Genomic DNA, 52,755 nt, shown 5'->3' with positions numbered 1-52,755 from the left:
GGCGTCGCGCGAGGCTCTGGTCGAGGCGGAGGAGCGCCTGGTGGGGCTGGCTCCGGGGTTGACGCCGGATCAGGTGCGGAAGCTGATCGTGCGGGTCGAGGCGCATCTGGATCCGGATGGTCTGGAGCCGGCGGAGGATCGTCTGCGGGCGGAGCGGTTCTTGTTCGTGCGGGAGGAGCGCGACGGGTCGATCAGTCTGAAGGGGTCGCTGGACCCGGTCTCGGGCGCCCCCGTGAAGGCCCTGATCGACGGGATGGTGACCAACGCGATCCGCACCCGTGGGCGGGCGAGCGGGCCCAAGGGCGAGGCAGGCGGCGTGGTGTGTGCGGAGTGCGGTGCCGCCGCGGGCGATGTCGACGAGAGCGGCGGCGGGAGCCGTGACGGGAGCGGCGGCGGGAGCGGTGGCGAGCTGCTCGTGTGCGGGCATCCGCGGTCGGTCCTTGTGAGGGGCTCCGCCGATGGAGGTGCGGCGGGCGCGGAGGCCCAGGGTCTCGCGGACGGGGCCGATATCGGTCCGGCCGTGGATGCGCGCACGCGCAAGCAGATGCAGGCTGATGCGCTCGTCGACATCTGTCGTCACGCGCTGGGCTGCGAGGAGGTCGCGATGGGCCCGTCGACCACGGTCGTCGTGCGGATGAGCCTCGCGGAGCTCGAGCAGCGCACGGGCCAGGCGACGATCGACGGCCTCGACCGGCCCGTGTCGGCCGCCGCGGCGCGCCGGATCGCGGTCGATGCGCAGGTCATCCCGGTCGTGCTCGGGTCGACGAGCGAAGTGCTCGACTGGGGCCGGGCGAAGAGGCTGTTCACGCCGGCCCAGAAGCTCGCCCTGGCCGAGCGCGACGGGGGTTGCGCGTTCTGCGGGGCGGAGCCCAGCATGTGCTCGGTGCATCACATCGACTGGTGGGTCCGCGACCGCGGCAAGACGAACCTCGCCGACGGCGTGCTGCTGTGCACTGGCTGCCATCATCGCGTCCACGACGACGGCTGGGGCATCGAAATGCGCGGCACGGGCACCGGGGGAGAAGTGTGGTTCATCCCGCCCCCGTGGCTCGACCGCGCCCGCACGCCACGCCGCGGCATGAACACCCACTTCGGCCTCGCCGCCTGAGCGCGCCCACGGGAGCAGTGCGCCTGCCGTGCCGGCGACGGTCCGCCGTGTGCCGCGGCCGCGCACTGGCGCCCGCCGGAATCGACAAGGCCCGGTCAGCAAGAGAGAACTCTGCCTGACCGGGCCTGATCCGTGGGTGCCCCCGGAGGGATTCGAACCCCCGACCTTCGGTACCGGAAACCGGCGCTCTATCCCCTGAGCTACGGAGGCGGACTGGAAGAGCCTACCAGGATCGCGGGCGCGCTCCGATCCCGCTCGGCGCTCGCGCGTGGCGCGCTCAGCCGCCGACGGCGGGCTGCGGCTGCTCCGTCACGGCCTCGACCGGCACCGGTGCGACGAGGGGGCGCGCCGCTGCGGCGACCTGCTCGGCGAGGTAGCGGTGCCCGGCGTCCGACGGGTGGTCATTGCCGGTGTCGGACGTGTCGATCACGTCCGCGTAGTTGTCCTGTGTGATCCACTCCTCGGCGATGGGGGAGACGTACGGCCACCCGCGCTCGTCGGCCAGCTCGGCGAGGTCGCGGTCGATCCTCGCGGTCGTCTCCTCGACGGGCAGCACCTGCGGCGCGGGCCCCAGGATCAGCACCTCGGCATCCGGGAACTTGTCGGCAATCGCATCCCACGCCTCGTCGACGGCGTCGCGATAGCCGCGCGCCGGGAGCTTCCTGTCGTTGATCGAGCCCTGCAGCACGACCAGGTCGGGGTCGATCGCCCCGTCGAGGGCGTCGATGCGCTCGCCGAACGTGCGGCCCCAGACGCCCTCGCGGAGGTATCCGCTCGCCGGCTCGCCCGCGACCGTCACGTGCCAGCCGCCGATGCCGGCCAGGCGATAGGCGTACCCGTTCTCGCGCTCGCTCGCCGCCGTGCCGTACGTCCAGGAGTCGCCGAACACGAGCACCTCCGCATTGTCGCCGGCGGCCCCGATCGCGTACGGCCCCTCCGGTTCCGAGAGCGCGACGGGGGCGCTCGGCTCGGTGCGGAGGGAGAGGACGGCGGCGGCGCCCGCGGCGATGACCGCGAGGCCCGCGGCGGCCGCGATGATGCGGCGGCGGAGGGAGCGTCGGGAGCGCATAGTGGCACGCTAGGCGCTCGGAATCACACGGCGATAACGTCCGGATGATCGTGACGAACACGAGATGACGCGCCCGATGCGGCGCCGCGGAGGCGGCCGCCGATGGGCGAATCGCCAGGCTCCGCGCCACTAGAATCGGTTCCCATGGGTCCTGAAGCTCTCGCCGCCGCCGTACTCGACGTTCTCACCGACACCGCGGCGCGGCTCCGACCCGACGAGGAGCTCGGCGCGAGCGTCGCCGACATCACGGTCGAGCGGCCCAAGAACCGCGACCACGGCGACTGGGCGACGAACGCCGCCATGAAGTTCGCCAAGCGCCTCGGCACCAACCCGCGCGAGCTCGCGGGCGATATCGCCGCAGGCCTCGAGCAGGTCTCCGGCATCGCCTCCGTCGAGGTCGCGGGCCCCGGCTTCATCAACGTTCGGCTCGACGCGGCCGCGGCCGGCGAGCTGGCGCGCACGATCGTCGACGCGGGCGACGCGTACGGCCGCAACGACGCGCTTGCGGGCGAGACGATCAACGTCGAGTTCGTCAGCGGCAACCCGACGGGCCCGCTGCACATCGGCCACACCCGCTGGGCCGCTCTCGGCGACGCGATCGGCCGACTGCTCGAAGCGAGCGGCGCGCGCGTGGCTCGGGAGTACTACATCAACGACGCCGGCGAGCAGATGCGGCGCTTCGGGGCGAGCGTGTACGCCGCGATCGCGGGCGAGGACGCCCCGGAGGACGGCTACAAGGGCGGCTACATCGACGCCCTGGGTGAGCGCGTGATCGCCGAGCTGCCGACGGTGCTCGAGCTCGACCGCGAAGACGCGATCACCCAGGTGACCGAGATCGCGTACCGCCTGCAGCTCGCGGAGATCAAGGCGTCGCTCGATGACTTCAACGTGCAGTTCGACGTCTGGTTCTCGGAGCGCGAGCTGCACGCGGGCGACCCGAGCAGGATCGACCAGGCGGTCGACCGCCTGCGCGAGCAGGGCCACGTCTTCGACGCGGACGACGCCGTCTGGGTCCGCACGACCGACTTCGGCGACGACAAGGACCGCGTCATCCGCCGCGGCAACGGCGTCTACACCTACTTCGCCGCCGACGCCGCGTACTACTTGAACAAGGGCGACCGCGGCTTCAAGCACAAGATCTATCTGCTCGGCGCCGATCACCACGGGTACGTCGCGCGCCTGAAGGCGCTCGCGGGCTCCGCAGGAGACGACCCCGACAAGGACATCGAAGTGCTGATCGGTCAGCTCGTGTCGGTCAACGGCGCGAAGCTCTCGAAGCGTGCGGGCAACATCATCGAGCTCGTCGACCTCCGCGAGTGGATCGGCACCGACGCCCTGCGCTACTCCCTCGAGCGCTACCCGGCGGACTCGCCCCTCTCGCTCGACCCGGAGCTGCTGCGCAAGCGCACGAACGACAACCCCGTCTTCTACGTGCAGTACGCGCACGCCCGCACGCACAACGTCGGCCGCAACGCCGTCGACGCCGGCGTCACCCGCGACGCCTTCGCGCCGGAGCTGCTCGCGCACGAGACCGAGGCCGCCCTGCTCGGCGCCCTGCAGGAGTTCCCGCGCATTGTCGCGTTCGCGGCCGAGGAGCGCCAGCCGCACCGCGTCGCCCGCTACCTCGAAGAGGTCGCAGGCCTGTACCACCGCTGGTACGACAACTGCCGCGTCACCCCGAAGGGCGACGCCCCCGTCGAGCCCGTGCACGGCACGCGCCTGTGGCTGAACGACGCGACCGGCCAGGTCCTCCGCAACGGGCTCGGCCTGCTCGGCGTCAGCGCTCCCGAGCGCATGTGATCGGGCGGCGGGCCCGGATGGACGACGCACGTGGTCCCTCCGGGGCCCGCACCGTCGGGCCCGGCGCCCGGCGCACCGGTTACGGCGCGTGACGCCGCGCCCAGCTCCCGCGTCGTTCCGCGCGCGCGGTGCACCGTAGACTCGAAGGCGTGTCTTCTGACCGCACTCCCGTCCTCGCGCCCGAGTGGCTCAGCGTGCCCGACGACCCGAACGACCTCGCCGCCGGTGTGTGGCCGATCACGGCCCATCGCACGGGCGACGGCGAGCTGAGCATCGGCGGGGTCGCGGCGAGCGACCTGCGCGCCGAGTTCGGCACACCTGCGCTCCTCCTCGACGAGGAGGACGCGCGATCGCGCGCCGTCGCTGCGCAGCGCGCATTCACCCGCGCGGCCGAGGCGAACGGCACGAAGGCGCGCGTGTACTATGCAGGCAAGGCCTTCCTGAGCGTCGAGATCGCGCGCTGGATGACCGACGCAGGGCTCGGCATCGACGTCGCCTCGCGGGGCGAGCTCGAGACGGCGCTCGCCGCGGGCGTCGCGCCGGAGCGGATCGGCTTCCACGGCAACAACAAGCAGGCGCACGAGCTCGTGCGCGCCGTCGAGGTCGGCGTCGGGACCGTGATCGTCGACTCGGATGTCGAGATCGAGCGGCTCGGCACGATCACCTCGCGCCTGGGCAGGACCCAGAACGTGCTCGTGCGCGTGCGCAGCGGCGTACACGCGGACACCCACGACTTCCTCGCAACGGCGCACGAGGACCAGAAGTTCGGCTACTCGCTCGCCGACGCGGCCGGCGCGGTCGCGCGCATCCGGGAGCTCGAGGGCCTGCAGTTCCTCGGTCTGCACTGCCACATCGGCTCGCAGATCTTCGGCGTCGACGGCTTCCGCGAATCGGCGGCGCGCGTGCTCGAGCTGCACTCGGAGCTGCTCGAAGGCGGGGACGTCCCCCTCATGAACCTCGGCGGCGGCTTCGGCATCGCCTACACCCGCGCCGACGACCCGACGCCGCTCGCCGAGCTGGCGCGCGGCATCGTCGCCGCCGTGGCGGAGGAGTGCTTCCGGCTCGGGGTCGCCCTGCCCGAGCTCGCCTTCGAACCGGGCCGCAGCATCATCGGCCCCTCGGGGGTGAGCCTGTACGAGGTCGGCACGACCAAGCGGGTCGGGCTCTCCGGCGGCGACCGCACATATATCAGCGTGGACGGGGGCATGAGCGACAACGCGCGCCCCGCCCTCTACGGCGCGCAGTACTCGGCCAGGCTCGCGTCGCGCGAGGGCGCGGGCGAGCCCGAGCTCAGCCGCGTCGTCGGGCTGCACTGCGAGTCGGGCGACATCGTCGTCGACCACGAGTACCTGCCGGCCGACACGGCGCCGGGCGATCTGCTCGCCGTGCCTGCGACCGGTGCCTACTGCGCCGCGCTGTCGAGCAACTACAACCACACGCCGCGCCCGCCGATCGTCGCGGTGCGCGGGGGCCGCGCCAGGCTGATCGTGCGCGGTGAGACGATCGACGACCTGCTCGCGCGGGACGTCGCCTACACGACGGACGCGTTCGGAGCCGACGCCGAAGAGGGAGAAGAATGAACGAACAACGCCGCCTCAGGGTCGCGCTGCTGGGCGCCGGATCCGTCGGGTCCCAGGTCGCGAGCATGCTGCTCGAGCACGCCGACGCCCTCGCCGAGCGCACGGGCGCGCGGCTCGAGCTCGCCGGCATCGCGGTGCGAAACCTCGACGCGCCGCGCGACGTCGACCTGCCCCGCGAACTGCTGACGACCGATGCCGAGAGCCTCATCGTGGGGGCCGACATCGTGATCGAGCTGATGGGCGGCATCGAGCCGGCGCGCTCGTACATCCTGACGGCGCTGCGCGCCGGTGCTGACGTCGTCACGGGCAACAAGGCCCTGCTCGCCGAGCACGGCGCGGAGATCTACGACGTCGCCGACCAGGTCGGCGCCTCCGTGTCGTACGAGGCGGCCGTCGCGGCGGCGATCCCGATCATCCGGCCGCTGAAGGACTCCCTCGCGGGCGACAGGGTCGAGCGCATCTTCGGCATCCTGAACGGCAGCACGAACTACATCCTCGACAAGATGGACCGCGAGCAGCTGCCGGCCGAGGAGGCGCAGCAGCTCGCCACCGACCTCGGGTACCTCGAGGCCGATCCCACGCTCGACCTCGGCGGCTACGACGCGGCGCACAAGGCGGCGATCCTCGCCAGCCTCGCCTTCCACACCAAGGTCTCCCTCGATGACGTGCACCGCGAGGGCATCGAACTCGTCACGGCGGACGTGATCGAGGGCGCCCGCAGTGCCGGCTACGTCGTCAAACTCCTCGCCGTGTGCGAGCGGCTCACCGAGCCGGAGGGCGAGTCGGTGTCGGTGCGCGTGTACCCGGCGCTGATCGACCGCGAGCACCCGATGGCCAGCGTGCACGGTGGCAACAACGCCGTGTTCGTCGAGGCCGCGGCCGCGGGGCCGCTGATGTTCTACGGCGCCGGCGCGGGCGGTCGCGAGACGGCCTCCGCCGTCATGGGCGACGTCGTCTCGGCCGCCCGCCGCCACATCGCCGGCGGCATCGGCGTGGGCGAGTCGCCCCGCCTGAGCCTCCCGGTGGCGCCGGTGGGCCGCATCCTGACGCGCTACCAGGTGCGCCTCGAGGTCTCGGACGCGCCGGGCGTGCTCCAGGAGATCGCCGGGATCTTCAACGACGAGGGCGTCTCGGTCGCGACGGTCGACCAGTCGCAGGTCGAGGAGGGCGAGGACGGTGCGCGCCGTCGCGCCGTCATCGTGCTTGCGACGCACCGCGCGCGGGAATCGGCGCTGCAGGCGACCGTCGATCGGCTCCGCGCCAGCGACGTCGTCTCGCACGTCGTGTCGGTGCTGCGCGTCGAGGGGGAGTGACGTGACGGACGCCGCTTCGCCCCGGTCGGCGCGCGCATGAGCGCCGCCGAGCGCACCGTGTGGGTGCGCGTTCCCGCCACGAGCGCGAACCTCGGGCCCGGCTTCGACACGCTCGGCCTCGCGCTGAGCGTCTACGACGAGCTCGAGGTCACGGCGCTGGCCGGCGACGCGCTCGAGATCGAGGTGTCGGGCACGGGCGCCGACGAGATCCCCCGCGACGAGTCGAACCTGATCGCACAGACGATCTGGCGCGTGTTCGAGGGGGTCGGCGCCGAGGCGCCCGGCCTCCGCATCGTCGCGCGCAACGGCATCCCGCACGGCCGCGGCCTCGGGTCATCCGGCTCGGCCGTCGTCGCGGGGATCCTCGCGGCGAAGGGCCTGCTCGAGGGCACGGCGTCCTTCACCGACGACGACCTCCTGCGCATTGCGACCGAGATCGAGGGCCACCCGGACAACGTCGCGCCCGCGCTGTTCGGCGGCCTCACGATCGCCTGGATGGACCAGACGGGGCCGCAGCACAAGAAGCTGCTCGTGCACCGCGGCGTCTCGCCGCTCGTGTTCGTGCCCTCGTTCACGATGTCGACGAAGGTCGCGCGCGGCCTCCAGCCCGATCAGGTCCCGCGCGAAGACGCCGTCTTCAACGTCTCGCGCTCGGCGCTGCTGATCGCGGCGCTGACGCAGAGCCCCGAGCTGCTGCTCGCGGCGACGGACGACAAGCTGCACCAGACCTACCGCGCCAGCGCGATGCCCGAGACGAACCGTCTCGTCACAGCGCTGCGCGAGGCGGGCTTCGCGGCCGTCGTCTCCGGCGCCGGGCCGAGCGTGCTCGTCCTCGCGGACGGCCCCGGCGGTCGCCTCGAGGCGGTCGACGTCGCGAACGCCGTCACGGACGCCCCGTGGGAGCCGCTGATCCTCGCCGTCGACTTCAAGGGTGGTACAGTGAGGAATCAAGCGGAGGGTGCCTTCGAGCACGATATCTGACCTCCGTCGCAAATCTGCGAAGCCCCGCACGGTGCCTGACCGTCTGCCCGGATGATTTCTGACGCGACAACCTGTGCACCGGCGCACGACGTGGCGCGCGCACGGCGATTCCCCCAAGGGGAACGCCCGCGGTGGCTGACATCTCCACGCCCCGAACAAGGAGTTCACGTTGGAGTCCACCTCCGATAACGCATCGGCCGACCAGGCGGCACCCGAGGCCGCGGCCGAGGCGAAGGCGCCGCGCAAGCGCGCGCCGCGTCGCGTCAAGACCGACACGACGACGGCCGAGGCGGCCCCGGCCGCCGAGGGAGCGACCGAGGCGCCCGCGGCGGAGGCCGCGCCCGCCGAGAAGCCCAAGCGCGCCCCGCGCCGCCGCACGACGAAGGCGGCGGAAGAGGCGCCGGCCGAGGCCGCCGCCGAGGCCGCGGCGCCCGCCGAGGCGGCCGCACCCGCCGAGGAGGCGCCGAAGGCGCCCGCACGTCGTCGTCGCACGACGAAGGCCGCGGAGAAGCCCGCGGACGAGACCCCGGCCGACACCGCCCCCGCGGCGGAGGCGGCCGATGAAGCGCCGAAGGCGCCGGCACGTCGTCGCCGCACGACGAAGGCCGCGGAGAAATCCGCCGAGGAGGCCGCAGGCGACGCCGCGGCCGAGGCCCCCGCGGCCGACGCGAAGCCGGAGCCCGCCGAGGGCGAGAAGAAGCCGGCGCAGAAGGGCCGCAGTCGGAAGACGGCGAGCGCCAAGGCGAGCGCCGCGGCCGACGCAGAGAAGGCGGAGGCCCCCGCGACGGAGGCCGGCGAGAAGCCCGGTGACGACTCCGGCGCGGCGCAGGGCGAGAAGCCCTCCGGCGAGCAGAGCGACAAGACGGCGGGCAAGCCCGCCGAGAAGCAGGGCGACAAGCCTGCCGAGAAGCAGTCGGACAAGCCCGGCGACGCCGACGACGGCGAAGAGGGCTCGGGCCGCGGCCGCCGCAGCCGCAACCGCAACCGGAACCGCAACAAGGGGTCGGGCGACGGCGACGGGGACGACAAGCAGAACCAGGGCCAGAACCAGAACGGCCGCGGCGGCAACGGGGGCCGCGGGGATCGCGGCGACCAGCAGCAGGGCGACGGCGGTTCGGCGCGCGGCCGCGGGCGCGGCAAGCGCCGCGGCGGCCAGGACGACGAGTTCGAGCCCGAGATCACGGAGGACGACGTCCTCATCCCGATCGCCGGCATCCTCGACGTGCTCGACAACTACGCGTTCGTCCGCACGACCGGCTACCTCCCCGGCCAGCAGGACGTCTACGTCTCGCTCGGTCAGGTCAAGAAGTACCACCTGCGCAAGGGCGACGCCGTCGTCGGCTCGATCAAGCAGCCGCGCGAGGGCGAGCAGCACGGGCGCCAGAAGTACAACGCGCTCGTCAAGGTCGACTCGATCAACGGCCTCTCGGTCGACGACGCGGCGAACCGCGTCGAGTTCGGCAAGCTGACGCCGCTGTACCCGCAGGAGCGGCTCCGGATGGAGACGGCGCCCGAGAAGGTCACGCAGCGCGTCATCGACCTCGTCTCGCCGATCGGCAAGGGCCAGCGCGGCCTGATCGTCGCGCCCCCGAAGGCGGGCAAGACGATCGTGCTGCAGCAGATCGCGAACGCGATCGCGCACAACAACCCCGAGGCGCACCTCATGGTCGTCCTCGTCGACGAGCGCCCCGAAGAGGTCACCGACATGCAGCGCTCGGTCGCCGGCGAGGTCGTCGCCTCGACGTTCGACCGCCCCGCCGAGGACCACACGACGGTCGCCGAGCTCGCCATCGAGCGCGCCAAGCGCCTCGTCGAGCTGGGTCGCGACGTCGTCGTGCTGCTCGACTCGATCACGCGCCTCAGCCGCGCCTACAACGTGACGGCCCCGACGTCGGGTCGCGTGCTCTCGGGCGGCGTCGACGCGGCGGCGCTGTACCCGCCGAAGAAGTTCTTCGGCGCGGCGCGCAACATCGAGAACGGCGGCTCGCTGACGATCCTCGCGACGGCGCTCGTCGAGACGGGCTCCAAGATGGACGAGGTCATCTTCGAGGAGTTCAAGGGCACGGGCAACATGGAGCTGCGCCTCTCGCGCCAGCTCGCCGACAAGCGCATCTTCCCGGCCGTCGACGTGAACGCGTCGTCCACGCGCCGCGAGGAGATGCTGCTCAGCGCCGACGAGGTCCAGATCACGTGGCAGCTGCGCCGCGCCCTCTCCGGGCAGGACGCACAGCACGCGCTCGCGCCGATCCTCGAGAAGCTCCACCAGACGCAGTCGAACGTGGAGTTCCTCGTGCAGATGCGCAAGTCGATCCCGGCCGGCAACGGCCGCGACGCCGACATCCGATAAGGCGGGCGCATGTTCGAGTCGGTTGACGCGCTCATCGACGAGCACCGCAGGGTCCAGGAGGAGCTCTCCGACCCCGCGGTGCACGCCGACGCCGCCAGAGCGAAGCGCGTCAACCGGCGCTACGCCGAGCTGAACCGGATCGTGGCCGCGCACAGTGCGTGGCAGGCGGCGGGGGAGGACCTCGCCGCCGCCCGCGAGCTCGCGGCGGAGGACGACGCGTTCGCCGACGAGGTCCCGGCGCTCGAGGAGCAGCTGGCGCAGGCACAGGAGCGCCTGCGCAGGCTGCTGATCCCGCGCGATCCGGATGACGCGCGCGACGTCATCATGGAGATCAAGGCGGGCGAGGGCGGCGCCGAGAGCGCGCTGTTCGCGGCCGACCTGCTCCGGATGTACCTGCAGTACGCGGCGTCGCAGGGCTGGAAGTCGGAGATGATCGAGTCGGACGACTCGGATCTCGGCGGCTACAAGAACGTGCAGGTCGCGTTCAAGGGCTCGTCGAACGACCCGGCGCAGGGCGTCTGGGCGCACCTGAAGTACGAGGGCGGCGTGCACCGCGTGCAGCGCGTGCCCGCCACCGAGTCGCAGGGCCGCATCCACACCTCGACCACCGGCGTGCTCGTGTTCCCCGAGGTCGACGAGCCGGATGAGGTCGAGATCAGTCAGAACGACCTCAAGATCGACGTGTACCGCTCCTCCGGCCCCGGCGGCCAGTCGGTCAACACGACCGACTCGGCCGTGCGCATCACGCACCTGCCGACGGGCATCGTGGTGTCGATGCAGAACGAGAAGAGCCAGCTGCAGAACCGCGAGGCCGCGATGCGCGTGCTCCGCGCGCGCATCCTCGCGCGCCAGCAGGAGGAGCAGGCGGCCGCGGCGGCGGACGCGCGCAAGAGCCAGATCCGCGGCATGGACCGCTCCGAGCGCATCCGGACGTACAACTTCCCGGAGAACCGCATCGCCGATCACCGCACGGGGTACAAGGCCTACAACCTGGATCACGTGATGAACGGCGCCCTGGAACCGGTGATCGAGAGCTGCATCCAGGCCGACGAGGCCGAGCGCCTGGCGTCGCTCGCAGAATAGCGCGCCCCGCGACAACCGATATCCTTGTGGTGCCCTACCGTGCGGCGTATGATGCGGGCAACTGCTATATCGGTTGAGCCGACACCCGAAGCCGCCTCAGCCGCACTGGCCGGCACGACATGTTGAACATGTGATTGTCAGCGCGCTCCCGTCTACGACGGACCCGCGCCGATCTGCCCCGATCCGACGATCACATGCCGTGGCGACACAGCCGAGCACGCCTTCGAGCGTGCCCGCCCCTTGTGTTCGTCCACTCTCAAAGGATCAACGTGGATACCCGAAGGCGGGGGTTCTCCCTGCTCACTCTCGGCGCGCTCTGTGCCGCGCTCTTCGCCTCATTCGCCGCCGCGCCCGCATTCGCGGACGACGGCGCGCCCCCGACGGAACAGCAGGCGGTCGACGACCCGACGGCCGCCGCGGAGCCGCCCGCGCCCGAACCCGAACCTCCGGCTCCGGAGCCCGAGCCTCCCGCCCCGGAACCCGAACCGGAGCCGGAGCCTGCCGCTCCGGAGCCGGAGCCGGAGCCTGCGCCCGAGCCGGATGCGTCGGCGTCGGAGCCCGAACCCCCTGCGCCGGAGCCTGAACCCGAGCCCGAGCCGGAGCCCGAGCCCGAGCCCGAGCAGACCGGCGCCGCCGATACCCCGGATGACGGGGAGGTGGGCGACGACGAGCAGAAGTCCGAAGCCGGGGGCGACAGAACCGCCGCCGTCACGGAGGACGAGGAGGGGCAGGTCTGCGAGGAGCTCAGCACCGGCAAGATCGAACCGGGCGGAAGTCAGGAGGAGATCGTCATCACGGCGCCGGAGGGCAAGCTGATCTCGGCGTACTGCGTCAAGGCCGGTTCCGCCCAGGCCGGCAACGGCCCCGAGTACGTCGTCGTCGACCCGCCGCAGAAGGAAGTGACGATCAGCCACTCGAGCGGCAAGGACATCTCGCACTATTCGGTGCTGTACGTCGACGAGCCCGAGCCGGGCATGGTCACCGTCACGAAGAACGTGATTGGAGTCGAAGAGGGCGCGGAGTGGGAGTTCGCGCTCGATCTCTCCGGCGATGCCAGGGTGGTCGATCAGGATTCTCCGACGGCGACGTGGGACGGGCTCGATCCGGGCACGTACACGCTGTCCGAGCCGACCCTCCCGGAAGGGTGGTCGGGCGGTCCGATCTCCTGCGACGCCCCGGATGCCGACCCCGGAGCCGCTGGCTACCAGATCGAGATCACGTCGGGCCTCGCCGTCATGTGCGACCTGACCAACACGAAGCACGTCACGACGGAGGAGCCGGGCCAGGTCTCGCTCACGAAGAGCGTGACGGGGCTCGAGGACGGCACCGCGTGGGAGTTCGAGGTCGATCTGTCCGGCGACAGCCGGACGGTGGACCAAGACGCCCCGACGGCCACGTGGGACGGGCTCGAGCCCGGCACGTACACGCTGTCCGAACCGACGGTCCCCGACGGCTGGACGGGCGGGCCCATCACCTGCGACGCGCCCGATGCCGACGACGGGGCGACGGGCTATCAGATCGAGGTCACCTCGGGCCTGATGGTCGAGTGCTCGCTGACCAACCACAAGAAGGTCACGACGGTCGAGGAGTTCGGCCAGATCTCGCTCACCAAGCACGTGGACGGGGTCGAGGACGGCGAGGCGTGGGAGTTCGAGGTCTCGCTCGACGGCGACATGAGGACGGTGAGCGACGACTCTCCGACGGCGACGTGGGACGAGCTCGCGCTCGGCACCTACACGTTGTCCGAGCCGACTGTGCCCGACGGGTGGACCGGCGGCGACATCACGTGTGATGCGCCCGACGCAGATCCCGGCGCCGCCGGCTACCAGATCGAGGTCACGGACGGCGCGACGGTCATGTGCGACCTGACGAACACCGCCGTTCCCGAGGAGCCGACCCCGCCCGAGGAGCCGACCCCTCCCGAGGAACCGACCCCTCCCGAGGAGCCCTCGGATGACGAGGAGCCGGCGCCGATCGCGATGGTGACGCCGCCTGCGGCGACGCCGGCGGCGACACCGGCTCTCGCGGAGACCGGCGGCGGGGCTTCCCCGAACGCCGCGATCATCGCCCTCGGCATGCTCCTGCTCGGCGCTGCCCTGCTCGGGTACCGCCGCTTCACGGGCCGGGGAGGTGAGCGCGTGTAGCGAACGAACCCCACCGGGGGCACCGCTCGGATCGCCGCAGGGCAGACGATCGACCTGAGCGGTGCCCCCGGTGGTCTGCGCGCGGCGGGAAGCGCCGCCGGCGGGCGGCATGATGGAGTCATGGTGCCCACGAACGGAACGGTGTGAGCGTGCGGATCCACGAGATGAGGCTCGCGGAGCTCGCGCGGACGATCAGGGAGGGCGAGCTCTCGCCCGTCGAGGTCGTCCGCGACTGCCTGGAGCGCATCGAGGCGCGCGCCGACCTCGGTGCGTTCATCACGGTCACGGGGGAGCGCGCCGTCGAGCGCGCCGAAGCGCAGGATGCCCTGCGTGCGCGCGGCGGGGCGCCCAGCGCGCGCGAACCGCTGTGGGGCGTCCCGCTCGCGGACAAGGACCTCGTCGCCCGCGCCGGCGTGCGCACCACCTACGGCTCGCGAGGGTTCGCCGACTTCGTTCCCGAGCACTCCGACCCGTCGGCGGAGGCGATCGACCGCACGGGCGCGATCAGCGTCGGCAAGACGAACACCCCGGAGTTCGGTATGACGGGGTACACCGAGAACGCGATCGCGCCGCCCGCGCGCAACCCGTGGCAGCCCGCGACGGGCGCGGGTGGGTCGAGCGGGGGAGCGGCCGTCGCCGTGTCCGCACGGCTCCTGCCCGCCGCGCCCGCTTCTGACGGCGGCGGGTCCATCCGGATCCCGGCGGCCACCGTCGGGGTGGTCGGGCTGAAGCCCTCGCGCGGGCGCCTCCCGTTCGCGAACGGCCTCGGTTCTCCCGGCGGGCTGTCGGTCGCCGGCCCGATCGCGCGCTCCGCGGAAGACGCGGCGCTTCTGCTCGACGCGCTCGCCGGCGGGCCCTACTCGTACGCGACGCGGGCCCCTGGCACCGGCGACGGGCACGACTCCCTGGTCGCCGCCGCCCGGAGCGATGCCCCTCCGATGCGGGTGGGCGCGACCCTCGCGACGCCGTGGGACGGCTGGACCGACACGGCGCTCGACCCGCGCGCGCTCGCCGCATACGAGCGCGCGATCGGCATGCTCGGCTCCGCGGGGCACGGGGTGGAGGAGGCGGGCTGGCGCCCCCGCGGGTACCCGGAGATGTTCACGACGATCTGGCGGGCCTCGGCGGCGGCGATCCCCGTTCCGGACGACGAGCTCGACGCGAGGCTCGAGCCGTTCACCGCCTGGCTCGTGCGGGAGGGGCGCTCGCTGCGCACCGAGGGCGCCATCCGGGGCTACCAGGACGCGACCGCCTTCGAGCGCGAGACGATCGCGGCGCTCTCGCCGTTCGACGCCGTGCTCACCCCCGCGCTGGCCCTCGCGCCCCAGCAGGTCGGCTGGCACGCCGAGGCGGCGACGCCGCTGGGGAACTTCGAGCGGCAGTGCATGTACGCGCCGCACACGAGCTTCGTGAACGTCTGCGGGCTCCCCGCGATCACGGTGCCGATCGGCGACCCGGATGCCCCTGGCGAGCGGCCGTGGAGCGTGCAGCTGGTCGGGCGACCGGGGGGAGAAGCAGCGATCGTCGCGCTCGCGGCCCAGCTCGAGAGCGCGCGAGGGCCCCTTCCCGCGCCACCGGGAAGCTGACGAGGAGAGGGGCCGAGCGGATCCGCCAGTCGCCGCCTCTCACATCCGGACGACCGTCTTGCCCGCGCCCCTGCCTCGGCCGAGGCCCCGGAGCGCCTCGGCCGCTTCTTCGAGCGGCAGTTCGCGCGTGATCACCGGCCGCACGGCTCCGCTCTCGGCCAGGGCGGCGAGGGCTTCGAGGGACTCGCGGTCCTCCTTCGAGGTGAGCATGATCAGGCGGTGCCCGACGAAGGGGTTGATCAGCCCCGCGCCGATCGACCTCCCGAAGCCGCCCATCGCGGCGGATTCCGGTTCGGAGCCGATGATCACGAGCGCGCCGCCCGGTACGAGCGCGCGCCGCATCGCGCTGACGGGGCGGTGGCCGCCCGCGTCGAGGATCGCATCGAACGGCCCGCGCGCGAGCGCATCCTCCGCGGCGTAGTCGACGATTGCATCGGCGCCCGCTTCGCCCGCGATGTGCGCCTTCGCGGCGCTGCACACCGCCGTCACGTGCGCCCCCTCGGCCTTCGCGATCTGCACGGCGAGGTGCCCGACCCCGCCGCCCGCGCCGCACACGAGCACGCGAGCCCCGGCGGAGACGCCCGCTGCCCGCACGGCCCGCCACGCGGCGGACCCGGAGATCGGCAGGGCAGCGGCCTCGGCGGCCGTCAGCGCATCCGGGCGTCGCACGACGCGGTCCGCCGCGGCGACGGTCCGCTCGGCGAGGGAGCCGCTGCCGTGGGCGACGCCGAAGACCGCGTCGCCCACGGCGAGGTCGTGGACCCCGTCGCCGACGGCCTCGACGACGCCCGCGACGTCCCCGCCGATCACGCGGCCGCCGCGCAGCGGCATCATGAGCCGGATGAACGACGGGCGCCCCTCGAGCAGGTGCACCGTCCCCGCGTCGACGGCCGCCGCCTCGACGCGCAGGAGCACCTCGCCCCGCCCCGGTTGCGGGACCTCGCGGTCCGTGATGGTCACTGCTTCCGGTCCGCCGTAGCGGCTCTGCACTGCTGCACGCATGTCATTCCCCATCCGGGTAGCCGAAGACTTCGTCGATCGCCACGCCGAACGCGCGTGCGATCAGGAACGCGACCTCGAGCGACGGCGAGTACCGCCCCTGCTCGATCGCGATGAGCGTCTGCCGCGTGATCCCGACACGCGACGCCAGCTCGGCCTGGGTCATCTCATCGCTCTCGAACCGCAGGCGGCGGATGCTGTTGGTCACCTTGGTCGGCTTCACCATCGCGGATCGAACCCGCCCCGGTACGCGGAGATCTTCGCGACCGACGAGAACACCGCCGAGAGGAAGAACCCCAGGAAGATCGCGTTCGCGACCCAGAACCCCGGTGCGCCCACCATTACGAGCACGAGGGCCGCGAGGGCCCCGAGCACGACGAACGCGTGCCCGATGCGCTCCGACCATCGCCCGATCAGCACGTCGCGCTCGTCCCCGCTGTGCGGATCCCGACGCGCGAGAAGGCCGAGAGCGGCGTGCAGCGCGATCGAGACCAGTACCGAGGCGCCGACCGCCCAGACCATGGGCCAGACGTACGCGGCCTCGGCCAGCGGGCCGCCGCTCGCCGAGGCGAACAGTGCGATCAGGTAGGCGGCGTAGCCGCCGGCCGCGACGACGAGCGAGATCCACGCTCCTCGCTCCTCGGGTGAGCTGTCCGATCCCATGCGCGTCCTCCGTCGATGTCAAGAAGAGGTGACATGGCGAATGTATGGCGAACGCGACATGGTGTCAAGAGTTTTTTACATCCCGCGAGACGCTGTGCCGCGACCCCGGTGATGCGGGCTCAGATCTGGTACTCGGGCGCCTGCAGCACCTTCCGGACGTCGTCGCCGGTCTGGCGCGCGCGCACCTTCGCCGGCACGCCGAGCAGCAGGCTGTTCGCCGGGGCGTCGCGGATCACGACGGCGTTGGCGCCGACGGCCGAGTCCGCACCGATCGTGACGGGCCCCAGGACCTTCGCTCCCGCGCCGACCGCGACGCGGTCGCCGAGCGTCGGGTGGCGCTTGCCCTTCGACAGCGACGTGCCGCCGAGGGTGACGCCGTGGTAGAGCATGACGTCGTCGCCGACCTCCGCGGTCTCACCGATCACGACGCCCGAGCCGTGGTCGATGAAGAAGCGACGCCCGATCGTCGCACCGGGGTGGATCTCGATGCCCGTGATCGCGCGCACGAGCTGCGAGCCGGCCCGCGCGATGAAGCGGAACCCGCGGCGCCACAGCCGGTTGTTGACGCGGTGCGCCCAGATCGCGTGCAGCCCGGGGTAGAGCAGCGCGATCTCCACCGATCCGCGGGCCGCGGGGTCGCGCCTGCGCGCGGCTGCGATGTCTTCGCGGATGCCGATACCCATACCGCCGAATCTACCGGGCACCGCGGGGTCGGGGCCCTTGTGTTTCGCCATCGGTCATCCGGAGTCCCGCACGCGCACCGAGGGCCCGGCTCGAACAGATCGAACCGGGCCCTCGGGTGACGACGGATCATGCGTCGCGGAGGTGCTCCCAGAGGAAGGTGGAGACGTAGCGCTCGCCGGTGTCGGGCACGATGACGACGATCTTCTTGCCCTGCGCCTCGGGGCGGCGGGCCACCTCGAGTGCCGCCCACACGGCGGCACCCGACGAGATGCCCGCGAGGATGCCCTCGTCCTTCGCGAGGGCTCGGGCCGTCTCGACGGCCTGCTCGAGCGGCGCCGTCACGACCTCGTCGATCACATCGCGGTCGAGGATGTCCGGCACGAAGTTCGCGCCGAGGCCCTGGATCTTGTGCGGTCCCGCCGTGCCCTCCGTCAGGAGCGGCGAGTCGGCGGGCTCGACGGCGACGACCTGGGCGCGGTGGCCCGTCTCCTTGAGCACCTGGCCGACGCCCGAGACGGTGCCGCCCGTGCCGACGCCCGAGACGAAGTAATCGAAGTCGCCGTCGGTGTCGGCGAGGATCTCCTTCGCCGTCGTCTCGCGGTGGACCTTCACGTTCGCCTGGTTCGCGAACTGGCTCGCCAGCACAGCACCCGGCGTCTCGTCGACGATGCGCTTCGCCTCGGTGACGGCGCCGTTCATGCCGCCGGCGGGGTCGGTGAGCACGAGCTCGGCGCCGAACGCGCGCAGCAGCACCTTGCGCTCGTTCGACATCGAGGACGGCATCGTCAGCACGACGCGGTAGCCGCGGGCCGCGCCCACGAGCGCGAGCGCGATGCCGGTGTTGCCGCTCGTGCCCTCGACGATCGTGCCGCCGGCGGGCAGCTCGCCCGAGGCCTCTGCGGCATCGATGATCGCCGCGCCGATGCGGTCCTTCACGCTCGAGCCGGGGTTGAAGAACTCGAGCTTCGCGAAGACCTCGGCGCCGGTGTCGGCGCTGACGCGGTTGAGCCGCACGAGCGGGGTACCGCCGTACGTGCTGGAGATGTCGTTGTGGATGCTGCCCATGGCACATGCCTTTCGCTGTCGGGTGGCTGTGCCGACAGACTATTGCCGCACGATTGCCGCGGGTCGAAGATGACGAAATCGGACGGGACTGCGGCTTCAGAACATTCCGGTTCGGTATCGGCCCGCCGTGCGGCGGCCTCCGCCCCGCGGCGCGACCGGTAGCGTTGATCCGCCCATGATGCTTCCCACCGCCGCCCTCACCGCTGCGCTTCCGCTCCGCGACGCGCTGCGCTCCGCCGCACGCCGCTTCGCGGAGGCGGGCATCCCCGACCCGCAGGTCGACGCCGAGCTCCTCGTCGCCCATCTGCGGGGCACGAGCCGCGGCGAGGTCCAGGCGGCCGCGCTCCGCGGCGATGTCCTCGAGATCCCGCAGGCCGAGTCGTTCGGGCGGCTCGTCGCGCGGCGAGCCGCGCGCGAGCCGCTGCAGCACATCACGGGCCTCGCACCGTTCCGCGGCCTGGAGCTGCGCGTCGGGCCCGGCGTCTTCGTGCCGCGGCCCGAGACCGAGATGGTCGCGGGCCTCGCGATCGCGGCCCTGCGCGAGGCGGGCGACGCGCCCGTCGCCGTCGATCTGTGCACGGGCAGCGGTGCGATCGCGCTCGCGATGGCGACCGAGGTCCCCGCCGCGCGCGTCAGCGCCGTCGAGAAATCGGTCGACGCCTACCTCTGGGCCAAGGAGAACGCCGCCCGCACGGGCGCGCAGAACCTGACGCTCGTGCTGGGCGACGCGGGGGAGGCGGCGACGCTGCGCGACGCGGCGGGCACGGTCGACGTCGTCGCGACGAACCCGCCCTACGTTCCGGATGACGCGGTGCCCCGCGACGAGGAGGTGCGGCTGCACGACCCGGCCATGGCCCTCTACGGCGGCCCCGACGGCCTCGACCTCGTGCGGCGCATCAGTACGGCGGCCCTCGAACTCGCCCGTCCGGGCGGCACCATCGTGATCGAGCACGCCGAGGTGCAGGGCGGGGCCATCCGCGAGCTGCTCGCGGCGGACGGCTGGCTCGGCGCCGAGACGCATCGCGACCTCACCGGCAGGGACCGCGCGACCGTCGCGATCCGTCCCGCGTGACCGCGCCGCGCGTCCGCGGCCGCGCCGAGGGCGGTTCGCGAGGTGCCCGGCAGTAGACTGAGCCCGATATGTCCACGCTCTTCGAATGCTCCGACCACTCGCAGCTCCTGGCGGGGATGCGCCGCGCCCGGCAGGCGATCGGCAGGGGGCAGCTCGTCGTCGTCCCGACCGACACGGTCTACGGCGTCGCCGCCGATGCGTTCAGCCCGGCCGCCGTCACGAGGCTGCTCAAGGCGAAGGGACGGGGGCGGCAGCAGCCACCGCCCGTGCTCGTGAGCGGCATCGATGCGATGCGCGCCCTCGTCGAGTCGGTGCCGGACGAGGTCCGCTCCCTCGTCGACGAGTTCTGGCCGGGCGGCCTCACGATCGTGCTGCCCGCGCAGCCGTCCCTCTCGTGGGACCTCGGCGACACCGAGGGCACCGTGGCGGTGCGGATGCCGGATCAGCGCATCGCGCTCGAGCTCCTGGAGGAGACCGGCCCGCTCGCCGTCTCCAGCGCGAACCTGACGGGGAAGCCGGCGGCGACGAGCGCCGTCGAGGCCCAGGACATGCTGGAGGAATCCGTCGAGGCGTACCTCGACGACGGCCCGTCGCGCACGGGCATCGCGTCGACGATCGTCGACGCGACCGCGCTCGTCACGGAGCAGGGGGATGCCCGCACCGTGCGCATCCTGCGCAGCGGCGCCGTGACCCGCGAGCAGCTCGCGGGTGTGCTCGGCGACCTCCTCGAGCCCGCGCCGGACGAGCCGACGGGAGACCCTCACGCGCACGTGCCGCCGCCGCCCGCCGCCGATCCGCGCGCCGCGTTCGCCGCCGCGCTGAAGGAGTCGACCGGCGACGACGCCCAGGGGAGCGCGTGAGGCAGTACGTCTTCGAGCTGATCCTCACGGCGACCCTCACGCTGGCGCTGTCGTGGGCGGTCTGGAGGCTCAGCCTGCGCTACAAGCTCTACCCGGGCATCCGGGAGCGCGACGTCCACACGACGCCGACGCCCCGCCTCGGCGGGATCGCGATGTACCTCGCCATGATGACGGCGCTCGTGGTATCGCAGGCGAACCCCTACTTCGAACTCGTGTGGGTCGACCCGGCGCTGATGTGGTCGATCGTCGGCGCGAGCACCCTCATCGTCGTGGTCGGCGTCGCCGACGATCTGTGGGACCTCGACTGGATGATCAAGCTCGCCGCGCAGTTCCTCGCGGCCGGCATCATCGCGATCGGCGGCGGCCTGCAGATCTATGCGCTCCCGCTCGGCGACCTCACGGTGTGGTCGAGCTGGGTCAGCATCGTGCTGACGATGTTCTCGATCGTGATCGTGATGAACGCGGTCAACTTCATCGACGGCCTCGACGGACTCGTCGCCGGCACGTGCCTGATCGCGAACGGCATCTTCTTCGTCTATTCGTACATCCTCGTCCGAGACACCGGGGCGAGCACGAACTTCAACCTCGCGACGCTCCTGGCGGTCGTGCTCATCGGAGCGTGCGCGGGCTTCCTGCCGATGAACTGGAACGGGGCCAAGCTCTTCATGGGCGACGCGGGGGCGCTGCTGCTCGGCCTGCTGATGGCGACGAGCGCGATCGCGATCACGGGCCAGCTCGAGCCGGCCATGCTCGATCCCGAGACGATCGGCCGCTCGCAGCTCGTGGGTGCGTTCCTGCCGATCCTCCTCCCTCTCGTGATCGTCCTCCTCCCGCTGGCCGATTTCGGGCTCGCCGTCGTGCGCCGCCTGGCCGCGGGCAAGTCACCGTTCTCCGCCGACCGGAAGCACCTGCACCACCGGATGCTCGACATGGGGCACTCCGACAGGGGAGCGGTGCTGATCTTCTACGCGTGGACGACGATCGTCGGCCTCGCGGTGCTGCTGATGTACCTCGGCGCCCGCGAGGACTGGCCCGGCGAGTACCGTCTCGGCATCCTGTTCGGCGCCGTCGGCGTCGTCGCCTGCGTCGTCGTGACGCTGCTCCCGCCCCGTCGGAACCGCCCGCGGAGGGAATCGGCGACCGCGGACTCGGCGGCTCCCTAGCCCGGCCCGATACCCTGGGCGGGCGCCGCATCCGGCGCGCCGAGCACAGCACAGGAGAGCCGATGCCCCGCAGCATTCCCACCAGCACCCGCATCCTTCGGGCGGCGACCACCTGGGGCGCGATCGCCGCAGGCGCCCTCGCCCTGATCGGCGGTGTCATCGGGTACCTGGTCGCGGGTTGGGACGGCGCGATGAGCGCGATCGCCGGCGCGGTGATCGCCGCGGTGCTGATGCTGATGACCTCCGTGAGCATCCTGATCGCCAACCGCTGGTTCGGCGACGCGCTGTACGTGCCGATCTTCTTCGGCATCGTGCTCGGCGGCTGGATCCTCAAGCTCATCATCTTCATCGTCGCGATGCTCGTCCTCCGCGGGCAGTCGTGGATCGAGCCCGTCATCTTCTTCATCGCCGTGGTGGTCGGCGTGCTCGCCTCGCTCGCGATCGACGCCTTCGCACTCCTGAAGATGCGTCTGCCGTACGTCGAGGTGGCGCTCCCCGGCGACGACGAGCCGGGCGACGACGCCGACCGCGATCGCCCCTGAGCCACAAGTTCGACACGGAGTAGAAGTGGCCCCAGGATCTGTTAGGCTGGACAACGCTTCCGCCGCGTCGCCAAGGGTGACGTTCTCGGCGGACGTGACTTGCCAGAACACCCGGTGCGCGCACCGGCGCGATGAAGTCGGAGCCACACGTTGACAAACGCCGTGACGTTGATCGCCTCTGCCGAAAACGGAGGGGAATTCCACCCCCCGTCGATCATGGACTTCTTCCCTCCGGCGATCTTCCAGATCGGATCGTTCGAGTTCACGCGCATCAACCTCGCGCAGCTGATCGCGACGGCCGTGCTCGTGATCATCCTGGTCGTCGGCACGCGCCGCATGCGCGTCGTCCCCACCCGCGGCCAGAGCATCGTCGAGATGGGCTTCGACTTCGTGCGCGGCGGCATCGCGCACGACCTGCTGGGCCGCAAGGACGGGGAGCGCTTCGTCCCGCTGCTGGCGACCATGTTCTTCATGATCCTGTTCATGAACCTGACGGGCATCATCCCCGGCATCAACATCGCGGGCACGAGCGTGATCGCCGTTCCGCTGCTGCTGGCCGTGATCTCGTACGTCACGTTCATCTACGCGGGCATCAAGAAGAGCCCAGGCGGCTTCTTCAAGAACGCACTGTTCCCGCCGGGCGTGCCGCTGCCGCTGTACATCATCGTGACGCCGCTCGAGTTCCTCTCGACCTTCATCATCCGGCCCGTCACGCTGACGCTCCGACTCCTGATGAACATGATCGTCGGCCACCTCATGCTGGTGCTGTTCTTCTCGGCGACGCAGTTCTTCTTCTTCACGATGGGCGGTTGGTGGACGGCGCTCGGCGCCGGCACCCTCGCCTTCGGGTTCGCCTTCACGGCTTTCGAAATCCTGGTGGGCTTCCTCCAGGCGTACGTTTTCACGATCCTCACCGCGGTCTACATCCAGCTCGCGGTCGCGGAAGAGCACTGACGGCGCGTCCTACGCGCGCCGCCCTACGAAAGGAAAAATCCAGTGGACGCTTCTATGGTTCTCGCTGAGGTCAACGGCTCGATCGCCACGGTCGGCTACGGTCTCGCCGCCATCGGCCCGGCCATCGGTGTGGGCTTCGTCGTCGGCAAGACGATCGAGTCGGTCGCGCGCCAGCCCGAGCTCGCCGGCCGCCTGCAGGTTCTGATGTGGATCGGTATCGCCTTCACCGAGGCGCTCGCCTTCATCGGCATCGCCACCGGCTTCATCTTCGGTTACTGATCCATCCGTCGCTGACACGTAAGGAGACAGGATGCTGAACGCTCTTGTCACGGTCGCCGCGGAAGAAGAGGCTCCGAACCCGCTGCTTCCGGCCTACTATGACATCATCTGGTCGGCGGTCTGCTTCATCATCATCCTCGTGGTGGTCTGGAAGGTCGCGCTGCCTCGCCTGACGGCGATGCTCGACGAGCGATCGGCCGCCATCGAGGGGAACATCGAGAAGGCCGACGCCGCCCAGAAGGAGGCCGAAGCCGCGCTCGCCGAGTACAACAAGCAGCTCGCCGACGCCCGCCGCGAGGCAGGCGAGATCCGCGAGACGGCTCACGAGGACGGCAAGAAGATCGTCGCCGAGGCGAAGGCTCTGGCCACCGTCGAGGCGGACCGCGTGACGGCATCCGCTCAGGCGCAGATCGAGTCCGAGCGCCAGGCGGCCATGGTGTCGCTGCGCACCGAGGTCGGCGGCATCGCCCTCGACCTCGCGGGCAACGTCATCGGTGAGACGCTGAGCGACGACCAGAAGGCGCAGTCGGTGGTCGACCGCTTCCTGGCCGACCTCGAAGCGTCCGAGAAGGCGGCCAAGTAATGGGCAGCGCGTCCACTCAGGCTCTGGCGGCGACGTCCGACGTTTTCGCCGAGCAGAGCCTCGACCTCGCCGCGGCGCGCGACCTGTTCGCAGCGGCGCGCACGACGGCAGGGTCGTCGCATCTGGGCGGCGCGCTCGCCGATCCCGCCGCTTCGCCCGAGGCGCGCAAGGCGCTCGTCGCCGCGGTCTTCGGCCAGCTCGGAGCGACCGCCCGCGCGGTCGTCGAGGCGGCGGCGCTCCAGCGCTGGTCGTCGACGAGCGACCTCGTCGACGGGCTCGAGGAGCTCGCGATCCGCGCGGCGGCGTCGAGCGAGCCGTCCGCCGACGTGGCCCGCGAGCTGTTCGACGTCTCGCGCGTCGTCTCGCAGAACGCGGAGCTCGAGCTCACGCTCGGCGGCACGCTCGGTGACCCCGCGGGGAAGGCCGCGCTCATCGAGAAGCTCATCGACGGACAGGCGAGCGCTGCGTCGACGCTGATCGTCGCCGAGCTCGTCCGGTCGCTCAGGGGCCGCCGCGTGCGCTCCGTGCTCCGCGAGGCGATCTCGATCGTCGCGGCGCAGGCCGGCCGCACGGTCGCGACCGTCACGGTGGCCGCGCCGCTGAACGCGGTGCAGGCGGAGCGCCTCGCCGCGACGCTCTCGAAGATCTACGGCGGCGACATCGCGCTGAACCAGGTCGTCGACGCCGGCGTCGTCGGCGGCATCCGGGTCCAGGTCGCCGACGACATCATCGACGGCAGCATCTCGACGCGACTCACCGACCTGCGCCACAAGCTGGCCAGCTGACACGACTTGCCGCTCCGGCGGAGGCTTCGGGGCCTGATGGCTCCACAACACGAAGGAAGAAGATGGCAGACATCGCAATCAGCCCCGACGCCATTCGGGATGCGCTGAAGGACTTTGCCGCCGCATACGAGCCGACCGGTTCCGATGCGACGGAGGTCGGCACCGTCACTGACGCTGCTGACGGCATCGCCCACGTCGAGGGCCTCCCCGGCGTGATGGCCAACGAGCTCATCAAGTTCGAGGACGGCACCCTCGGCCTCGCGCAGAACCTCGATGAGACCGAGATCGGCGTCGTCGTGCTCGGCGAGTTCACCGGCATCGAGGAGGGCCAGCAGGTCACCCGCACCGGCAAGGTCCTCTCGGTCCCGGTCGGCGACGGCTACCTCGGCCGCGTGGTCGACCCGCTCGGCACCCCGATCGACGGCCTCGGCGCGATCACCGACCTCGACGGTGAGCGCGAGCTCGAGCTCCAGGCCGCCGGCGTGATGGACCGCAAGAGCGTGCACGAGCCGATGCAGACGGGCATCAAGGCGATCGACGCCATGATCCCGGTCGGCCGCGGCCAGCGCCAGCTCATCATCGGCGACCGCCAGACCGGCAAGACCGCTCTCGCGATCGACACGATCATCAACCAGCGCGAGAACTGGGAGTCGGGCGACCCGACGAAGCAGGTGCGCTGCATCTACGTCGCGATCGGCCAGAAGGGCTCGACCATCGCGTCGGTCAAGGGCGCGCTCGAGGACGCCGGCGCCATGGAGTACACGACGATCGTCGCCGCTCCGGCCTCGGACCCCGCCGGCTTCAAGTACATCTCGGCGTACACAGGCTCGGCCATCGGCCAGCACTGGATGTACCAGGGCAAGCACGTCCTGATCGTGTTCGACGACCTGTCGAAGCAGGCAGAGGCCTACCGCGCCGTGTCGCTCCTCCTGCGCCGTCCGCCGGGCCGCGAGGCGTACCCCGGCGACGTCTTCTACCTGCACTCGCGCCTGCTCGAGCGCTGCGCGAAGCTCTCGGACGAGCTGGGCGCCGGCTCGATGACGGGTCTTCCGATCATCGAGACGAAGGCCAACGACGTGTCGGCCTACATCCCGACCAACGTGATCTCGATCACCGACGGCCAGATCTTCCTGCAGTCCGACCTCTTCAACGCGAACCAGCGCCCGGCGGTCGACGTCGGCATCTCGGTCTCGCGCGTCGGCGGCGATGCTCAGATCAAGCACATCAAGTCGGTCTCGGGAACGCTCAAGCTCGAGCTCGCCCAGTACCGCGCGCTCGAGGCGTTCGCGATGTTCGCATCCGACCTCGACGCGGCCTCGCGCCGCCAGCTCGACCGCGGTGCGCGCCTGACCGAGCTGCTCAAGCAGCCGCAGTACTCGCCGTACCCCGTCGAGGAGCAGGTCGTCTCGATCTGGGCCGGTACGAACGGCAAGCTCGACACGATCGCCGTCGAGGACGTGCTCCGGTTCGAGTCGCAGCTGCTCGACCACGTGCGCCGCAACACCGACATCCTGGGCACGCTCAAGAAGGTCGGCAAGCTCGAGGACGACACCAAGGCCGAGCTCGAGAAGGTCGTCGACAACTTCATCCTCGAGTTCCAGGGCGGCAAGGGCCAGAGCCTGTCGGCGCCCGGCAACGAGCAGATCGGCTCCGCCGACCACGAGGACGTCGGCCAGGAGAAGATCGTCAAGGGCCGCAAGGCGTAAGCCGAGCACACCATGGGCGCGAAACTCAAGGAGTACAAGCAGAGGATCTCCTCTGCTCAGACGACCAAGAAGATCACGAAGGCGATGGAGCTCATCGCGGCTTCGCGGATCCAGAAGGCGATGGCGCGCGTGCGCGCGTCGTCGCCCTTCTCCCGCGCGGTCACGCGGGCCGTCTCCGCGGTCGCGACGCACAGCGGCGTCGACCACGTGCTCACGCGCGAGCCGGAGACCACCACGCGATCGGCGATCCTGCTGATGACGAGCGACCGCGGCCTCGCGGGCGCCTTCAACTCCCAGGTGATCAAGGAGGCGATGGAGCTCGCCGAGCTGCTGCGCTCCGAGGGCAAGGACGTCGTGTTCTACCTCTTCGGGCGCAAGGCGGTCGGCTACTTCCAGTTCCGGCAGATCGCGAGCGCGGCGCAGTGGGTCGGCGACGCCGACGTGCCGCAGTTCGAGAACGCGGAGGAGATCGCGCAGGCCCTCCTCGACGCCTACGTGCTCGACGAGTCGGAGGGCGGCGTGAACGAGATCCACGTCGTCTACAACCGCTTCGTCAGCATGATGACGCAGACGCCGGAGTCCATCCGGCTGCTGCCGCTCGAGGTCGTCGAGGCCGATGAGGCCGGTGCCGACGAGGCGCACTCGAACGAGGTGTTCCCGCTGTACGAGTTCGAGCCGGAGGCATCGGTCGTGCTCGACAAGCTGCTGCCGGTCTACATCCAGAGCCGCATCTTCAACGCCCTCCTGCAGTCGTCCGCCGCGAAGCAGGCGGCGACGCAGAAGGCGATGAAGGCGGCCAGCGACAACGCCGACAAGCTCATCACCGAATACACGAGCCTGCGCAACAACGCGCGCCAGGCCGAGATCACCCAGCAGATCGCGGAGATCGTCGGCGGCGCCGACGCGCTGGCCTCCTGACCGGCCGCAAGATTTCCCAAGAAGGAAGAGACAACATGACTCCTACCGCTACGGCTGACGCCGCGACGGCGGTCGTCGGGCGCGTCGCACGCGTCACGGGGCCGGTCGTCGACGTCGAGTTCCCGCACGACTCGATTCCGGACATCTACAGCGCGCTGAAGACCGACCTGACCGTCGGCGGCGTGACCACCGAGATCACTCTCGAGGTCGCGCAGCACCTCGGCGACGACGTGATCCGCGCGATCTCGCTGAAGCCGACCGACGGCATGGTCCGCGGCCAGGAGGTGCGCGACACCGGTGCGCCGATCTCGGTTCCGGTCGGCGACATCACCAAGGGCAAGGTGTTCAACGCCACGGGCGACGTCCTCAACCTCGGCGAGGGCGAGACGCTCGAGGTCACCGAGCGCTGGCCGATCCACCGCAAGGCGCCGAACTTCGACCAGCTCGAGTCGAAGACCACGATGTTCGAGACGGGCATCAAGTCGATCGACCTCCTCACCCCGTACGTCCTGGGTGGGAAGATCGGCCTGTTCGGCGGTGCCGGCGTGGGCAAGACGGTCCTCATCCAGGAGATGATCCAGCGCGTGGCGTCCGACCACGGCGGTGTGTCGGTGTTCGCCGGCGTCGGCGAGCGCACCCGTGAGGGCAACGACCTCATCCACGAGATGGACGAGGCGGGCGTCTTCGACAAGACCGCCCTCGTCTTCGGCCAGATGGACGAGCCGCCGGGGACGCGCCTGCGCGTCGCCCTGTCGGCGCTGACGATGGCTGAGTACTTCCGCGACGTGCAGCAGCAGGACGTCCTCCTGTTCATCGACAACATCTTCCGCTTCACGCAGGCGGGCCAGGAGGTGTCGACCCTGCTGGGCCGCATGCCTTCGGCCGTGGGCTACCAGCCCAACCTGGCGGACGAGATGGGTGTGCTCCAGGAGCGCATCACGTCGACGCGCGGCCACTCGATCACCTCGATGCAGGCGATCTACGTGCCGGCCGATGACTACACCGACCCGGCCCCCGCGACGACGTTCGCTCACCTCGACGCGACGACCGAGCTCTCGCGAGAGATCGCCTCGAAGGGTCTGTACCCGGCGATCGACCCGCTCACCTCGACGAGCCGCATCATGGACCCCCGCTACCTCGGCGAGGACCACTACCGCGTCGCGACGAGCGTGAAGCAGATCCTGCAGAAGAACAAGGAGCTGCAGGAGATCATCGCGATCCTCGGTGTCGACGAGCTCTCGGAAGAGGACAAGATCGTCGTCGCCCGCGCGCGCCGCATCCAGCAGTTCCTGTCCCAGAACACCTACATGGCGAAGAAGTTCACCGGTGTCGAGGGTTCGACGGTTCCGCTCAAGGAGACGATCGAGTCGTTCGACGCGATCGTCAAGGGCGACTTCGACCACGTGGCCGAGCAGGCGTTCTTCAACGTCGGCGGCATCAGCGACGTCGAGGCGCAGTGGGCGAAGATCCAGAAGGAGAACGCCTGATCATGGCGCTTCAGGTCAGCCTGGTTTCGGCCGAGGAAGAGGTCTGGACGGGGGAGGCCAAGCTCGTCGTCGCCACGACGACGGAGGGACAGATCGGTTTCATGACCGGTCACGAGCCCGTGCTCGGAATCCTCGGCGATGGCCCCGTCCGGATCACGCAGCCCGATGACTCCGTGGTCACCGCGACCGCAGAGGACGGCTTCGTCTCGGTCGAGTCCGATCGGGTCACGATCGTCGCGGGCCACGCGGCGATCGCCTCCTGACCACGATCCTGCTGCCCCCTTCCGAGACGAAGAGGGCAGGCGGATCGGGCGAGCCGCTTGACGTCGACGGCCTCGCGCTGGGAACCCTCCGTTCCCCGCGCGAGGCCGTCGCCGCGTCTGTCGTGGCTCTCGCCGCGGATCCGGATCGCGCCGCACGCGTCCTGAAGCTGTCGGAGCGCCAGCGGGCCGCCGCCGTCTCGGACAATGCTTCGCTGCTGCACTCGCCGACGATGGCGGCTATCGACCGATACACCGGTGTCCTGTTCGACGCCCTCGATGCGTCGACCCTCGATGCGCCCGCGCGCGCGTGGCTCGGCGCCAGGGCGTTCATCCACACGGCGCCGTTCGGGCCCGTCCGCGCGCTCGATCCGATCCCGTCGTACCGCCTGGCGGCTGGCGCCTCCCTGCCCGACCTGCCGCCGCTCAAGCGGCTGTGGGCTCCGGCCGTGACCGAGGCGCTGGAGCGCGAGGCGCATCCGCTCGTGATCGATCTGCGCTCGCAGGCGTACGTCGCGCTCGGGCCCGTGCCCGAGGGCCTCGCGAGCACCTACGTCCGCGTCGTGACGGACACCGCGGACGGCTCGACGCGCGCGCTGAACCACTTCAACAAGAAGGCGAAGGGGGAGTTCGCCCGCCGCATCGCGGTCGACCGCCCCGAACTGGCGACCGCGGACGACCTGATCGCGTGGGCGGCCGGCGCCGGCATCCGGATGCGGCCGGGCGCTGCGCGCGGCGAGACGGAGCTCGTCGTCGCCGAATGAGGCGCGCTCGGCCGCGGGGCGGGTTCGCGTCGGGGGCGGGTCGCGCGGCTAGGATATGAGGAACGCCGCCGGCGCACGGCGACGACACCGACGATCTGGAGGACGTGTGACCGACGCGACGAGCCCGGTGCGCTCGCACACCTTCGATCTCGGGGCCGGTCGCGAACTCGCGGTCCGCTGGGCGGGAGTGACCGATGTCGGCCGCAAGCGCGAGGTGAACCAGGACGCGATCCTGATGGAGTGGCCCCTCTTCGTCGTGGCCGACGGCATGGGCGGCCACATCGGCGGCGAGATCGCGAGCGCCGTCACGGTCGAGCGCCTCGCCGGCGTCGCGGCGGCCGGGGAGCCCATCACGCCGGAGAGCGTGGAGCTCGCCCTCGAGGACGCCGTGCGCGACATCGCCGACCACCCGGAGACGACCGACGAGGGCACGGGGACGACCGTCACGGGCATCTACCTCGACCCGACGAGCGAGCCCGCCTCCTGGGTCGTCATGAACATCGGCGACTCCCGCGTGTACCTGATGCGCGACGACAAGCTCGTGCAGGTCACGGTCGACCACTCCCTCGTCCAGGAGCTGGTCCAGGCGGGGCGGCTCAGCCCCGAGGAGGCCGAGACGCACCCGTACGGCAACGTGATCACGCGCGCCGTTGGGCCGAGCGAGTCGGTCGTTCCCGACTACGTGCGCGTCGAGGTCGAGGACGGCGATCGCTTCGTGATCTGCTCCGACGGTCTCACGAAGGAGCTCACCGACTACGGGATCCTGCACTTCCTGCGCGAGCACGACGACCCGGCAGAAGCCGTCGCCGCGATGCTGGAGGCCGCACTCGGCAACGGCGGGCGCGACAACGTCTCGATCGTCGTCGTGTACGCCGAGATGCCGGATGCGCCGGCGGAACCGGAGACGCCGGAGGCGTCGCACTCGCCAGCCGAATAGCACCGCGGCCTCGCCCACATCCGGGTCTTCCCGCCGCGGTGCATCCACAACCCGCTCGCGGCGTTCCGCCGCGGCCGCTCGGCCGCTGAGCTGGAGAGGTGACAGCACCTCCCCGCACCGACGAACCGATCGCGCTGCCGCCGGCCGCACAACCGGCGGGGCGCGGCACGATTCCGCTCGTCGCGGCGTGCGTCCCCGTCATCGGCGCCGTCGCGATGTGGCTCATCACCGGCTACGCCATGATGTTGGCCTTCGCCGTGCTCGGCCCGCTGATGATGTTCGGGTCGCTCGCCGACGGCGCGCGCACGAGGCGCCGGGACCGGGGCAGGGCGCGCCGAGAGCTCGCCGAGGCCTGCGCGCGAGCTCGGAACGAACTGCGCGAGCGGCACGACGGCGAACGCGACGCGCTGTGCCGCCGGCATCCGGACGCCGGTAGGCTCGCGGTCGCGAGAACGCTCTGGCGGCACGGTGCGAGCGAGCTCGTGCTCGGAACGGGGCGCGCTCCCAGCGCCGTGCGGGTGACGGGCGGCGATGGGGAGGAGGGCGACGCCCTGCGCCGCGAGGCGGCGTGGGTGCGCTCGGCGCCCGTGGCGGTGCCGCTGCGCGATGCCGGCGGGGTCTGCGTGCAGGGCGAGGCGCCGCTGGCGCAGGCCGTCGCGCGGGCGCTCCTCCTCCAGCTCTGCCTGCGCGCCTCGCCCGACGAGCTGATCGTCACGACCGTGCTCGCGGGAGACGAGCGGGCCATGGCCGCGCTCCCGCACCGCGCCGCGGCGGAGCGAGCGGCGCCGCCGAAACCCGGCGAGAAGGGGCCCTTCCGGGTCGCGTGCGCGGAACTGCCGGGAGGAGAGGAGGACGCCACCGGCGGGGAACCGGGGGAGGCGGCGTCGGCCCTGGCACGTGCGGATTTCCGCATCGCGGTGACGGCGCGCGGCGTCGATGCTCCCCGCGGCTGCGGCGTCGTCCTCGAGCTGGAGAGGGGCGGGATGCTCCGCGCGCGGCGCCTCGACGACACGACGGACGGGCCGGGTGGGGAGCCGCTCGACGTCGAAGGCATCGGGCTCGCGCAGGCCGAGCGGATCGCGGCGGGGCTCGCGCGGCGCGCGGGCGCGGCGGAGGGGGCGAGCCTGCCGCCGGTCGGGCTCGCGGAGCTGATCGCGGCGTTCGGGGCCCCGGCGAGCGGGGCCCAGGTGCCGCCGGAGGGGCTGCGGGGGCGCGACGGCGAGCGTGGCCCTGCCGGTGACGGCGGCCTCCGCGTGCCGATCGGTCGAGGGGCCGCGGGGCCGGTCGCGGTCGACCTGGTGCACGATGGGCCGCACGCCGTCGTGACCGGCATGACGGGAAGCGGCAAGAGCGAGCTCCTGACGACCTGGATCGCCGCGCTCGCGGCGCTTCGAACCCCGGAGGAGGTGACGTTCCTGCTCGCCGATTTCAAGGGCGGGACGGCTTTCGCGCCGCTGCTGGCGCTGCCGCACGTGACGGGGCTGATCACGGACCTCGACGGCACGGGTTCGCGGCGCGCCGTCGAGAGCCTGCGCGCAGAGCTGCGCCGGCGGGAGGCCGAGATCGCCGCGGCCGGGGCATCCGACATCGCGGACCCGCGTGTCAGCACGCCGCGCCTCGTGATCGTCGTCGACGAGTTCGCGGCCCTCCTGCAGGACCACGGCGATCTGGGCGACGTGTTCACGGATGTCGCGGCGCGCGGGAGAGCGCTCGGGATGCACCTCGTACTCGGCACGCAGCGCGCTGCCGGAGTGCTGCGCGACGCGCTCGTCGCCAACTGCCCCCTGCGGGTGTCGCTGCGCGTGGCGGACGCGGCCGACAGCCGGGCCGTCATCGGGGCCGATGACGCGGCGGAGCTGCCGGGCACCCCCGACGCGCGGGGGCTCGCCCTCGTGCGGCGCGCGGGAGACGTGACGCCCGAGCGCGCCCGGATCGCGCGCACGGGGGCGGAGCTGGTCGCGCGCCTCGCCGAGGTCGGCGCGCGGCACGCGAACGGGGCGCCGCGCGCCCCGTGGCTCCCGCCGCTGCCCGAGTCGCTGCCGTTCGACGCGATCGCGGCGCGGCACGGCGGTGCGGGCGGCATCTTGCTCGGGCTCGCGGACGAGCCGGAGGTGCAGCGCCAGCCCGTCGTCGCCCTCGACCCCCGCTCCGACCGAGGGCTCGGCGTGGTCGGGGCGGCCGCCACGGGCAAGACGGCGATCGGGCGGCTCGTCGCGGCACAGGTCGACGGAACCGTGCGGGTGCCGAGCGACCTGGAGGGCGCGTGGGACGCGATCGAACGCGCCGTCGACGACCCGCCGCCGGCGATCGTGATCGACGGCCTCGACGCGCTGCTGCACCGCTTCCCGCCGGACTACGCCCAGGAGTTCGCGGCCCTGGCGGAGACGCTGGTGCGCGAGGCCGGCGCATCCGGCTGCTTCGTCGTCGTCACCGCCGCGCGTTCGACGGGCGTCGTCGAACGCGTGATGTCCGGCTTCGAACGGCGGGCGCTCCTGCGCGCCGCATCACGCGCCGACCACGTGCAGGCGGGCGGCGACGGCGCCGCGTTCGACCCCGCGCGCCCGCCCGGCCGCGCCGAGCTCGGCGGTCGTGAGGTTCAGTTCGCACTGCCGCCGGGCGAGCCGGCCGCAGGCGCGATCACCGGAGGCCGCGACGGTGCGCCTCTGGGCGCGTCGGCCGCGGGTGCCGGCGCGGCGCCTGCGGCCGGAGGCGGCGCGGGCCGAGTGCGGCCGCCGCGCCGCGGCGCGCCGTATGCGCCGGCGAGGACCAGGGCCGAGCGGCGGGCGCTCCGCCCGTGCGACGGCGCCGGCCCCTCGGGCCCCTCGGGAGGGATGGGCGGCGAGCGCTCCGATGGGGTCGCGCGGGCCGGGGGCCCCGGCCCCGCCTGGTTCCCCGGCGGGCCCGCGGCGCTCGTCACTGCGGGGGCGGCCGCCCGAGCCGCCGCACTTGGCGAGGTGTGGGGTCGCGGCGTGCGGGTCGTCGCCCTCGACGCGCTGCCGGCAGGGACCCCTCTCGCGGAGCTCGCCGGCGGCACCGACCGGTTGGTCGCGGTCGGCGAAGGCGAGGCGTGGCTGCGCCACGGCGGGCTGCTGCGCGAGATCCGGGCCGCCGGCGAGCTGCTCGTCGCGGCGGAGTGCCCGCACGAACTGCGCACCGTGGCGGGGGAGCGCGCGCTGCCGCCCTATGCCCTCCTCCGCGCCGGTCGCGCGTGGCTCGTCACGCCGGCGGACCGGCCTCGCCGCGTCACCCTGCCCGCGTAGCGCGGCCGGGATCGCACGGCTCGCCGCAGCGAGCCGGCCCGCGCGGCTCAGACGACGGGACGCACGCGGCCGACCTCTTGGCCGCCGCCGAGGATCGCGAACTGCGGGTGCACGGCGAGGAAGTCGGCGACCGATTCGACGGGCAGAGCGCCCGCCTTCGCGAGCAGCTTCAGCGCCACGGCGGACGTCGCGCGGCGCGAGCCGTCGAGCACCTTGACGGCGACGGTCGTGCCGTCGGGGGCGACCATCACCTGGACGCCGTCGGCACCGAACTTCGAGAACACGCCGAAGCGCTCGATCGCCGCAGTGTCGGGCCGACCGGGCCCCTCGACCGCCCACGGGTGCTCGCGGGTCGCCCGCATGAGCCCGCCGGCGATCCGGTGCAGGGCGAACGGCGACGTCTCCGACGACGTGCCGATGCGCTGCATGCCGCGCGCGAGCGCCGACAGCGGGAGCGCGTGCACGGGCGCGCCGCACCCGTCCGTCACCGTCGCCTCGATCCGTGCGCCGCCCGTGAGCCGCTCGACCGTCTCGCGGATGTGCTGCTGCAGCGGGTGCGACGGCGACAGGTAGGTCTCCTTGTCCCACCCGTTCGCGGCGCACGCGGCGAGCATGGCGGCGTGCTTGCCCGAGCACGTCATCCGGATGCGCGAGGCCGGCGCGTTGTCGCGCAGCTGCTCCGATCGGGTCTGCGCGTCGTCGGGGTAGGCCGTCGGGCAGCGCAGGTAGTCCTCCGTGAGGCCGACGTCCTGCAGCATGCCCCGCACCAGCTGGGCGTGCCGGTCGGTGCCGCTGTGGCTCGCCGTCGACACGGCGAGCGCCGGGCCGTCGAACGTCGCGCCCGCCGTCGCGCAGGCGACGGCCTGGAACGGCTTCATGGCGGAACGCGGCAACACGGGGGCGTCGACGTCGCCGAGGGCCAGCGCGACCTCGCCGTCCGGCGAGAGCACGACGGCCGCGCCGGCGTGCCGCGATTCGACGAAGCCGCCGCGGTCGACGGAGGCGAGTTCCACAGAGGATTCGACGGAGAGCGTTCCAGGCATGGTCACCAGCCTATTCCGCCCGGGGCAGCGGTGCCGCGCGTAGCCTGTCGGCATGGCGAGCGAGCACCGGTACGCGCTGACGGCGACCTGGACGGGGAACCTCGGGGAGGGCACGTCGGGCACGCGCGCCTACTCGCGCGATGTGAGCCTCGCGGTCGACGGCAAGCCCGTCATCGCCGGTTCCGCCGATCGGCCGTTCTTCGGGGATGCGTCGCGGTGGAACCCGGAGGACCTGCTGCTCGCGGCGCTCGCCCAGTGCCACCTGCTGTCGTACCTGCGCGCGTGCGTGCTGCGCGGCGTCGTCGTGACCGGCTACGCCGACGAGGCGGAGGGTGTGCTCGAGCAGTCGGGGGACGGCGGGCGGTTCCGCGCGGTCGTCCTGCGCCCCGCCGTCACGGTCTCGGACGAGGCCATGCGGGAGGGGGCGCTCGCCGCCCACGACGACGCGCACGAGTGGTGCTTCATCGCGAACTCGGTCAGCTTCCCCGTGACGGTCGCGCCGACGGTGACCGTCGGCTGAGCGCTCAGCGGCGCTCGTGGGGGAGCGCGCGTCTGATCTTCTCGACGGTGCCCTGGGCGGGGAGCTCGTTGTAGGTGCCGGCGAGCTCCTGGCCCGAGAGCTCGTGGATCGCGGCCATGATCTCGTCGGTCGCGTGGCGGCGCGCCTTGCCGCTGGTCGCGGGGCCGTGCTTCGACACGTCGATGGGTTCGCCGAACCTGACGACGACGCGCTCGGAGAGCTTGGGCATCTTCGCGCCGACCGGCATCACCCTGTCGGTGCCGATCAGGCCGATCGGGACGACGGGGGCGCCCGTCTGCAGCGCGAGGAACGCGACGCCAGTGCGGCCCTTGTAGAGGCGGCCGTCCCGCGACCGGGTGCCCTCGGGGTGGAGCGCGACGGCCGCGCCCGAGTCGAGGATCTCGCGCTGTTGGTCCAGCGCGTCGAGGGCGGCCTGGCCGACGCCGCGCTTGACGGGGATGGCGCCGACCGCCGTGAAGAACGTGCGGGAGACCCAGCCCTTGAACCCCCTGCCCGAGAAGTACTCGTCCTTCGCGAGGAAGTGGACGGGGCGCGGCGCCGCGGCGACCGGGATCGCGAACGAGTCGATGACCGACAGGTGGTTGCTGGCGAGGATGACGCCGCCCTGCTTCGGCAGGTTCTCCTTGCCCTCGACCCGCGGGCGGTAGATCATCCGTGCGAGCGGGGCGATGATCGCCCTGCCGAGCGCATACACCCAACTCGGGCTGTGCGGAACGGTCTCCTCGGGCTCGTCACTGTCGGCCTGCGGGCTGGGGGAGGTCATCCGATCAGTTTAACCGGGCGGCCATGCGCGATCCGGAATGGGCGGCCGCGGCGACGCGCCCGGGGTGTCAGCGAGCACATGGACGGATGGGGGAAGATGAGTTGTCCCCAACGAACGAGGTTCCCGTGCGCTTCCGCTCCGCAGCCCTGATGTCCACCGCCGTGATCGCCGTGCTCGCCCTCTCGGGCTGTGCCGGCGGCGACGAGTCCGGAGAGCCGGATGCCGCAGCGGACCCGTTGTGCGCCGCGGCCGGCCCCAGCGGTGAGGCCGTCGAGTCGCTCGACATCTCGGGCGCCGCTGGCGATGAGGTCCCCGACAGCCTCGACATCGCGGACCCGATCGACCCCGAGGAGTTCGAACGAGCGGTCGTGACCGAGGGAGACGGCGCGGAACTCGCCGAGGGCGACTTCGTGACGTACGCGCTCGCCGGATACGACGCGGAGACGGGCGAGCAGCTGGGCAAGGCCGGGTACGAGCCCGGCGAGATGCAGCCGGCGCAGCTCTCGGCGCAGAGCGCCGTCGGTCAGGTCTTCGGATGCGCGACCGTCGGCTCGCGCATCGCGACGGTGTACCCCGCAGTGACGGCCGAGGACGGCACGGAGACCCCCGCGCAGATCCAGATCGTCGACGTGATCTCGACGCCCGAGAAGACGGCGTGGGGCGAGGACCAGGAGCCCGTCGACGGCATGCCGACCGTCACGCTCGCGGACGACGGCGAGCCGACGATCGAGATCCCGGACGGCATGGAGATCCCCGAGGAGACCGAGACCGCCGTCCTCAAGCAGGGCGACGGCGCCGAGGTGACGGCGGACGACACCGTGTACGTGCAGTACAAGGGCGTCAAGGCCTCCGACGGCGAGGAGTTCGACTCGAGCTGGAGCCGGGGCATGGTGGCGACGTTCCCCGTCAGCGGTGTGGTCGAGGGGTTCCAGAAGGCGCTGATCGGCCAGAAGGTCGGCTCGCAGGTCGTCGCCGTGCTGCCGAGGACCGAGGCGTACCACGTCGAGGGCAACGAGGACAACGAGCTCTACGACGAGGACCTGATCTTCGTGGTCGACATCGTCGACGTCTTCCACCCGGCAGAGCAGGCAGCGGAGTAGCCAGCCATGCGCCGCATCCTGATCCTCGGGTCGACGGGGTCGATCGGCACACAGGCGCTCGACGTCATCCGGAGCAACCCCGGCCGCTTCGAGGTCGCGGGCCTCGCGGCCGGCCGTGACGCGGAGGGGCTGCGGGCGCAGGCGGAGGAGTTCGGCGTCGCGCACACGGCGCTCGGCGCCGACGCCGCCGCCCGGATGGTGCGCGAGGTCGACGCCGACGTGGTGCTGAACGGCATCACGGGCTCGGTCGGGCTCGCGCCGACGCTCGCGGCGCTGGAGGCGGGGCGCACGCTCGCCCTCGCGAACAAGGAATCGCTCATCGTCGGCGGGCCGCTCGTCAAGCGCGCGGCCGCGCCTGGTCAGATCGTGCCCGTCGACTCGGAGCACTCGGCGATCGCGCAGGCGCTGCGGGCCGGCGCCCCGGACGAGGTGCGCAGGCTGGTCGTCACGGCCTCCGGCGGCCCGTTCCGCGGTCGGACGCGCGACGAGCTGCGCGACGTGACCCCGGCCCAGGCGCTCGACCACCCGACCTGGGACATGGGGCGCGTCGTGACGACGAACTCGGCGACGCTCGTGAACAAGGGCCTCGAGGTGATCGAGGCGCACCTGCTCTTCGACGTGCCGTTCGACCGGATCGACGTCGCGGTGCATCCGCAGTCGGTCGTGCACTCGATGGTCGAGTTCGTCGACGGCTCCACGATCGCGCAGGCCTCACCGCCGGACATGCGCCTCCCGATCGCGCTCGGCATGGCGTGGCCCGACCGCGTCTCCGGTGTCGGTGCGCCGATCGACTGGACGACGGCGGCGAGCTGGACGTTCGAGCCGCTCGACGATGAGGCGTTCCCCGCCGTGGCTCTCGCGAAGCGGGTCGGACGGGCGGGGGAGACCTACCCGTGCGTGTTCAACGCGGCCAACGAGCAGGCCGTCGACGCGTTCCACGAGGGGCGCCTGCCGTTCCTCGGCATCGTCGACACCGTCGCGCGCGTCGTCGACGCGCACGACGCACCGGCCGAGCTCACGCTGTCCTCGCTCGCGGAGGCCGAGCGCTGGGCGCGGGCCGAGGCCGACCGCGCGATCGCGGGCTGAGGAGCGCGCGGCGCACCCGCTCACGTGCGCCTTCACGCGGGTGTTGGGCGGGCGGACCCGCGCTTGGGGGCACCTGAGCGGTTCCATGGCGACGCCGTGAGACGATGTCAGGCGTGATCGTCACGCCCAGAATCCGCCGCACGCCACCCGTGATGCAGCGCCCCGAGCGGCCCACCCCCATCCGCTCCTCCGACCTCGCCGCCCGCATCGGCGGCACCCTCACCGGCGCCGACGCCGAGGTGACCGGTGTCACCGTCTCGTCGACCGACCTGGCGCCGGGCGAGCTCTTCGTCGGTATCCGGGGCCTGAACCGCCACGGCGCCGAGTTCGCCGCCGCTGCGGCCGAGAACGGGGCGGCAGCGATCCTCACGGACGCCGAGGGCGCCGAGATCGCCGCGCCGTCGGGCCTGCCCGCCATCGTCGTCGACGACCCGCGTGGGGCGCTGGGCGACGCCGCCATGGCGGTGTACCGAACGGCGCCGGGCGACGACCTGCCGCTGCTGCTGGCGACGACGGGCACGAACGGCAAGACGAGCGTCACGCACCTCCTCGAGGGCATGCTCACCCAGATCGGCGTCGTCGCGGGCGCGTCGACGTCGGCGGAGCGCGTCGTCGCGGGCGAGCGCGTCGTCGCCGGCCTCACGAGCCCCGAGGCGAGCGAACTGCACGCCCTGATCGCCCGGATGCGCGAGAGGCACGTCGAGGCGTTCGCGGTCGAGGTGAGCGCCCAGGCCGTCACCCGCCGCCGCGTCGAGGGCGTGATGTGGGACGTGATGGGCTTCACGAACCTCACGCACGAGCACTTCGACGACTACGGCGACATGGAGACGTACTACCAGGCGAAGGCTCCGCTGTTCACGGCGGCGCGCAGCCGCCGCGCCGTCGTCTCGCTCGACTCGGCACTCGGCGACCGCATCGCGCGCGAGGCCGAGGTCCCGGTCGAGACCATCGCGACGCGCGGGATCGCCGACGACGAGGCGTTCGAGCGCGCCGACTGGAAGGTCGAGGTCACGTACGAGGCGCAGACGGGCACCGGCTTCCGGCTGACGGGCCCGGATGGCCGCGAACTGTCGACGACCGTCCCCGTGATCGGCGCGCACATGGCGGCGAACGCGGGCCTCGGAATCGCGATGATGCACGCCGTCGGCTACGACTGGGAGCGCATCGCAGCGGGCCTCGCGGGCGAGATCCGCGCCTGGGTTCCCGGGCGCACGCAGTTGGTCTCGGGCCCGGAGGGCCCCGCCGTCTACGTCGACTTCGGCCACACGCCCGACGCCTTCGAGAAGACCCTCGCCGCCGTGCGCCGCGTCACGCCCGGCAGGGTCGTGATGCTGTTCGGTGCCGACGGCGACCGCGACACCACGAAGCGCTACGACATGGCCCGCACGGCCGTCGAGGGCAGTGACGCGACCGTCATCACCGACCACCACCCGCGCTTCGAGAACGCGGCCGACATCAGGGCGACGCTGATGGCGGCGGCGCGCGACGTCGCCCCCGAGCACGAGACCTACGAGTCGTCGCCTCCTGAGGCCGCCATCGTCAAGGCCGTCTCGCTGGTCGGCTCCGGCGACGCGATCCTGTGGGCCGGCCCCGGCCACCAGAACTACCGCGACATCGAGGGCACCCAGTGGGCCTACTCTGCCCGCGAGCTCTCGCGCCGCGCGCTGATCGAGGCGGGGTGGCCGCCCGCCGAGCGCGGTTGGCAGAACCCCTACGGGGACTGACCGGATGGGCGTGCTCGCGTTCATCGTCGGCGTCGTGATCGTCGTCGTGGGCCTCGGCGTCTCGATCGCGCTGCACGAGATCGGCCACCTGGTCCCGGCGAAGCGCTTCGGCGTGCGCGTCGGCCAGTACATGGTCGGCATGGGCCCGACGATCTGGTCGAAGCGCCGCGGGGAGACCGAGTACGGCGTCAAGTGGCTGCCGATCGGCGGTTACATCTCGATGGCGGGCATGTACCCGGCGCGCGACCCCGACAAGCCCGTCGGCGGCCTGTTCCGGACGATGGTGCAGGACGCGCAGGCGGCGAACGAGGAATCGCGCGACGGCGTCGACGAGTCGCGCACCTTCGCGGCGCTGCCCACCTGGAAGCGCATCGTGATCATGCTCGGCGGCCCCGCCATGAACCTCGTGATCGCGATCGTGCTGTTCACGGTGCTCGCCAGCGGCATCGGCCTGCCGCAGAACACCTCCACGGTCGCGAGCGTGTCGCAGTGCGTCCTGCCCGCCGGCACCGAGCAGACCGAATGCGAGCCGGGTGACCCCGCTTCTCCCGCCGCGGCCGCCGGACTGGAGGCGGGGGACACGATCATCTCCGTCGACGGCACGGCGGTCGACGGCTTCGACGACGCGAGCGCGATCATCCGGGCGCATCCGGGCGACAGGATCGACATGGTCGTCGAGCGCGACGGCGCCGAGCGGACGCTCACGATCACACCGGTGCTCGCGACGAACCGGTACGTCGATGAATCGGGCGAGGCCGTCACGGCGGAGGTCGGCTTCGCCGGTTTCAGCCCGACCACGGAGCGCGTGCGCGAGCCGCTCCACACCGGAACGGTGCAGGTGTTCGAGCAGCTCGGCGCCGTCGCCGGCATCATCCTCGAGCTGCCGCAGCGCATCTACGCGACGGCCGTCGACCTGTTCACGGGCCAGGAGCGCGACCCCAACGGGCCCGTCAGCGTCATCGGCGTCGGGCGCCTCGCGGGCGAGGTCGCCGCGACCGAGGCCCCGGTCATCGACCGCACGGCGGTCATGATCCAGCTCGTCGGCTCGGTGAACATCGCGCTGTTCGCGTTCAACATGATCCCGCTGCTGCCGCTCGACGGCGGCCACATCGCGGTCGCGCTGTGGGACGCGATCAAGCGCGGCTGGGCCAAACTGCTGCGCCGCCCCGCACCCAAGCCCGCCGACGCGTCGCGGATGGTGCCGCTCACCCTGGTCGTCGTCGTGCTGATGATCGGCATGAGCGCGATCCTGTTCGCGGCCGACCTGTTCAACCCCATCACCCTGCAATAGGCCGCGGCCCGCAGGCGGCGCGCTCGCGGCCATCCCCGAGCCGCGGCATAATCGCCCAGCCGCGGCAGGATCCGCCCGGTTCTGCCGCGGCTCGCGGATTCTGCCGCGGCTCGGAGCCCGGCGGCGCGCCCTATGCCAGCGCGTGCGCGACGAGACGCTCGAGCGTCGTCATGCCGTCGCGCGACAGGATCGACTCGAGGTGGCCCTGCACGCTCGCGACGTGGGGGGCGCGCAGCGCGTAGACGTCGCCCGTGGCGGGGTCGGCCGCGACCTCGACCGGACCGCTCACCGCCCGCGCCGGCGGCTCGACGCGGCTCGTGCCCGGCTCGACGCGCGCCGTGAACGTGTTGTAGAAGCCGATCGACGCCTGAGTGCCGAACACGTCGACCGTCTTCTGCACGCCCTGGTGAGGGCGGGCCAGGGGAGCGAGGTCGAGGCCGACGCGGTCGGCGAGGGCCTGGTGGCTCAGGCACACCGCGACGAGGGGCGCGCCCGCGGAGGTGCGGCGCGCGACCACCTCGCGCATCCGGGCGATGCGCGGGTTCGACGCGTCGCGCGGGTCACCGGGGCCCGGGCCCGCGACGACGAGCTCGGCCGCGTCGATCTCCGCGTCCGAGACCTCCGACCAGTGCGCGATGCGGGCGTCGAGCCCGAGGTGGCGCAGCTGGTGGGCGAGCATCGTCGTGAAGCGGTCCTCGGCGTCGACGACGAGTGCACCCGTGCCGGCGAAGGGGCCAGCGCCCGACGGCTGCTGCTCCATCCAGAACGTTGCGAGGCGCGCGTTGCGCGACGCGAGCAGTTCGGCGATTCCGGGGTCGTCGGCCAGCGGGCGGGTCTCGGCCGCCGGGCCGTCGGCATCGACGACGCGGACGGGGCGCGGCACGGCGCCGATCGCGCCGAGCACGCCGGCGGCCTTGCCGTGGGTCTCGCTGACCTCGCCGTACGGGTCGGAGTGCCGCACGAGCGTCGCGCCGACGGGAACCCGCAGCGCGCCGTTCTCGAGGTGCGCCGTGCGGATGAGGATGGGGGCGTCGAGGTCGTGGCCGCCCTCGGCGCGCGGCGTGAACAGCGCAGCGACGCCCGAGTAGTACCCGCGCGGCGAGGTCTCGTGGCGCCGGATGACGGTGCACGCGTTCTGCATGGGCGAGCCGGTCACCGTGGGGGCGAACATGGTCTCGCGCAGGATCTCGCGCGGGTCCATCCGGCTGGTCCCCCTGAGCATGTACTCGGTGTGGGTCAGCCGCGACATCTCCTTGAGGTGCGGGCCCGTGATGCGGCCGCCGTCGGAGCAGACGGCGCTCATCATCTTGAGCTCCTCGTCGACCACCATGAAGAGCTCCTCGGTCTCCTTGGTGTCGGTGAGGAAGGCCGAGAGGGACTCGACCGTCGCACCGCCGTCCGGATGCCGGAAGGTGCCGGAGATCGGGTTCATCGTGACAGTCGCCGAGCCGTCGCCGCGCGAGGCGGCGACGACGTGCGCCTCGGGGCTCGCGCCGACGAGGATCCGGTCGCCCGCGGCGATCGCGAAGGTCCAGTACGCGCCGCGCTCGTGCTCGAGCAGGGCGCGGAACCACGTGAGCATGGCCGTGCGGTCGTCGGTGCCGATGCCCGCCGTGTAGTCGCGCCGGATCACGAAGTTGGCGCCCTCGCCGCGGCCGATCTCGTCCGCGATCACGCGGCGCACGATCGCGGCGTACTCCTCGTCGGCGACGTCGAAGCCCGCGTCCGTCAGCGGCACGGCGTCGCCGGGCAGCGCCGCGAGCGCGTCGCCGACGGGAACCCGCGTGTGCTCGTCGATGACGAGGCAGCGCAGGGGGGTGTCCTCGTCCGCGGCCTCGAAGCCGCGCTCGCGCACCTGGCGGTAGGGGACGAGCGCGAGCACCTCGCGCGGGGCGCCATCGGCGCCGGCGAGCGGGATCTCGGCGAGCAGGTCGACGTCGACGACGTCGCCCGTCAGCACCTCGACATGGGTCGCGGGTCCTTCACCGCCGCGTGCGATCAGGGCGAAGGACGCTGAGGGGTCGGCGGCGAGGCGCAGGATCGCCTCTGCGGTGGTGTCGGCTGCAGCCATGGGTGACTCATCTCTCGGAAGAACGGGGGCGGTCACCCTCTGGCGCAGACGACCGCCGATGCGGGGCGGTCGTGTTCGTGCTCGCGAAGCAGGCCGCCCGTCAGGACAGCCACCACCAGCTCTGGGTCACGCGCACGGTGTCAACCTATACGCCAGCCGCGCCGACCGCCAAACCATGCGGCTCACAGCGACCCCGCGGCCCGGATCCAGCCGCCGCGCACCGGAGCGTCGTAGGCTGAGGGGGTGCCAGCAGTGAATCTCGGGATGCCCGCCGTCCCCGACGTCCTCGCCCCGCGCCGCAAGTCCCGTCAGATCAATGTGGGCAAGGTGAAGGTCGGCGGCGACGCCCCCGTGTCCGTGCAGTCGATGACCACGACGAAGACGCACGACATCAACGCGACCCTGCAGCAGATCGCCGAGCTGACGGCATCCGGATGCGAGATCGTGCGCGTCGCGTGCCCGACGGACAAGGACGCCGAGGCGCTCAAGATCATCGCGATGAAGAGCCAGATCCCCGTGATCGCCGACATCCACTTCCAGCCGAAGTACGTCTTCCAGGCGATCGACGCCGGCTGCGGCGCCGTGCGCGTCAACCCCGGCAACATCCGGAAGTTCGACGACAAGGTCGGCGAGATCGCGAAGGCGGCGAGCGACGCGGGCGTCAGCCTCCGGATCGGCGTGAACGCCGGTTCGCTCGACCGTCGCCTCCTCGAGAAGTACGGCAAGGCGACGCCCGAGGCGCTCGCCGAGTCTGCCGTGTGGGAGGCCAGCCTGTTCGAGGAGCACGGCTTCCACGACTTCAAGATCTCGGTCAAGCACAACGACCCCGTCGTCATGGTGAAGGCGTACCGCCTGCTCGCCGAGCGCGGCGACTGGCCGCTGCACCTCGGCGTGACCGAGGCCGGCCCCGCGTTCCAGGGCACGATCAAGAGCGCCACGGCGTTCGGCATCCTGCTCTCCGAGGGCATCGGCGACACCATCCGGGTCTCGCTCTCGGCCCCGCCGGCCGAGGAGGTCAAGGTCGGCCACCAGATCCTGCAGTCGCTGAACCTGCGCCAGCGCACCCTCGAGATCGTCTCGTGCCCCTCCTGCGGCCGCGCACAGGTCGACGTCTACTCGCTCGCCGACAGCGTCACCGAGGGGCTGAAGGACATGACGGTGCCCCTGCGCGTCGCGGTCATGGGCTGCGTCGTGAACGGGCCCGGCGAGGCCCGCGACGCGGACTTGGGCGTCGCGAGCGGCAACGGCAAGGGCCAGATCTTCGTCAAGGGCGAGGTCATCAAGACGGTTCCGGAGGCCGAGATCGTCGCGACCCTCATCGAGGAGGCCAACCGCATCGCCGACGAGATGGGCCCGGATGCCCAGGTCGGCACCGCCCAGGTCGTCACGGCCTGACGCGAGCGGGTCACCGCCCGCGAATGCGGGCGGTGACCCGCTCGGAGGCGCGCACTATCGAGGAGCCTGGGCATCTTCGAGGAGATTCCTCGTGGATACCTCCTCGATGCTGCTGAATCTCCTCGGTCGTGCGCGGCGCGGCGCGCTCATCCCGGCGGGTTGTCCGAGAGGTACTGCTCCGCCAGCCGAGCGGGAGCGCGGTCGAGCCAGGCGTCGACGATGACCTCCCGCAGGCGATCGGCGCCGATCGCCCCGAGCCGGATGAGCACGGCGGCGTAGTCGTCGAAGTGCGGGATCGTGAAGAACAGGTCGGGCTCCGAGGCGACCATCGCCTCCTTCACGACCTCGTGCTCGACGCGGGCGGCCGCGATCTCGCCGCCCGGCGCGGCGTTCCCGAGCGCCGCGAGGTCGGTACGGTTCAGCGGGCGCTCCCAGACGAAGCCGCGCCCGTGCACCCGCCACATCCGGTTGCCCCACGCGGGCTTCATCGCCACGTCGGGCAGGGCCTCGGCGATCCGCTCGACATCCGCCATGGTCGCCATGGCGCCAGGCTACGCCGGGGCGCCGGCCGGCGGAAGGAGCGTCGCGCCGCCGAACGGTGCGCGGCAGGGGCCTCGGCCGTCGGCGTCCTGCGGAACCGCGCGAACGGAGCGCGGAGTGAGGCGCCCGGGGCGGTGTCGGCGGCGCGATCCGCGACTCCGCCCCTGGCGCCGCCTCGTCAGAGTGCCCGCTGCGGCAGGTCGGGCAGCGTTTCGTCGAGCTCCTCGAAGGCCTCCGTCCAGCCGTCGTGGACGCCGTGCTCGGCGCCGCGGTCGTCTGGCATGCCGACGAGGCGGAAGGTCATCTCGGTACGGCCGTCCTCCCGCTCGGCGAGGTCGACCGTGATGACGGGCACGCCGTCGCCGCGTGGGTCGCCAGGCGACCCCCAGGTGAAGCGGAGCCGCTCGGGCTCGCGGATCTCGAGGTACTCGCCCGCCGTGGGCCACTCGCCGCCGGTCGGGTCGACCATGAGGTAGGCGTAGCCGCCGCCCTCGCGCAGGTCGATGCTGACGCTCTCGGGCGGCGTGGCCACCTCGTGCGGGTGCCACCACCGCGCGGCGAGGGCGGGGTCGGTCCACGCGCGCCAGACGGCCTCCCTCGGCGCGTCGAAGGTGCGGGTGATGGTGAATTCTGCGGTGGACATCGTCACTCCTCGTGTCGTGGTGCTGTCGATGGCGTGGGGGGTCCTTCGTGCGGGGGCCGCAGTCCGGCCAGCACGTCGTCGAGACGATCGAACTGCGACTGCCAGAGCGCCCTGTTGGTCTCGATCCACGCGGTGGCCTCGTCGAACGCCTCCGGGTGGATCGAGCACACCCGCCACTGGGCGCGGGTCGACCGCTCGATGAGGCCGGCCCCCTCCAGAACGCGCAGGTGCTGTGAGATGGCCGGTGCGCTGATCTCGAACGGCTCTGCGAGCTCGCCCACCGTGGCTTCCCCCGAGCTGAGCCGCTCGAGGATGCCGCGCCGGGTGGGGTCGCCGAGCGCCTGGAACACCCGGGACAGCGGATCGGTCGCCTGCTTCATTTCACTACATCCTTAATTAGTGGATAGCTTAAGTATGCGACAAGGCGCGCCGATGTCAAGGGGCGCCGGTGAATCGGCACGCCTGCGGTGGGGCCGTGCGCCGCGACGGTGCTCGGCCGCACGCGGGGTCAGCGGGTGAGGAGCGACATGCGCAGCGTCGACGAGGCGTCGAGCTGGACGCCCTCGACGCCGGCGGCCGCGACGGCGACCTGCGTTCCCTCGATCGCCGGGACCTCGGGCATATCCGGTGTGCCGTGCGCCGCGGCGACGGGCGCCTCGTGCACAGTCAGGCCGTCTTCCGCACCGAGCTCCTCGACGTCGCCCGCCGAGAGTCCGCCGTACGCGACATCGACGTCGCCGTCTCGTATCGCGCTCGACAGCTCGGAGGACGCATCGAAGAAGTCGATCCGGACCCCGTCGTTCTGCGCGGTATCGATGAGGCCGGAGTAGCTCGGGTTGGGCACGAGGTCGACGAGCTCGTTGAAGGTGTAGGTCTGGATCGCGTAGGGCCCGCCGAATGCGCTCCCGCCGACGATGGCGGCGTCCGTCGTCGCGCCGTGCGCCGAGAACACCTCCTCGTCCACGATCGCGCCGGCGGCGCCCGCCAGGACCTGCGGGAACGTCCGGTCGTTCTCGGTCCTGAGGTTGAAGACGATCGTCCGGTCGTCCGGGGTGTCGAGCCAGGTGATGTTCGCGAGCATCGCCGATGGACCCTCCTCGTCGGCGATCCGGAGCTGCCGGTCGAAGGAGAACTTCACATCGGACGAGGTCAGGTCGTGGCCGTTGGCCCAGGTCAGGCCGGCGGGGAGCGTCACGGTGTATTGGGTCGGTGCCGTGAACTCGGCGGACTCCGCGAGGTCGGGCACGACTTCGCTGCTGCCGGGGGCGGAGCCGAGCAGGTACGGGAACACCTGCGCCTGCAGCAGCCGGGAACCGGCGTCGGACGACGCCGCGGGGTCGAGCGCCGTGACGGGGGCGGCCGTGCCGATGACGATCGGCCCGACCTCGGTGCTGGCCGCCTGTTCGACCTCGGCGCCGCCGCATCCGGACACGGCGACGGCGACCGCCGCCGTGGCGGTGATCAGGATGGCGGGTTGGGGCCTGCGGGAGCGCGGCATGAGGTTCTCCGGTCCGTGGGATACGCGGCTGCGCCGCGCGGAGCGGCTCGGGCGCCATTGTCACACGGCGCGAGCCGTCGACCCGGGAGGCGGGCCCGGCGGCGCTCCGACCGAATGCCGTCGGCGCAGCGCGATCTGAACGGAGGCAGAGGGCCTGTGCCGAGATCAGGCAGAATCCCCGAAACTAGGCCGGATCGGGTGGAAACGGCCTAGTCTCGGGGGAAATCGCCTATGGCCGGGGCGCCGCAAGCGGCGCTCGTCGCACCGCAGCGAGCGCCAGGGGCGCCAGGGTCAGCCGATCGCCCGTCGCTGCTCGCGGCGGGCCGCCTGGGCCTCCGGGTCGGGGATCGGGAGCGACGCGATCAAGCGGCGCGTGTAGTCCTCGACGGGGCTGCCCAGCACGTCGGCCGTCCTGCCCTGTTCGACGACGCGGCCCTGGTGCAGCACGGCGACGCGGTGGGCGAGCAGGTCGACCACCGCCAGATCGTGCGTGATGAACAGGCTGGCGAATCCGAAGCGGCGCTGCAGCTCCTGGAACAGCTCGAGCACCGTCGCCTGGACCGAGACGTCGAGCGCGCTCGTCGGCTCGTCGGCGATCAGCAGCTTCGGCGACAGCGCGAGCCCGCGCGCGAGGGACGCCCGCTGGCGCTGTCCGCCCGACAGCTCGTGCGGGAACCGGCGTGCGAAGTGCGCCGGCAGCTCGACGGCCTCGAGCAGCTCGACGACGCGGCCCTCCGCATCGTCGACGTCCTTCGCCTCGCCGTGCACGATGAGCGGCTCGGCGACCGCCGCGCCGACCGTCAGCAGCGGGTTGAAGCTCGACGCCGGGTCCTGGAACACGAAGCCGACGTCCTTGCGGTGCGGGCGCAGGCTGCGCTGGCTCACGCCGTTCATCTCGACGCCGAGCACGTCGAGGGAGCCGCCCGTGACGGCGGTCAGGCCCGCGATCGCGCGCCCGATCGTCGACTTGCCCGAGCCGGACTCGCCGACGAGGCCGAGGACCTCTCCCGGGCGGATCGCGAAATCGACGCCGTCGACCGCGCGGAACCCCTCCCGCCCGAAGCGGCCGGGGTAGGTGATCTCGAGCCCCGTCGCCGACACGATCGGCCGCGCGTCCCGGTCACCCTCCCACTGCCGGTCGGCGATCTCCAGCCGCGGCACGGCGGCCAGCAGGCTGCGGGTGTACTCGGCCCTCGGCGCCCGGAACAGCTCGGATGCCGGGGCGGTCTCGACGACGTCGCCGCGGAACATCACGCACACGCGGTCGGCGAGATCGGCGACGACGCCCATGTTGTGCGTGATGAGCACGATCGCCGTGCCGAACTCGTCGCGCACGCGCCGCAGCAGGTCGAGGATCTCGGCCTGCACCGTCACGTCGAGCGCCGTGGTCGGCTCGTCCGCGATGAGCACCTTCGGGCCCATCGCGAGCGCCTGCGCGATCACGATGCGCTGCTTCTGCCCGCCCGAGAACTGGTGGGGATAGTGATCCACCCTCGTCTCCGGATCCGGGATGCCCACCTTGCCCAGCATGTCGATCGCGATGGCCCGCGCGGCCTTCTTCGAGAGCTTCCGGTGCGCGCGCAAGCCCTCTGCGATCTGCCACCCGACGGGGAAGACCGGGTTGAGGGCCGTCATCGGCTCCTGGAAGATCATCGCCGCCTCCGAGCCCCGCAGCTCGCGCAGCCGCGCGGGGGAGAGCCCGACGACGTCGATGCCGTTCACGACGACGGCACCGGATGCGGTGGCCGTCTCGGGCAGCAGCCCGAGCAGGGCGCGCGCCGTGACGGTCTTGCCCGATCCGGATTCGCCGACGATCGCGAGCACCTCGCGCTCGCGCACGTCGATATCGATGCCGTGCACCGCGTGGACGTCGCCGCCGTCGGTGGCGAAGGTGATGTCGAGGCCCGAGACCTCGACCGCGTTCGCTGCGCCGCTCATGCCGCGACCTCCTTGTTCTGGCGCTTCGCGCGCCGGCGGGTGCGCAGGCGCGGGTCGGCGAGGTCGTTCATGCTCTCGCCGACGAGAGTGAGGCCGAGCACCACGAGCACGATCGCCAGGCCGGGGAACACGGCCGTCCACCAGCGGCCGGCCGTGACGTCCTCCACCGCGCGGTTCAGGTCGTAGCCCCACTCGGCGGCGGCGCTCGGCTCGATGCCGAAGCCGAGGAATCCGAGGCCCGCGATCGTGAGGATCGCCTCCGCGGCGTTCAGGGTGAACAGCAGCGGCAGGCTGCGCGTCGCGTTGCGCAGAACGTGGCGAACCATGATGCGCCACGTCGAGGCGCCGACGACACGCGCCGACTCGACGTACGCCTCGGTCTTGATCCGGAGCGTCTCCGCCCGGACGACGCGGAAGTACTGCGGGATGAACACGACCGTGATCGAGATCGCGGTGGCGAGGATGCCGCCCCACAGGCTCGACTGGCCGCCCGTGATCACGATCGCGCTGACGATCGCGAGCAGCAGGGAGGGGAACGCGTAGATCGCGTCGCAGACGACGACGAGCACCCGGTCGAGCCAGCCGCCGAGGTAGCCGGAGACGACACCGATCAGGATTCCGAGGAAGATACTCATCACGACGGACACGATGATCACGAGGGCCGCCGTCCTGGCGCCCCACAGTACGCGGGAGAAGACGTCGTAGCCAGCGATCGTCGTGCCCCACAGGTGCTCGGCGCTGGGCGCCTCGCGCGGGGCGAACGATTCGCCGGCGTCGGAGGCGAGCTGCGCGTACCCGTAGGGTGCGAGGAGCGGCGCGAAGACCGCGACGAACACGAAGACGGCGCAGATGACGAGGCCGGTCAGCAGCATGCCGCGCTGCAGCCCGACGGAGCGCCGCACGTCCCGGATCACCGGGAGGCGGTCGAGGAGCTTGTTCTCGGCCATGTCAGTACCTCACCCTCGGGTCGATGAACGCCGCGATGACGTCGACGATGAAGTTGGTCACCGCGACGATCACGGCGAGGAGCGCGACGATGCCCTGCACCGCGACGAAGTCCCGCGATTTCAGGTACTCGCTCAGCTGATAGCCGAGGCCGGCCCATTCGAACGTCGTCTCGGTCAGGATCGCGCCGCCGAGCATCATCGCGATCTGCAGGCCGATGACCGTGATGATCGGGATGAGCGCCGGCCGGTACGCGTGGGTGCGCACGAGGCGGAACTCGCTGACGCCGCGCGAGCGGGCCGCGTCGACGTACGGCATCTGCAGCGTGCCGATCACGTTGGTCCGCACGAGGCGCAGGAAGACACCGGCGGTGAGCAGGCCGAGCGCGATCGCCGGAAGGACGGCGTGCTCGAGCACATCGGAGATCAGCGCCCACTGGCCCGTCCGCAGCGCGTCGATCGTATAGATGCCGGTCGCGCCGGGGATGCTGTTCAGCTGCACCTCGACGCGGGGCGAGGCGCGGCCGGACGAGGGCAGCCAGCCGAGCCAGCTCGAGAACACGAGCTTGAGCATCAGGCCCGCGAAGAACACGGGCGTCGCGTAGCAGAGGATCGCGAACACGCGCAGCGCCGCGTCGCCCCAGCGGTCGCGGATCGCGGCGGCGAGCATGCCGAGCGGGATGCCGACGACGAAGGCGACGAGGAGGGCGTACGACGCCAGCTCGAGCGTCGCGCCGCCGTACCGGAGCAGGACCTCGGTGATGGGCTGGCCGTCGATCGTGGTGCCGAAGTCGCCGCGCAGGATGCTGCCGAGGTACTCGACGTACTGCACGATCAGCGGGCGGTCGTAGCCGGCCTCGTGGATGCGCTCGGCGAGCTGGTCGGGAGGCAGCTGGCCGCCGAGCGCGGCGGTGATCGGGTCTCCCGTCACGCGCATCATGAGGAAGACGGTCGTGACCAGGATGAAGATGGTCGGGAAGATGAGCAGGAACCGGATCAGGAGGTAGCGCCAGAGCGATGAGCCCTGCGCCTTCTTCTGTCGGGGAGGGGCCGCCTGGGGTCCGGCGGCCGTCAGTGTGTGGGTCGTCACGGGATTCCTCGTGGGAAGTCACCGGCGTTCTGCGCTGGCGCGGCCCGAAGGGTGACGGGCGCGCCGAAGCGCCGAGGCGGGGCGGTCCGTCGGCGACGGACCGCCCCGCGCGCCGGGTCAGCGGGCGATGGTCGACATGCGGAGCTTGAACGACGCGTCGAGCTGGATGCCCTCGACGTCGGAAGCCGCAACGGCGACCTGCGCGCCCTGCAGATAGGGAACGGTGGACAGGTCCTGTGCGACCTTCTCCTGGATCTCGCCGATGAGCGCCTCGCGCTCCGCGGCGTCCGGGGTCGAGGCCTGCTGCAGGATGAGGTCGTTCACCTCGGGGTTGTCATAGTGGTTGACGAGGAAGTTCTCCTTCAGGAAGAACGGCGTCAGGTAGTTGTCGGCGTCGGAGTAGTCGGGGAACCAGCCGAGCTGGTAGGCCGGGTAGACGTCGGCGACGCGGTCGTCGGAGTACTGCACCCACTCGGTGCCGTTCAGAGTGACGTCGAACAGGCCGTCGGCCTCGAGCTGCTGCTCGATCTGCGCGTACTCGTCGGCGGAGTTCGGCCCGTAGTGGTCGGGGCTGTACTGGAGCGCGAGCTCGACGGGCGTCTCGACGCCCGCGTCGGTGAGGGCCTTCTCTGCGGCCTCGGCCGACGGGCCGCCGTCGCCGTCGCCGTACATCTCCTTGAGGGGCTCGGTCGCGCCGGCGAAGCCTTCTGGGATGAACGAGTACAGCGGCGTGTAGGTGCCGTCGTAGACCTGCTCGCTGAGCGACTCGCGGTCGATCAGCGACGCCACGGCCTGGCGCACGGCGAGGGCCTTCTCCTCGTCGGCATCTGCGGTCGCGGCGCCGTACGGCTGCGTGTTGAAGTTGAACACGATGTACCGGATCTCGCCGCCGGGGCCCTCGTGCACCGCGAGGCTCTCGTCGGTTCCGAGGTCGGCGACGTCGCTCGGCGAGAGGCTGCGGTAGGCGACGTCGACGTCGCCGTCCTGCACGGCCAGCTTCAGGTTCGATGACTCGGCGTAGTAGTTGATGAGCACGCCGTCGTTCTGGGCGGCCTCGACGAGCCCGGAGTAGTTCTCGTTGGGAACGAGCTCGACG

At 71.9% G+C, this 52,755-nt stretch carries 47 protein-coding genes and 1 tRNA gene (1 of these 48 running past the window's edge); 30 read left to right on the top strand and 18 right to left on the bottom strand.

The genetic code is table 11. The features are described 5' to 3' along the window. Positions 1–1,108, top strand: a 1,108-nt coding sequence (locus tag C0010_RS14130; RefSeq protein ID WP_158685526.1) for an HNH endonuclease, incomplete at its 5' end; no start/stop codon positions are given. 137 nt (positions 1,109–1,245) lie between these two features. Here the strand turns inward: C0010_RS14130 and C0010_RS14125 are convergent. Next, positions 1,246–1,318: transfer RNA gene (locus C0010_RS14125), tRNA-Arg, on the bottom strand. A gap of 67 nt (positions 1,319–1,385) precedes the next feature. Beyond that, positions 1,386–2,177, bottom strand: a complete 792-nt coding sequence (locus C0010_RS14120) for an SGNH/GDSL hydrolase family protein (protein WP_105567733.1) — start codon at positions 2,175–2,177, stop codon at positions 1,386–1,388. Between the two features lie 144 nt (positions 2,178–2,321). Between C0010_RS14120 and argS the strand changes: the two genes are divergently transcribed. The 8 genes from argS to C0010_RS14080 all read left to right on the top strand — a co-directional run bounded on the left by argS (position 2,322) and on the right by C0010_RS14080 (position 15,011). After that, complete coding sequence (gene argS / locus C0010_RS14115; RefSeq protein WP_105567732.1) at positions 2,322–3,977, top strand: arginine--tRNA ligase; 1,656 nt, start codon at positions 2,322–2,324, stop codon at positions 3,975–3,977. A gap of 149 nt (positions 3,978–4,126) precedes the next feature. Beyond that, entirely contained in the window at positions 4,127–5,557 is a 1,431-nt protein-coding gene (gene lysA, locus C0010_RS14110; RefSeq protein WP_105567731.1) for a diaminopimelate decarboxylase, read from the top strand. Then, positions 5,554–6,870: a homoserine dehydrogenase gene (locus C0010_RS14105; RefSeq protein WP_105567730.1), complete on the top strand. Its 1,317-nt coding sequence runs from the start codon at positions 5,554–5,556 to the stop codon at positions 6,868–6,870. Before lysA ends, C0010_RS14105 begins: the two co-directional genes overlap by 4 nt. A 36-nt stretch (positions 6,871–6,906) precedes the next feature. Next, positions 6,907–7,851 (top strand): homoserine kinase, encoded by a 945-nt coding sequence (thrB, locus tag C0010_RS14100; RefSeq protein WP_105567729.1) that lies wholly within the window; start codon positions 6,907–6,909, stop codon positions 7,849–7,851. Positions 7,852–8,020: 169 nt separating this feature from the next. Next, complete coding sequence (rho, locus tag C0010_RS14095; protein WP_174150366.1) at positions 8,021–10,198, top strand: transcription termination factor Rho; 2,178 nt, start codon at positions 8,021–8,023, stop codon at positions 10,196–10,198. Positions 10,199–10,207: 9 nt separating this feature from the next. Beyond that, positions 10,208–11,281 (top strand): peptide chain release factor 1, encoded by a 1,074-nt coding sequence (gene prfA, locus C0010_RS14090; RefSeq protein WP_105567728.1) that lies wholly within the window; start codon positions 10,208–10,210, stop codon positions 11,279–11,281. A 269-nt stretch (positions 11,282–11,550) separates the two neighbouring features. Then, positions 11,551–13,425: an MSCRAMM family protein gene (locus tag C0010_RS15180; RefSeq protein WP_198410859.1), complete on the top strand. Its 1,875-nt coding sequence runs from the start codon at positions 11,551–11,553 to the stop codon at positions 13,423–13,425. Between the two features lie 143 nt (positions 13,426–13,568). Then, on the top strand, positions 13,569–15,011 hold the full coding sequence (locus C0010_RS14080; RefSeq protein ID WP_232531969.1) for an amidase: 1,443 nt from the start codon (positions 13,569–13,571) through the stop codon (positions 15,009–15,011). 39 nt (positions 15,012–15,050) lie between these two features. Here C0010_RS14080 and C0010_RS14075 read toward each other — a convergent pair whose 3' ends face one another. The 5 genes from C0010_RS14075 to cysK form a co-directional block, all read right to left on the bottom strand. Continuing rightward, a complete protein-coding gene (locus C0010_RS14075) occupies positions 15,051–16,013 on the bottom strand; it encodes an NAD(P)-dependent alcohol dehydrogenase (protein ID WP_158685525.1) in 963 nt (320 codons plus the stop codon). 1 nt (position 16,014) lies between these two features. Further along, on the bottom strand, positions 16,015–16,236 hold the full coding sequence (locus C0010_RS14070; protein WP_105567726.1) for a helix-turn-helix transcriptional regulator: 222 nt from the start codon (positions 16,234–16,236) through the stop codon (positions 16,015–16,017). Continuing rightward, positions 16,230–16,673 (bottom strand): hypothetical protein, encoded by a 444-nt coding sequence (locus tag C0010_RS14065; RefSeq protein WP_105567725.1) that lies wholly within the window; start codon positions 16,671–16,673, stop codon positions 16,230–16,232. The genes C0010_RS14070 and C0010_RS14065 overlap by 7 nt, the downstream gene beginning before the upstream one ends. 119 nt (positions 16,674–16,792) lie before the next feature. Next, complete coding sequence (epsC, locus tag C0010_RS14060; RefSeq protein WP_105567724.1) at positions 16,793–17,356, bottom strand: serine O-acetyltransferase EpsC; 564 nt, start codon at positions 17,354–17,356, stop codon at positions 16,793–16,795. 127 nt (positions 17,357–17,483) lie between these two features. Then, positions 17,484–18,422: a cysteine synthase A gene (gene cysK, locus C0010_RS14055; RefSeq protein ID WP_105567723.1), complete on the bottom strand. Its 939-nt coding sequence runs from the start codon at positions 18,420–18,422 to the stop codon at positions 17,484–17,486. Between the two features lie 178 nt (positions 18,423–18,600). Here cysK and prmC point away from each other — a divergent pair, with 178 nt between their 5' ends. The 15 genes from prmC (at position 18,601) to C0010_RS13980 (ending at position 33,992) form a co-directional block, all read left to right on the top strand. Then, positions 18,601–19,494 carry a peptide chain release factor N(5)-glutamine methyltransferase gene (prmC, locus tag C0010_RS14050; protein WP_105567739.1) on the top strand — a complete coding sequence of 298 codons (894 nt, stop codon included), beginning with the start codon at positions 18,601–18,603 and terminating at the stop codon, positions 19,492–19,494. A 68-nt stretch (positions 19,495–19,562) separates the two neighbouring features. Then, a complete protein-coding gene (locus C0010_RS14045; RefSeq protein ID WP_105567722.1) occupies positions 19,563–20,354 on the top strand; it encodes an L-threonylcarbamoyladenylate synthase in 792 nt (263 codons plus the stop codon). Beyond that, positions 20,351–21,517 (top strand): MraY family glycosyltransferase, encoded by a 1,167-nt coding sequence (locus C0010_RS14040; RefSeq protein ID WP_105567721.1) that lies wholly within the window; start codon positions 20,351–20,353, stop codon positions 21,515–21,517. Before C0010_RS14045 ends, C0010_RS14040 begins: the two co-directional genes overlap by 4 nt. A 62-nt stretch (positions 21,518–21,579) precedes the next feature. Continuing rightward, a complete protein-coding gene (locus tag C0010_RS14035; RefSeq protein WP_105567720.1) occupies positions 21,580–22,059 on the top strand; it encodes a hypothetical protein in 480 nt (159 codons plus the stop codon). Positions 22,060–22,275: 216 nt separating this feature from the next. Then, on the top strand, positions 22,276–23,013 hold the full coding sequence (gene atpB, locus C0010_RS14030) for a F0F1 ATP synthase subunit A (RefSeq protein ID WP_105567719.1): 738 nt from the start codon (positions 22,276–22,278) through the stop codon (positions 23,011–23,013). A 42-nt stretch (positions 23,014–23,055) separates the two neighbouring features. Beyond that, the gene (gene atpE / locus C0010_RS14025) at positions 23,056–23,292 is read left to right on the top strand and encodes an ATP synthase F0 subunit C (protein WP_105567718.1); all 237 of its coding nucleotides are present in this window, start codon (positions 23,056–23,058) and stop codon (positions 23,290–23,292) included. A 31-nt stretch (positions 23,293–23,323) separates the two neighbouring features. After that, a complete protein-coding gene (locus C0010_RS14020; RefSeq protein ID WP_105567717.1) occupies positions 23,324–23,875 on the top strand; it encodes a F0F1 ATP synthase subunit B in 552 nt (183 codons plus the stop codon). Continuing rightward, positions 23,875–24,660 carry a F0F1 ATP synthase subunit delta gene (locus tag C0010_RS14015; RefSeq protein WP_105567716.1) on the top strand — a complete coding sequence of 262 codons (786 nt, stop codon included), beginning with the start codon at positions 23,875–23,877 and terminating at the stop codon, positions 24,658–24,660. The genes C0010_RS14020 and C0010_RS14015 overlap by 1 nt, the downstream gene beginning before the upstream one ends. A 62-nt stretch (positions 24,661–24,722) precedes the next feature. Continuing rightward, positions 24,723–26,366: a F0F1 ATP synthase subunit alpha gene (gene atpA, locus C0010_RS14010; protein ID WP_105567715.1), complete on the top strand. Its 1,644-nt coding sequence runs from the start codon at positions 24,723–24,725 to the stop codon at positions 26,364–26,366. A 12-nt stretch (positions 26,367–26,378) separates the two neighbouring features. Beyond that, positions 26,379–27,284, top strand: coding sequence for a F0F1 ATP synthase subunit gamma (locus C0010_RS14005; protein WP_105567714.1), 906 nt, complete (start codon positions 26,379–26,381; stop codon positions 27,282–27,284). Positions 27,285–27,319: 35 nt separating this feature from the next. Continuing rightward, positions 27,320–28,771, top strand: coding sequence for a F0F1 ATP synthase subunit beta (gene atpD, locus C0010_RS14000; RefSeq protein WP_105567713.1), 1,452 nt, complete (start codon positions 27,320–27,322; stop codon positions 28,769–28,771). A 2-nt stretch (positions 28,772–28,773) separates the two neighbouring features. Beyond that, on the top strand, positions 28,774–29,034 hold the full coding sequence (locus C0010_RS13995) for a F0F1 ATP synthase subunit epsilon (protein ID WP_105567712.1): 261 nt from the start codon (positions 28,774–28,776) through the stop codon (positions 29,032–29,034). Next, the gene (locus C0010_RS13990; protein WP_324999386.1) at positions 29,031–29,795 is read left to right on the top strand and encodes a YaaA family protein; all 765 of its coding nucleotides are present in this window, start codon (positions 29,031–29,033) and stop codon (positions 29,793–29,795) included. The genes C0010_RS13995 and C0010_RS13990 overlap by 4 nt, the downstream gene beginning before the upstream one ends. A gap of 106 nt (positions 29,796–29,901) precedes the next feature. Continuing rightward, positions 29,902–30,732: a PP2C family protein-serine/threonine phosphatase gene (locus C0010_RS13985; protein ID WP_232531968.1), complete on the top strand. Its 831-nt coding sequence runs from the start codon at positions 29,902–29,904 to the stop codon at positions 30,730–30,732. Between the two features lie 98 nt (positions 30,733–30,830). Next, the gene (locus C0010_RS13980; protein WP_105567709.1) at positions 30,831–33,992 is read left to right on the top strand and encodes an FtsK/SpoIIIE domain-containing protein; all 3,162 of its coding nucleotides are present in this window, start codon (positions 30,831–30,833) and stop codon (positions 33,990–33,992) included. A 47-nt stretch (positions 33,993–34,039) separates the two neighbouring features. Here the strand turns inward: C0010_RS13980 and C0010_RS13975 are convergent, their stop codons facing one another. Then, a complete protein-coding gene (locus C0010_RS13975) occupies positions 34,040–35,035 on the bottom strand; it encodes an asparaginase (RefSeq protein ID WP_105567708.1) in 996 nt (331 codons plus the stop codon). Between the two features lie 52 nt (positions 35,036–35,087). On the opposite strand from C0010_RS13975, the gene C0010_RS13970 reads away from it, so the two are divergent. Beyond that, entirely contained in the window at positions 35,088–35,555 is a 468-nt protein-coding gene (locus C0010_RS13970; RefSeq protein ID WP_105567707.1) for an OsmC family protein, read from the top strand. Between the two features lie 4 nt (positions 35,556–35,559). On the opposite strand, the gene C0010_RS13965 is transcribed toward C0010_RS13970, so the two are convergent. After that, the gene (locus tag C0010_RS13965) at positions 35,560–36,339 is read right to left on the bottom strand and encodes a lysophospholipid acyltransferase family protein (protein ID WP_105567706.1); all 780 of its coding nucleotides are present in this window, start codon (positions 36,337–36,339) and stop codon (positions 35,560–35,562) included. Positions 36,340–36,464: 125 nt separating this feature from the next. Here C0010_RS13965 and C0010_RS13960 point away from each other — a divergent pair, with 125 nt between their 5' ends. The 4 genes from C0010_RS13960 to C0010_RS13945 all read left to right on the top strand — a co-directional run bounded on the left by C0010_RS13960 (position 36,465) and on the right by C0010_RS13945 (position 41,540). Further along, positions 36,465–37,439, top strand: coding sequence for an FKBP-type peptidyl-prolyl cis-trans isomerase (locus C0010_RS13960; protein ID WP_158685524.1), 975 nt, complete (start codon positions 36,465–36,467; stop codon positions 37,437–37,439). Between the two features lie 6 nt (positions 37,440–37,445). Further along, the gene (gene dxr / locus C0010_RS13955; protein ID WP_105567704.1) at positions 37,446–38,525 is read left to right on the top strand and encodes a 1-deoxy-D-xylulose-5-phosphate reductoisomerase; all 1,080 of its coding nucleotides are present in this window, start codon (positions 37,446–37,448) and stop codon (positions 38,523–38,525) included. Positions 38,526–38,677: 152 nt separating this feature from the next. Then, positions 38,678–40,249 (top strand): Mur ligase family protein, encoded by a 1,572-nt coding sequence (locus C0010_RS13950; protein WP_105567738.1) that lies wholly within the window; start codon positions 38,678–38,680, stop codon positions 40,247–40,249. Positions 40,250–40,253: 4 nt separating this feature from the next. Further along, entirely contained in the window at positions 40,254–41,540 is a 1,287-nt protein-coding gene (locus tag C0010_RS13945; protein ID WP_105567703.1) for a M50 family metallopeptidase, read from the top strand. A gap of 130 nt (positions 41,541–41,670) precedes the next feature. Here the strand turns inward: C0010_RS13945 and C0010_RS13940 are convergent, their stop codons facing one another. Further along, entirely contained in the window at positions 41,671–43,611 is a 1,941-nt protein-coding gene (locus C0010_RS13940) for an anthranilate synthase family protein (RefSeq protein WP_105567702.1), read from the bottom strand. A 264-nt stretch (positions 43,612–43,875) separates the two neighbouring features. Between C0010_RS13940 and ispG the strand changes: the two genes are divergently transcribed. Beyond that, a complete protein-coding gene (gene ispG, locus C0010_RS13935; RefSeq protein ID WP_105567701.1) occupies positions 43,876–45,006 on the top strand; it encodes a flavodoxin-dependent (E)-4-hydroxy-3-methylbut-2-enyl-diphosphate synthase in 1,131 nt (376 codons plus the stop codon). Positions 45,007–45,152: 146 nt separating this feature from the next. Here the strand turns inward: ispG and C0010_RS13930 are convergent, their stop codons facing one another. The 8 genes from C0010_RS13930 to C0010_RS13895 all read right to left on the bottom strand — a co-directional run. After that, positions 45,153–45,548 carry an MmcQ/YjbR family DNA-binding protein gene (locus tag C0010_RS13930; RefSeq protein ID WP_105567700.1) on the bottom strand — a complete coding sequence of 132 codons (396 nt, stop codon included), beginning with the start codon at positions 45,546–45,548 and terminating at the stop codon, positions 45,153–45,155. Between the two features lie 176 nt (positions 45,549–45,724). Beyond that, entirely contained in the window at positions 45,725–46,189 is a 465-nt protein-coding gene (locus tag C0010_RS13925) for an SRPBCC family protein (protein ID WP_105567699.1), read from the bottom strand. A 2-nt stretch (positions 46,190–46,191) separates the two neighbouring features. Then, positions 46,192–46,569, bottom strand: a complete 378-nt coding sequence (locus C0010_RS13920) for an ArsR/SmtB family transcription factor (protein ID WP_105567698.1) — start codon at positions 46,567–46,569, stop codon at positions 46,192–46,194. Between the two features lie 128 nt (positions 46,570–46,697). Then, positions 46,698–47,687, bottom strand: coding sequence for an ABC transporter substrate-binding protein (locus tag C0010_RS13915; RefSeq protein WP_105567697.1), 990 nt, complete (start codon positions 47,685–47,687; stop codon positions 46,698–46,700). Positions 47,688–47,978: 291 nt separating this feature from the next. Continuing rightward, positions 47,979–49,625 (bottom strand): ABC transporter ATP-binding protein, encoded by a 1,647-nt coding sequence (locus tag C0010_RS13910; protein ID WP_105567696.1) that lies wholly within the window; start codon positions 49,623–49,625, stop codon positions 47,979–47,981. Continuing rightward, positions 49,622–50,572: an ABC transporter permease gene (locus C0010_RS13905; protein WP_105567695.1), complete on the bottom strand. Its 951-nt coding sequence runs from the start codon at positions 50,570–50,572 to the stop codon at positions 49,622–49,624. The genes C0010_RS13910 and C0010_RS13905 overlap by 4 nt, the downstream gene beginning before the upstream one ends. A 1-nt stretch (position 50,573) precedes the next feature. Continuing rightward, a complete protein-coding gene (locus C0010_RS13900) occupies positions 50,574–51,659 on the bottom strand; it encodes an ABC transporter permease (protein ID WP_408631083.1) in 1,086 nt (361 codons plus the stop codon). Positions 51,660–51,776: 117 nt separating this feature from the next. Further along, positions 51,777–52,755, bottom strand: partial view of an ABC transporter substrate-binding protein gene (locus C0010_RS13895; RefSeq protein WP_105567694.1) — the 3' portion only. It continues 644 nt past the right edge of the window; only the last 979 of its 1,623 coding nucleotides appear in the window; its start codon lies beyond the right edge, outside the window; the stop codon is at positions 51,777–51,779.

Origin of the sequence: Microbacterium halophytorum, assembly GCF_002970975.1 — a bacterium.
GTDB lineage: Bacteria > Actinomycetota > Actinomycetes > Actinomycetales > Microbacteriaceae > Microbacterium > Microbacterium halophytorum.
The sequence above is the reverse complement of the archived record's forward strand: the minus strand, read 5'-3'. Positions and strand labels throughout refer to the sequence as shown.

What these genes read in the sequence shown, in the direction of transcription:
- C0010_RS13950 (WP_105567738.1), top strand. Translation starts at nt 38,678, where the DNA reads ATGCAGCGCCCCGAGCGGCCCACCCCCATCCGCTCCTCCGACCTCGCC.
- epsC (WP_105567724.1), bottom strand. Translation starts at nt 17,356, where the DNA reads ATGGGTATCGGCATCCGCGAAGACATCGCAGCCGCGCGCAGGCGCGAC.
- C0010_RS14075 (WP_158685525.1), bottom strand. Translation starts at nt 16,013, where the DNA reads ATGCGTGCAGCAGTGCAGAGCCGCTACGGCGGACCGGAAGCAGTGACC.
- C0010_RS14045 (WP_105567722.1), top strand. Translation starts at nt 19,563, where the DNA reads ATGTCCACGCTCTTCGAATGCTCCGACCACTCGCAGCTCCTGGCGGGG.
- C0010_RS13965 (WP_105567706.1), bottom strand. Translation starts at nt 36,339, where the DNA reads ATGACCTCCCCCAGCCCGCAGGCCGACAGTGACGAGCCCGAGGAGACC.
- C0010_RS13945 (WP_105567703.1), top strand. Translation starts at nt 40,254, where the DNA reads ATGGGCGTGCTCGCGTTCATCGTCGGCGTCGTGATCGTCGTCGTGGGC.
- C0010_RS13995 (WP_105567712.1), top strand. Translation starts at nt 28,774, where the DNA reads ATGGCGCTTCAGGTCAGCCTGGTTTCGGCCGAGGAAGAGGTCTGGACG.
- prfA (WP_105567728.1), top strand. Translation starts at nt 10,208, where the DNA reads ATGTTCGAGTCGGTTGACGCGCTCATCGACGAGCACCGCAGGGTCCAG.
- atpA (WP_105567715.1), top strand. Translation starts at nt 24,723, where the DNA reads ATGGCAGACATCGCAATCAGCCCCGACGCCATTCGGGATGCGCTGAAG.
- C0010_RS13925 (WP_105567699.1), bottom strand. Translation starts at nt 46,189, where the DNA reads ATGTCCACCGCAGAATTCACCATCACCCGCACCTTCGACGCGCCGAGG.
- C0010_RS14005 (WP_105567714.1), top strand. Translation starts at nt 26,379, where the DNA reads ATGGGCGCGAAACTCAAGGAGTACAAGCAGAGGATCTCCTCTGCTCAG.
- C0010_RS14065 (WP_105567725.1), bottom strand. Translation starts at nt 16,673, where the DNA reads ATGGGATCGGACAGCTCACCCGAGGAGCGAGGAGCGTGGATCTCGCTC.
- C0010_RS13905 (WP_105567695.1), bottom strand. Translation starts at nt 50,572, where the DNA reads ATGGCCGAGAACAAGCTCCTCGACCGCCTCCCGGTGATCCGGGACGTG.
- C0010_RS13940 (WP_105567702.1), bottom strand. Translation starts at nt 43,611, where the DNA reads ATGGCTGCAGCCGACACCACCGCAGAGGCGATCCTGCGCCTCGCCGCC.
- ispG (WP_105567701.1), top strand. Translation starts at nt 43,876, where the DNA reads ATGCCCGCCGTCCCCGACGTCCTCGCCCCGCGCCGCAAGTCCCGTCAG.
- C0010_RS14070 (WP_105567726.1), bottom strand. Translation starts at nt 16,236, where the DNA reads ATGGTGAAGCCGACCAAGGTGACCAACAGCATCCGCCGCCTGCGGTTC.
- C0010_RS14015 (WP_105567716.1), top strand. Translation starts at nt 23,875, where the DNA reads ATGGGCAGCGCGTCCACTCAGGCTCTGGCGGCGACGTCCGACGTTTTC.
- thrB (WP_105567729.1), top strand. Translation starts at nt 6,907, where the DNA reads ATGAGCGCCGCCGAGCGCACCGTGTGGGTGCGCGTTCCCGCCACGAGC.
- argS (WP_105567732.1), top strand. Translation starts at nt 2,322, where the DNA reads ATGGGTCCTGAAGCTCTCGCCGCCGCCGTACTCGACGTTCTCACCGAC.
- dxr (WP_105567704.1), top strand. Translation starts at nt 37,446, where the DNA reads ATGCGCCGCATCCTGATCCTCGGGTCGACGGGGTCGATCGGCACACAG.
- C0010_RS14120 (WP_105567733.1), bottom strand. Translation starts at nt 2,177, where the DNA reads ATGCGCTCCCGACGCTCCCTCCGCCGCCGCATCATCGCGGCCGCCGCG.
- C0010_RS14035 (WP_105567720.1), top strand. Translation starts at nt 21,580, where the DNA reads ATGCCCCGCAGCATTCCCACCAGCACCCGCATCCTTCGGGCGGCGACC.
- prmC (WP_105567739.1), top strand. Translation starts at nt 18,601, where the DNA reads ATGCTTCCCACCGCCGCCCTCACCGCTGCGCTTCCGCTCCGCGACGCG.
- atpD (WP_105567713.1), top strand. Translation starts at nt 27,320, where the DNA reads ATGACTCCTACCGCTACGGCTGACGCCGCGACGGCGGTCGTCGGGCGC.
- C0010_RS13975 (WP_105567708.1), bottom strand. Translation starts at nt 35,035, where the DNA reads ATGCCTGGAACGCTCTCCGTCGAATCCTCTGTGGAACTCGCCTCCGTC.
- C0010_RS13930 (WP_105567700.1), bottom strand. Translation starts at nt 45,548, where the DNA reads ATGGCGACCATGGCGGATGTCGAGCGGATCGCCGAGGCCCTGCCCGAC.
- atpB (WP_105567719.1), top strand. Translation starts at nt 22,276, where the DNA reads ATGGACTTCTTCCCTCCGGCGATCTTCCAGATCGGATCGTTCGAGTTC.
- C0010_RS13970 (WP_105567707.1), top strand. Translation starts at nt 35,088, where the DNA reads ATGGCGAGCGAGCACCGGTACGCGCTGACGGCGACCTGGACGGGGAAC.
- C0010_RS14020 (WP_105567717.1), top strand. Translation starts at nt 23,324, where the DNA reads ATGCTGAACGCTCTTGTCACGGTCGCCGCGGAAGAAGAGGCTCCGAAC.
- C0010_RS13915 (WP_105567697.1), bottom strand. Translation starts at nt 47,687, where the DNA reads ATGCCGCGCTCCCGCAGGCCCCAACCCGCCATCCTGATCACCGCCACG.
- C0010_RS14105 (WP_105567730.1), top strand. Translation starts at nt 5,554, where the DNA reads ATGAACGAACAACGCCGCCTCAGGGTCGCGCTGCTGGGCGCCGGATCC.
- C0010_RS13920 (WP_105567698.1), bottom strand. Translation starts at nt 46,569, where the DNA reads ATGAAGCAGGCGACCGATCCGCTGTCCCGGGTGTTCCAGGCGCTCGGC.
- cysK (WP_105567723.1), bottom strand. Translation starts at nt 18,422, where the DNA reads ATGGGCAGCATCCACAACGACATCTCCAGCACGTACGGCGGTACCCCG.
- C0010_RS13910 (WP_105567696.1), bottom strand. Translation starts at nt 49,625, where the DNA reads ATGAGCGGCGCAGCGAACGCGGTCGAGGTCTCGGGCCTCGACATCACC.